Origin of the sequence: Sphingobacterium wenxiniae (assembly GCF_900116225.1) — a bacterium.
GTDB lineage: Bacteria > Bacteroidota > Bacteroidia > Sphingobacteriales > Sphingobacteriaceae > Sphingobacterium > Sphingobacterium wenxiniae.
This window is the reverse complement of the sequence record NZ_FOZZ01000009.1, coordinates 101528-159198: the sequence shown is the minus strand read 5'-3', so window position 1 is coordinate 159198 and position 57671 is coordinate 101528. Positions and strand designations below refer to the sequence as shown.

General features: G+C 42.6%; 55 protein-coding genes (2 of these 55 running past the window's edge). 5 read left to right on the top strand and 50 right to left on the bottom strand.

Translation table 11 applies throughout. The features are described 5' to 3' along the window. Positions 1–188: the 5' end (the start) of a 4'-phosphopantetheinyl transferase family protein gene (locus tag BM375_RS12785; protein ID WP_093366595.1), read on the bottom strand. Its footprint begins 448 nt before the window's first position; 188 of the gene's 636 nt are visible here — the first part of the coding sequence; the start codon lies at positions 186–188; its stop codon lies beyond the left edge, outside the window. Between the two features lie 314 nt (positions 189–502). Here BM375_RS12785 and dcd point away from each other — a divergent pair, with 314 nt between their 5' ends. Continuing rightward, complete coding sequence (gene dcd, locus BM375_RS12780) at positions 503–1039, top strand: dCTP deaminase (protein WP_093366594.1); 537 nt, start codon at positions 503–505, stop codon at positions 1037–1039. Positions 1040–1076: 37 nt separating this feature from the next. Here dcd and prfB read toward each other — a convergent pair. The 6 genes from prfB to BM375_RS12750 form a co-directional block, all read right to left on the bottom strand. Next, positions 1077–2160, bottom strand: a protein-coding gene (prfB, locus tag BM375_RS12775) for a peptide chain release factor 2 (protein WP_139227595.1) whose coding sequence is annotated in 2 segments (ribosomal slippage) — positions 1077–2099 and positions 2101–2160 — 1083 coding nt in all. Because the reading frame shifts where the segments join, the coding sequence is not laid out codon by codon here. Positions 2161–2308: 148 nt separating this feature from the next. After that, the gene (locus BM375_RS12770) at positions 2309–3079 is read right to left on the bottom strand and encodes an exodeoxyribonuclease III (protein ID WP_093366592.1); all 771 of its coding nucleotides are present in this window, start codon (positions 3077–3079) and stop codon (positions 2309–2311) included. Next, the gene (locus BM375_RS12765) at positions 3079–3843 is read right to left on the bottom strand and encodes a peptidylprolyl isomerase (RefSeq protein ID WP_244525899.1); all 765 of its coding nucleotides are present in this window, start codon (positions 3841–3843) and stop codon (positions 3079–3081) included. Before BM375_RS12765 ends, BM375_RS12770 begins: the two co-directional genes overlap by 1 nt. Positions 3844–3900: 57 nt before the next feature. Beyond that, positions 3901–4251, bottom strand: a complete 351-nt coding sequence (locus BM375_RS12760; protein WP_093366590.1) for a hypothetical protein — start codon at positions 4249–4251, stop codon at positions 3901–3903. Between the two features lie 157 nt (positions 4252–4408). Continuing rightward, complete coding sequence (locus BM375_RS12755) at positions 4409–4852, bottom strand: low molecular weight protein-tyrosine-phosphatase (protein WP_093366589.1); 444 nt, start codon at positions 4850–4852, stop codon at positions 4409–4411. Between the two features lie 108 nt (positions 4853–4960). Next, positions 4961–6496, bottom strand: coding sequence for a Do family serine endopeptidase (locus BM375_RS12750; protein WP_093366587.1), 1536 nt, complete (start codon positions 6494–6496; stop codon positions 4961–4963). Positions 6497–6704: 208 nt separating this feature from the next. On the opposite strand from BM375_RS12750, the gene dapF reads away from it, so the two are divergent. After that, the gene (gene dapF, locus BM375_RS12745) at positions 6705–7490 is read left to right on the top strand and encodes a diaminopimelate epimerase (RefSeq protein ID WP_093366586.1); all 786 of its coding nucleotides are present in this window, start codon (positions 6705–6707) and stop codon (positions 7488–7490) included. 121 nt (positions 7491–7611) lie between these two features. Further along, the gene (locus BM375_RS12740) at positions 7612–10488 is read left to right on the top strand and encodes a DEAD/DEAH box helicase (protein ID WP_093366584.1); all 2877 of its coding nucleotides are present in this window, start codon (positions 7612–7614) and stop codon (positions 10486–10488) included. Between the two features lie 15 nt (positions 10489–10503). Here BM375_RS12740 and BM375_RS12735 read toward each other — a convergent pair whose 3' ends face one another. From BM375_RS12735 to BM375_RS12640, 19 genes are all read right to left on the bottom strand, one after another. Continuing rightward, complete coding sequence (locus BM375_RS12735; protein WP_093366583.1) at positions 10504–11799, bottom strand: flexirubin biosynthesis putative acyl-CoA ligase FlxY; 1296 nt, start codon at positions 11797–11799, stop codon at positions 10504–10506. Further along, positions 11784–13448 carry a C45 family autoproteolytic acyltransferase/hydrolase gene (locus tag BM375_RS12730; protein ID WP_093366581.1) on the bottom strand — a complete coding sequence of 555 codons (1665 nt, stop codon included), beginning with the start codon at positions 13446–13448 and terminating at the stop codon, positions 11784–11786. Before BM375_RS12730 ends, BM375_RS12735 begins: the two co-directional genes overlap by 16 nt. After that, positions 13438–14967, bottom strand: coding sequence for a phytoene desaturase family protein (locus BM375_RS12725; RefSeq protein ID WP_093366579.1), 1530 nt, complete (start codon positions 14965–14967; stop codon positions 13438–13440). The genes BM375_RS12730 and BM375_RS12725 overlap by 11 nt, the downstream gene beginning before the upstream one ends. Further along, positions 14964–18659, bottom strand: coding sequence for a 1-acyl-sn-glycerol-3-phosphate acyltransferase (locus tag BM375_RS12720; protein ID WP_093366577.1), 3696 nt, complete (start codon positions 18657–18659; stop codon positions 14964–14966). Before BM375_RS12720 ends, BM375_RS12725 begins: the two co-directional genes overlap by 4 nt. Next, the gene (locus BM375_RS12715) at positions 18617–19801 is read right to left on the bottom strand and encodes a DUF2062 domain-containing protein (RefSeq protein WP_093366576.1); all 1185 of its coding nucleotides are present in this window, start codon (positions 19799–19801) and stop codon (positions 18617–18619) included. Before BM375_RS12715 ends, BM375_RS12720 begins: the two co-directional genes overlap by 43 nt. A 4-nt stretch (positions 19802–19805) precedes the next feature. Next, positions 19806–20294, bottom strand: a complete 489-nt coding sequence (locus BM375_RS12710) for a hypothetical protein (protein ID WP_093366574.1) — start codon at positions 20292–20294, stop codon at positions 19806–19808. Then, positions 20291–20659, bottom strand: a complete 369-nt coding sequence (locus BM375_RS12705; RefSeq protein WP_093366572.1) for an ApeI family dehydratase — start codon at positions 20657–20659, stop codon at positions 20291–20293. The genes BM375_RS12710 and BM375_RS12705 overlap by 4 nt, the downstream gene beginning before the upstream one ends. 151 nt (positions 20660–20810) lie before the next feature. After that, on the bottom strand, positions 20811–21146 hold the full coding sequence (locus BM375_RS12700; protein ID WP_093366571.1) for a GIY-YIG nuclease family protein: 336 nt from the start codon (positions 21144–21146) through the stop codon (positions 20811–20813). Positions 21147–21230: 84 nt separating this feature from the next. After that, positions 21231–21854 carry a flexirubin biosynthesis protein LolB2 gene (locus tag BM375_RS12695; protein WP_093366568.1) on the bottom strand — a complete coding sequence of 208 codons (624 nt, stop codon included), beginning with the start codon at positions 21852–21854 and terminating at the stop codon, positions 21231–21233. Then, positions 21832–22491 carry a flexirubin biosynthesis/transport protein LolA2 gene (locus tag BM375_RS12690; RefSeq protein WP_170852663.1) on the bottom strand — a complete coding sequence of 220 codons (660 nt, stop codon included), beginning with the start codon at positions 22489–22491 and terminating at the stop codon, positions 21832–21834. Before BM375_RS12690 ends, BM375_RS12695 begins: the two co-directional genes overlap by 23 nt. Next, positions 22481–23257, bottom strand: a complete 777-nt coding sequence (locus BM375_RS12685) for a polysaccharide deacetylase family protein (protein ID WP_093366565.1) — start codon at positions 23255–23257, stop codon at positions 22481–22483. The genes BM375_RS12690 and BM375_RS12685 overlap by 11 nt, the downstream gene beginning before the upstream one ends. Further along, positions 23251–24309 (bottom strand): beta-ketoacyl synthase N-terminal-like domain-containing protein, encoded by a 1059-nt coding sequence (locus BM375_RS12680; protein ID WP_093366563.1) that lies wholly within the window; start codon positions 24307–24309, stop codon positions 23251–23253. Before BM375_RS12680 ends, BM375_RS12685 begins: the two co-directional genes overlap by 7 nt. Beyond that, positions 24306–25502 (bottom strand): beta-ketoacyl-[acyl-carrier-protein] synthase family protein, encoded by a 1197-nt coding sequence (locus tag BM375_RS12675; RefSeq protein WP_093366562.1) that lies wholly within the window; start codon positions 25500–25502, stop codon positions 24306–24308. The genes BM375_RS12680 and BM375_RS12675 overlap by 4 nt, the downstream gene beginning before the upstream one ends. A 3-nt stretch (positions 25503–25505) precedes the next feature. Next, complete coding sequence (locus BM375_RS12670) at positions 25506–25763, bottom strand: phosphopantetheine-binding protein (RefSeq protein ID WP_093366560.1); 258 nt, start codon at positions 25761–25763, stop codon at positions 25506–25508. Between the two features lies 1 nt (position 25764). Continuing rightward, complete coding sequence (locus BM375_RS12665) at positions 25765–26370, bottom strand: hypothetical protein (protein ID WP_093366559.1); 606 nt, start codon at positions 26368–26370, stop codon at positions 25765–25767. 104 nt (positions 26371–26474) lie between these two features. Next, positions 26475–27182, bottom strand: coding sequence for a hypothetical protein (locus tag BM375_RS12660; protein WP_139227593.1), 708 nt, complete (start codon positions 27180–27182; stop codon positions 26475–26477). 131 nt (positions 27183–27313) lie between these two features. After that, positions 27314–27928, bottom strand: coding sequence for a fibronectin type III domain-containing protein (locus BM375_RS12655; RefSeq protein WP_093366556.1), 615 nt, complete (start codon positions 27926–27928; stop codon positions 27314–27316). 503 nt (positions 27929–28431) lie between these two features. Then, positions 28432–29406, bottom strand: a complete 975-nt coding sequence (locus BM375_RS12645; RefSeq protein WP_093366553.1) for an AraC family transcriptional regulator — start codon at positions 29404–29406, stop codon at positions 28432–28434. A gap of 74 nt (positions 29407–29480) precedes the next feature. Further along, positions 29481–29915, bottom strand: a complete 435-nt coding sequence (locus BM375_RS12640) for a hypothetical protein (protein ID WP_093366551.1) — start codon at positions 29913–29915, stop codon at positions 29481–29483. Positions 29916–30097: 182 nt separating this feature from the next. On the opposite strand from BM375_RS12640, the gene BM375_RS12635 reads away from it, so the two are divergent. After that, complete coding sequence (locus BM375_RS12635) at positions 30098–31069, top strand: energy transducer TonB (RefSeq protein WP_093366550.1); 972 nt, start codon at positions 30098–30100, stop codon at positions 31067–31069. A gap of 66 nt (positions 31070–31135) precedes the next feature. On the opposite strand, the gene sufD is transcribed toward BM375_RS12635, so the two are convergent. The 6 genes from sufD to BM375_RS12605 all read right to left on the bottom strand — a co-directional run bounded on the left by sufD (position 31136) and on the right by BM375_RS12605 (position 39032). Further along, positions 31136–32440 carry a Fe-S cluster assembly protein SufD gene (gene sufD / locus BM375_RS12630; protein ID WP_244525898.1) on the bottom strand — a complete coding sequence of 435 codons (1305 nt, stop codon included), beginning with the start codon at positions 32438–32440 and terminating at the stop codon, positions 31136–31138. A gap of 48 nt (positions 32441–32488) precedes the next feature. After that, on the bottom strand, positions 32489–33247 hold the full coding sequence (sufC, locus tag BM375_RS12625) for a Fe-S cluster assembly ATPase SufC (RefSeq protein WP_093366547.1): 759 nt from the start codon (positions 33245–33247) through the stop codon (positions 32489–32491). A 78-nt stretch (positions 33248–33325) separates the two neighbouring features. Further along, positions 33326–33676 (bottom strand): four helix bundle protein, encoded by a 351-nt coding sequence (locus tag BM375_RS12620; protein WP_093366545.1) that lies wholly within the window; start codon positions 33674–33676, stop codon positions 33326–33328. A 31-nt stretch (positions 33677–33707) separates the two neighbouring features. Continuing rightward, entirely contained in the window at positions 33708–35159 is a 1452-nt protein-coding gene (gene sufB / locus BM375_RS12615; protein ID WP_093366544.1) for a Fe-S cluster assembly protein SufB, read from the bottom strand. 452 nt (positions 35160–35611) lie between these two features. Next, positions 35612–37732, bottom strand: coding sequence for a carboxy terminal-processing peptidase (locus tag BM375_RS12610; protein WP_093366622.1), 2121 nt, complete (start codon positions 37730–37732; stop codon positions 35612–35614). Between the two features lie 190 nt (positions 37733–37922). After that, positions 37923–39032 carry a tetratricopeptide repeat protein gene (locus BM375_RS12605; RefSeq protein WP_093366543.1) on the bottom strand — a complete coding sequence of 370 codons (1110 nt, stop codon included), beginning with the start codon at positions 39030–39032 and terminating at the stop codon, positions 37923–37925. Between the two features lie 117 nt (positions 39033–39149). On the opposite strand from BM375_RS12605, the gene pgi reads away from it, so the two are divergent. Further along, the gene (gene pgi, locus BM375_RS12600) at positions 39150–40796 is read left to right on the top strand and encodes a glucose-6-phosphate isomerase (RefSeq protein ID WP_093366541.1); all 1647 of its coding nucleotides are present in this window, start codon (positions 39150–39152) and stop codon (positions 40794–40796) included. An 85-nt stretch (positions 40797–40881) separates the two neighbouring features. On the opposite strand, the gene BM375_RS12595 is transcribed toward pgi, so the two are convergent. The 18 genes from BM375_RS12595 to BM375_RS12510 form a co-directional block, all read right to left on the bottom strand. Further along, complete coding sequence (locus BM375_RS12595; protein ID WP_093366540.1) at positions 40882–41361, bottom strand: hypothetical protein; 480 nt, start codon at positions 41359–41361, stop codon at positions 40882–40884. A gap of 207 nt (positions 41362–41568) precedes the next feature. After that, on the bottom strand, positions 41569–42960 hold the full coding sequence (locus tag BM375_RS12590) for an NADH-quinone oxidoreductase subunit N (RefSeq protein ID WP_093366538.1): 1392 nt from the start codon (positions 42958–42960) through the stop codon (positions 41569–41571). Positions 42961–42977: 17 nt separating this feature from the next. Next, positions 42978–44423: a complex I subunit 4 family protein gene (locus BM375_RS12585; protein ID WP_093366537.1), complete on the bottom strand. Its 1446-nt coding sequence runs from the start codon at positions 44421–44423 to the stop codon at positions 42978–42980. 96 nt (positions 44424–44519) lie between these two features. Beyond that, positions 44520–46439, bottom strand: a complete 1920-nt coding sequence (nuoL, locus tag BM375_RS12580; RefSeq protein ID WP_093366535.1) for an NADH-quinone oxidoreductase subunit L — start codon at positions 46437–46439, stop codon at positions 44520–44522. 77 nt (positions 46440–46516) lie between these two features. After that, entirely contained in the window at positions 46517–46846 is a 330-nt protein-coding gene (gene nuoK, locus BM375_RS12575; RefSeq protein WP_093366534.1) for an NADH-quinone oxidoreductase subunit NuoK, read from the bottom strand. Continuing rightward, entirely contained in the window at positions 46846–47343 is a 498-nt protein-coding gene (locus BM375_RS12570; protein WP_093366532.1) for an NADH-quinone oxidoreductase subunit J family protein, read from the bottom strand. Before BM375_RS12570 ends, nuoK begins: the two co-directional genes overlap by 1 nt. Before the next feature lies 1 nt (position 47344). After that, the gene (locus BM375_RS12565; protein ID WP_093366531.1) at positions 47345–47869 is read right to left on the bottom strand and encodes a NuoI/complex I 23 kDa subunit family protein; all 525 of its coding nucleotides are present in this window, start codon (positions 47867–47869) and stop codon (positions 47345–47347) included. Positions 47870–47923: 54 nt separating this feature from the next. Beyond that, on the bottom strand, positions 47924–48961 hold the full coding sequence (gene nuoH, locus BM375_RS12560; protein ID WP_093366529.1) for an NADH-quinone oxidoreductase subunit NuoH: 1038 nt from the start codon (positions 48959–48961) through the stop codon (positions 47924–47926). 13 nt (positions 48962–48974) lie between these two features. Further along, on the bottom strand, positions 48975–49991 hold the full coding sequence (locus BM375_RS12555) for an NADH-quinone oxidoreductase subunit G (RefSeq protein ID WP_093366528.1): 1017 nt from the start codon (positions 49989–49991) through the stop codon (positions 48975–48977). Between the two features lie 68 nt (positions 49992–50059). After that, positions 50060–51409: an NADH-quinone oxidoreductase subunit NuoF gene (gene nuoF, locus BM375_RS12550; protein WP_093366526.1), complete on the bottom strand. Its 1350-nt coding sequence runs from the start codon at positions 51407–51409 to the stop codon at positions 50060–50062. A gap of 2 nt (positions 51410–51411) precedes the next feature. Then, on the bottom strand, positions 51412–51936 hold the full coding sequence (locus BM375_RS12545) for an NADH-quinone oxidoreductase subunit NuoE family protein (RefSeq protein ID WP_093366525.1): 525 nt from the start codon (positions 51934–51936) through the stop codon (positions 51412–51414). Further along, on the bottom strand, positions 51929–53164 hold the full coding sequence (locus BM375_RS12540; protein ID WP_170852662.1) for an NADH-quinone oxidoreductase subunit D: 1236 nt from the start codon (positions 53162–53164) through the stop codon (positions 51929–51931). The genes BM375_RS12545 and BM375_RS12540 overlap by 8 nt, the downstream gene beginning before the upstream one ends. A gap of 20 nt (positions 53165–53184) precedes the next feature. After that, positions 53185–53688, bottom strand: coding sequence for an NADH-quinone oxidoreductase subunit C (locus BM375_RS12535; RefSeq protein ID WP_093366523.1), 504 nt, complete (start codon positions 53686–53688; stop codon positions 53185–53187). After that, positions 53681–54235 (bottom strand): NADH-quinone oxidoreductase subunit B, encoded by a 555-nt coding sequence (locus tag BM375_RS12530; RefSeq protein ID WP_093366522.1) that lies wholly within the window; start codon positions 54233–54235, stop codon positions 53681–53683. Before BM375_RS12530 ends, BM375_RS12535 begins: the two co-directional genes overlap by 8 nt. Positions 54236–54354: 119 nt before the next feature. Continuing rightward, positions 54355–54735 carry an NADH-quinone oxidoreductase subunit A gene (locus BM375_RS12525; RefSeq protein ID WP_093366619.1) on the bottom strand — a complete coding sequence of 127 codons (381 nt, stop codon included), beginning with the start codon at positions 54733–54735 and terminating at the stop codon, positions 54355–54357. Between the two features lie 112 nt (positions 54736–54847). Continuing rightward, the gene (locus BM375_RS12520) at positions 54848–56584 is read right to left on the bottom strand and encodes a tetratricopeptide repeat protein (RefSeq protein WP_093366520.1); all 1737 of its coding nucleotides are present in this window, start codon (positions 56582–56584) and stop codon (positions 54848–54850) included. Positions 56585–56625: 41 nt separating this feature from the next. Then, positions 56626–57579, bottom strand: coding sequence for a PstS family phosphate ABC transporter substrate-binding protein (locus BM375_RS12515; protein ID WP_093366519.1), 954 nt, complete (start codon positions 57577–57579; stop codon positions 56626–56628). Between the two features lie 45 nt (positions 57580–57624). Continuing rightward, positions 57625–57671, bottom strand: partial view of a hypothetical protein gene (locus BM375_RS12510; RefSeq protein WP_093366517.1) — the final stretch only. The gene runs 193 nt beyond the window's last position; 47 of the gene's 240 nt are visible here — the last part of the coding sequence; the start codon falls outside the window, past its right edge; it ends in the stop codon at positions 57625–57627.

The window sequence follows — 57671 nt, the reverse complement described above, 5'->3', positions numbered from 1 at the left end:
AGATAGCGCAGCAACACCCGTGTCGCCAACCAGTGCAACGTACGCTTTCCCTTGCTCAAGCTTTCCAGCTTAGCCCGCTCTCGAGCGTCCAACTGTAGGCGCCCCAATAACTCTTCAGCAGTTTCTTCGATTTTCCAAATCGCAAATTTTGTCTGCTCGTCCAGCTCCCTGAGATATACTAACGCCATATTTCGGATATTTGTTTAACTACATGAGCCGTTACCAAAGCAGAACCATCTCTTGTACGACCTCATATCTATGTTACGCACAATATAAAAACTTTTTTAATATTGAAAGCGTATTTCTGCTGCAAAATTCATCTTGACGACAAAACAAATCTTGCTAAAGACTTCCGAAGTTTAACTTCGTTGAGGGCTTCGCCGTTTGAAAACTTCGGAAGTCTCCTTAGCCTAAAAATAAAAAAGTTGTCCAAGTAGAGGCAATAATGTATTTTTGGAACGCCCTAACAGCCAATGACAAATAGGGCATCGACAGAAGACACATGATACTATCAGATAAAAGAATTTTAGAAGAAATAGAGAAGGGAACAATCGTCATTGAACCCTTTGACAGAAAATGCTTGGGAACAAATTCATACGATGTGCATCTGGGGAAATACCTGGCAACTTATAAAGATGCTGAACTGGATGCAAAAAAACATAACGAAATTGAACATTTTGAAATCCCAGAGGAAGGTTACGTCCTTAGGCCGGGCTTTCTTTATTTAGGTGTCACTTTAGAATATACTGAAACACATGGTCACGTTCCTTTTTTAGAGGGGAAGTCCAGTACTGGCCGCCTAGGTATTGATATACATGCAACAGCAGGTAAAGGGGATGTTGGTTTTTGCAACACATGGACTTTAGAAATTTCCGTTGCACAACCTGTACGTGTATATGCAGGTATGCCCATAGGGCAGCTCATTTATTTTGTTGTAGAAGGGGATATTGAGACGTTCTATAATAGTAAAAGCAACGCAAAATATAACAGCCGCACGATTCGACCAGTAGAAAGTATGATGTGGAAAAATGCCTTTTAAAAAAACGTCCGAAGTTGTTGAAACTTCGGACGTTTTTTTATCCTCCAAACTCCATTAAATAAGCCTTCAGGAATTCATCCAAATCACCGTCCAACACAGCCTGTGTATTAGAAGTTTCGGTGTTGGTTCTCAGATCTTTGATCAATTTGTAGGGATGTAGCACATAGTTTCGGATTTGCGAACCCCATTCTATTTTTTTCTTCGAGCCCTCAATAGCCGCAGTTGCCTCTTGCCGTTTACGCATTTCGATCTCATACAACTGTGATTTTAATAAACGTAAAGCATTTTCCTTATTTTGAAGCTGCGAACGCGACTCTTGATTCTTAATGATAATGCCTGTTGGTTTATGGTGCAAGCGAACCGCTGTTTCCACTTTGTTGACATTCTGCCCTCCAGCACCTCCAGCTCGAAATGTATCCCACTCAATTTCACTGTCTTTTATCTCGATCTCGATATTGTCATCCACCAAAGGATAGACATACACCGACGCAAACGAAGTGTGCCTTTTGGCATTGGAATCGAACGGCGAAATCCGCACCAAGCGATGCACGCCATTTTCACCTTTCAGATAACCATAAGAAAAATTGCCCGAAAACTGCAAAGTTACCGACTTGATCCCAGCCACATCACCCTCCTGATAATCCTGTTCACTGACCTTACATCCGTGTTTTTCTCCCCACATGATGTACATCCGCATTAACATCGAAGCCCAGTCGCAGGACTCTGTACCACCAGCCCCGGCCGTAATCTGCAGGATAGCATCCAGCTGATCTTCCTCTGCACTCAACATGTTCTTGAATTCCAACTCCTCCAACTGGCTTAAAGCACTCTGGTATTGTTCTTCCGCATCCTGCTCAGAGGCGTCGCCCGACTGGAAAAATTCATACATAATCGCCACATCCTCCACTGCATTTGCGACTGCATCAAAATGATCTGTCCACACTTTGAGGTTTTTGATGTTATGCAACACCTTTTCTGCCTCTTTGGGAGCATCCCAGAAATTCGGTTGCAAAGTTATGGTCGTAGCCTCTTCTATCTCGGCTTTCTTAACATCAATGTCAAAGATGCCTCCTCAGGGAAGTTATCCTATCCCTCAAGTCTTGTATTTGTTCTTTTGTCATATCTCTTTTCTAATCCAATTTCTTTTAGCTTTTGACAAAACTAATTTAACAAAAACGCGTCATTGCGAGGAAGAATGACGAAGCAATCTGCGTTTCTAATGTCATCAGATTGCTTCGTTCCTCGCAATGACGATGACATTTTTTTATCCTAAAGTGATTCCAATTCCAGTAAAACAGGGCAATGATCTGAATGCACTGCTTCTGATAAAATCTTCGCCCCCTTAATCCTGCTTTCCAATCCTTTTGACACCATATTGTAGTCAATACGCCATCCTAAATTTCTGGCCCTCGCTCCTGCGCGATAGCTCCACCAACTATAATTATGTGGTTCAGGATGCAGATGGCGGAAAGAATCCACATATCCGGAATTAATAAAATTCTCCATCCATTCTCGCTCAGCAGGTAAAAATCCTGATGTATTGGCGTTCGACTTTGGGTTATGGATATCAATAGCCCGATGGCAAATATTGTAATCACCAGAAACTACCAGATTCGGTTTCTCCAACAGCAGCTTATCGCTATATTGCTGAAAGTCATCCAAGAATCTGTATTTAAAATCCTGCCGAATATCTCCCGTAGTTCCTGAAGGAAAATAAGTGCTGATAACAGAAAGGTTATCAAAATCAGCACGAATGATGCGTCCCTCAAAATCGTAATCTTCATGACCACATCCATATTCCACATGATTGGGTGTGATTCGGGTAAAAATTGCCGTACCGCTATAACCTTTTTTCTGTGCCGGGTACCAATAATGTTCGTACCCCATTTCTTCTAAGAGATAGATTTCCGGTATCTGATCCTTTGTAGCTTTAATCTCCTGTAAACAGACTACATCAGCATCGACCTCCTTCAGCCAGCCCAACCAGTCTTTTTTCAAAGCTGCACGCAGGCCATTCACATTGTAAGTAACAATCTTCATTAATAATCTTTAGAAGAAAACAGGTCAAAAAATCTTGTAAAAAAACCAGTCTTCGGTTTCAACCCTTGTGCTTCACGCTCCAGGTTCAACGCTTCTCTACGCGTCAAGACAGTCATAGACATGCGCACATCCTGTAGAGGTCTGTCCCGCTCGTCTGTTTTCACTTCTGCTATCTTATCAATCGTTTCAATACCATTCAACAATTCCCCAAAGACGGTATAATTACCATCTAAATGAGGCGTTCCTCCCACGGTCTTATAGGCTTCCCGTTGCTCTGGGGAAAATTTCTTGCCCTGCATACGAAATTGTTCCAGTGAATCCAGGGCGGTATCTGTGAATACACGACCTTGCACCAAATAGAATTGGGATGCAGAAGACTGCTTTCCTGGATTATTATCCCGTGCAGCGCCTATTGTTCCCTTTCTATGGAATAAACCGTCCTGGATCTCTGCATTGATTTTATAATCCGGGCCACCATTACCCAATGCCTGCTTTTCCGCAGCATAGCGTGAATCAGGGTCTCCTCCCTGTACCATAAAATTATGGATAACACGGTGAAACAATAAGCTATCGAAATAACCCTCTTTAGTCAATTTGACAAAGTTGTCCCGATGTTTCGGCGTCTCATTGTACAATCGCAACAAGCAGTCACCTTTATCGGTTTTGATTAACACATAATGATAAAGCGGTGTTTCCGCCATTACGCTCCCTGCTAATGCTAAGAACAGCACTAAAGCCAAACATTTCTTAATTAAGTTCTTCACTTTTTTATTTCTATTTTACAATGTTATTTTTTCACACTCCCTGTTCACCTCAGCGGACTAATCCAATACATACGTGTCAGCAAAATAATCCACCATCAATGATTTCATGATAAGTTCCTGTTCCAAAAGCGTATAATTAGGGATAGGTTTCACCAATTCCCAATGTGGCCAACCTTCTTCATCCAAGCCTTTCAGCTCATAAAATCCCATAGCACTGAACAGGCGACAGTTGGCAATATGCATAAGTTCTTCCTTTTCTCTTTTCGAAAAGGTATTTGGTCCCTTACCTAATTCCTGAACGCCAATCAAAAAAAGCATCACCTTAATATCTGGCAGTTCCATATCAAAATCACGCGCTATGTGCCCCTGCAAAACAGCCCATTTCTTATTTATTTCTGAAGCTTTCATATCTATGCCAAAAGTAGTAAAAATTTGCAATACGTTTGTTCCCTTGGATACACAACAGATTTCCTTCAACCGCTTATCGTCATTGCTTTGTCGTTTCTCCTCGCAATGAGGCGTTTTTCTAAAAAGTTTTTTGTTGTGCCCTCTGCTTCCTTAATAGCTATGCCTCACCACGCAGTTCAGCAATCAATTCACGACACCGCTTTTCTACCATCTGGTAAACGGGTTCAAATTGATTGGCATCGTAATACGGATCCGGTACAATCCCTTCCTTTAAAAACATCCGTACTTTTGACCGTTCCTTTTCGTCATTTGTCAAAGACAGCACATTTCTATAGTTGCTCTCATCCATCACAAAGATATGATCGTAGGAAGCAAAGAACGGTGATAAAAACTGCTGGGCTCTTTGCGTAGAAATATCCACACCATATTTTTTCGCGACAGCAATAGAGCGTCTATCCGGGGCCTCACCTACATGCCAATCACCTGTCCCGGCCGAATCAATAGACCAACCTAACCCTTCTTCATCCACCAAATGCTGCATAACACCATGTGCCAGCGGCGAACGGCATATATTTCCCAAGCAAACCATTAAAATTTTCATAGCTCAAAAGTAATATTCTATTTTTTAATTGCCTACGTTTTAAAACACAAGCAAAAAAGGCAGACCCTAAGGTCTACCTTTCCAAAACCAACAATAAAAATGTTTCAATTAATATTCTACAGGGAAATTCAGTTCAACCGAACCTCGTGCAGAAACTCCTTTCACACGAACAATATTCCGTTTTGTCTCGCCAAGGGCAGACTCAACTTCATCAGCATTATTCACCGCCTTATCATTAACATGTGTAATAACCAAGCCTTGCTCTACACCGAAGTAATCAAATATTCCACCACGTCGCACTTGCGTAACCACGACACCTGAATTTACACCTAAATCTTTTTTCTGCTTATCTGTTGCAGGCACAAAGCTTGCACCCAGCTTGTTGTAGATTTCTGTAGCGCTACGTTTTGATTCTTCACTTACTTCATCAGCTTTCTTCGTATCCTGCGCTTTCAACGTCAATGTTACATCTTTTTCCTTACCATCACGTTTATACGTAATCTTTACCTTATCACCCGGACGCAATCGCGCAACGCGCTCCTGAAGATCAGCAGATGAATAAATGGTATTGCCTTCGATCTTGGTAAGTATATCTCCCTTTTTGATACCAGCATTCTCGGCAGCTCCGTCTTTAACAACATCAGCCACATACAAACCATATAAATCATCGACATTCAATCTTTCGCGTGTTGCCTCATTAATAGGCTGGTACTGAATACCCACATATCCACGTTGAACAACTCCAAACTCCTTGAAGTCATCCATAATCTTAGACACCAAACTTACAGGAATGGCATATCCGTAGCCAGCATACGCCCCTGTTGGTGACATAATTGCGGTATTGATACCAACCAACTCTCCACGAGCATTGACTAATGCACCGCCACTGTTACCTCGGTTAATTACAGCATCGGTTTGTATAAACGATTCAATAGCCGTATTCACCATAGGTTCATCTGATGGATATTCATAAGGCGAACGTTGTTGTCTATCACCCAAAAGACCAAGTTCCCGGCCTTTTGCACTGACAATACCTGCTGTTACCGTAGATTGTAACCCCAATGGATAACCTACAGCCAACACCCATTCTCCAATACGCAAGTTATCAGAGTTGCCAAAACGAACGAATGGCAATTTATCAGCATTTACTTTGATTAGAGCTAAGTCAAAATCCGGATCACGACCGATTACTTTTGCTTCTAAGGTTCTACGATCCGTCAGTTCTACCGTAATCTTATCCGCATCAGCCACCACGTGGTTATTCGTTACAATATAACCGTCCGGCGAGATAATCACACCCGAGCCGGAACCTTGCTGTTGTCTCGGTTGCGAACGGCGTTGCTGTGGCATGCCAAAGAACTCCTCAAACATATCGAATGGTGATGAACCTCGCTGCGAGCCTTTGGTTGTTACCGTTACTTTGATATGCACCACACCCGGCATTACTGCCGCGGCCGCTTCTGTAAAATCTGGGTTACCTGTTGAGGATATCATTTCCGAGGCCGGATTATTTGCATAATATACCTTTTGCTTTTCCTCGAAAGTCATACTATCCGATTGCTTTTTCTCAAAGATTTTATACCCTCCAATAGCAACCGAGCCTCCTACCAACGCTGTTAATAAAGTTATTCCTATTTTCTTCATTTTTTACTGCTATATTTAAATTTTATAATAATAAGTCTAATTTTCCTTAATAGGCTTAGTCAAAATTAATACCATCCGCGAGGCACGACAAGTTTTGTCAGTTAAAAAATGTTAACTAAACCCTGTTAAGTCACTGTTTTAACACGATTTAACAAGGACCATCGGTTTTGTAACAAGAATATTAAATTTGTAGCACAAATTCAAGGACATGAAACAAAAAATTAAATTTTCAAAATATCAGGGAGCTGGCAATGATTTTATCCTTATCGACAATAGAAACAACCTTTTTGACATCAACAACGTCGATTTAATCCAAAAAATGTGTGATCGCAGGTTCGGCATCGGAGCTGATGGTCTCATGGCTCTTCAATATACAAAAAATTTTGATTTTGAGATGATTTATTGCAATGCTGACGGTAGAGAAGGAACAATGTGTGGCAATGGAGGGAGATGCATCGTTGCTTTTGCTCGCGATCTTGGCATTATAGACAAAAAAACTGTCTTTTTGGCAGTTGACGGTGAGCATATCGCCCATATTGAGGACAATCAAGTCGAATTGGGCATGATTGAGGTCCACGAGATACAGCATGACGGAGAGGCATACGTACTGAATACGGGTTCACCCCATTATGTTCAGTTAACTGATAACCTTCGCTCATACAATGTTTACCAAGAAGGATACAAAATCCGAAACAACGATACATATAAAGCCGAGGGCATCAATGTCAACTTCGTAGAGAAAGAAGGAGAAGGATACTTCGTACGTACCTTTGAGCGGGGCGTGGAAGATGAAACCTTAGCCTGTGGCACTGGAGCCACTGCTGCAGCTATGGCTTTGGCTATCCACGAAAATAAAACAGGAAACATAGAAATCCCTATTCGCGTATTAGGCGGACAGCTCTCCATTGCTTTTCACCGCGAAGGCAACAACTTTACCGAAGTTCAGCTGAAAGGTCCTGCAGAATTTGTATTTGAGGGGGAATATTTGGGGTAATGGTTAATTGGTTAGATGTTTAATCTTTAAGCCTTTAACCAATTAAACGCTTAAGCTATTTGTATTCCCATTTATTATCTGCATCTTTAGAACCTTTTTTGAAAGCAGAGGACAATCATTGATGCAGAACGTCGATAGTAAATTACCATTTAAATTAGTTTATTCCTTAGGGGAACATCCCTACCTCGGTTATCTTATCGAGCCACATATCGTACAGTTAAACCCTAACGGGAGCTATTCGCTGAGCTACAAACGTATTTTCACGAATACTATCGGGGATTATGCATCGGCATTAGATGACACCGACCGGCGCATCATCAAACTGTTGGACGATATTGAACAAACCAACATCATCAAAAAGTACAACAAAAAGGCTATGCGCCCTCTTGACTTTTTTGGCAAGGTCTTCGACCAGAAAGCCTTCGACTATCTACGTCCACGCATCGAACAAAAAATGTTAGATGTCCTTCAAAAAATCGGGAACAAACCCTTTTTTCTCATGAGTAAAGATGGTTATCCCGCTAACCAACCCTTACAAATTGCCAGCGAACCGACTTCTATTCTTTTTCATTTTCGGCGCAACGAGACAGAGACACGTTATTTCCCTACACTAAAGTACCAAGGTCATCGATTAGACTTTATGTATAAGGGAGCACAGGTTATCCTCAACAAACAAGCTTGGTTACTTCTCGAAAACACTTTATATTACTTTGAGGACGATGTCGATGGGAAGAAACTCAGTCCTTTCCTGAACAAACGTTATATCGCCGTTGCCCGGGCAACAGAAAGAAAGTACTTCGAGACCTTCGTCACGGGCTTGATTGAAAAACACCACGTATATGCCGAAGGCTTCGACATTAAAACCCACAGGGAAAATGCATCCCCTGTACTGAAGCTCTATTATGTAGAAGATGGTGAATCTTTCATCCAACTCTTTTTTGAATACGGGGAGCATGAATTTTCTGCAGGAGCCGAGCACCCTATACGTGTAAGCCTTACTTATGACGAAGAAAAGGATTATTACACTTTCCATCGGATCAAACGTTCTCTTACTTGGGAACAGCATAAAACGGAAGCCTTGGAAAAGGCTGGATTATACAAAAAGGATGCTTTATTTGGCTCCTATCTCCCCAGCGATAAAAATATCAGTATCATAGATTGGTTAGGGATTCATCAAGAAGAATTAAAGCAACAGGGGTTCCAAATCCGTCAAGAGAAAAGCGATAAGCACATCTTTATCGGAAAAACGCTTCTTGAAATGGCTATTGAGGAAGGCAATGATTGGTTTGATGTAAAGGCCACAGCTCATTTTGGCCCTTATGAAATTCCCTTCATCGAATTACGGGAGCATATCCTCAACAAAATCAAGGAATTCACCTTACCGAATGGAGAAATTGCCCTTATTCCAGAAGAATGGTTCGCGCAATACGAACACCTTTTCCAGTTCAGCACAAAGAAGGACGGGCTCAAGCTCAGCAAGAGCCATATCGGACTTCTCTATGAAATCTCGGAACATACTGAGGTATCTTTTCACCGCAAATTAGAAAAGCTCCTGGATTTCGAAAGCATCGAAGACATACCGATGCCTGTACATTTTAATGGCATACTCCGTCCTTACCAAAAAGCAGGCTACAATTGGTTTCATTTCCTCCAACGTTTCAAATTTGGTGGCTGTCTTGCCGACGATATGGGCTTAGGAAAAACCGTCCAGACATTGGCTCTGCTACAGAAACAGAAGGAGGATCTAAAAGGTTCTGAACACCCGAAAACATCGTTATTGATTCTACCTACCTCCCTTTTATACAATTGGCAGAAGGAAGCCGAAAAGTTTGCGCCGCAACTTCGTATTCACATCCATACAGGAAGCAATCGACTTCGGGACAATTTTGGCTTTTCGCACTTCGATTTGATTCTTACTACGTATGGCATCGTACGCAGTGACGAGACTATGCTCGGTAAGTTCTTTTTCAATTATATCATCCTGGATGAGAGTCAGCATATCAAAAACCCTACATCAAAGGCATTCAAAGTTATAAAAACCTTAAAAAGTCGGCATAAGCTGGCATTAAGCGGTACACCAATCGAGAATTCCGTATCCGATATCTGGTCACAGATGCATTTTGCCAATGCTGGGCTATTAGGCTCATACAGCTATTTCCAGAAGGAGTTCGTGCTTCCTATAGAAAAGAAAAAAGAAGAAGAAAAAGCTTTGCGTTTGCAGGCCATTATCAAGCCTTTCATCTTGCGCCGCACGAAGGACCAAGTCGCCAAAGAACTACCTCCGAAGACGGAGCAGACCATTTTCTGTCAGATGACCGAGGAACAAGCAGAACAATATGAAGCTATCAAGTCCGAGTACCGTAATGCCCTATTGGACAACAGCCTACAACAGAATGGCAAAGGCAATCAGATTGTGCTCCTGCAAGGCTTGACCAAATTACGTCAATTAGCAAATCACCCAAGGATGCTGGAGGAAGAAACCGAAATGCCCTCAGGAAAATTTGAGGCGGTTGTCGAAATGTTGGATGCTATCACTGCTGAAGGACACAAAGTTTTGATATTTTCTCAGTTTGTGAAACATCTCCAACTCTTTCGTGAACATTTTGACAAACAGAAAGTTACTTATGCCTATTTAGACGGCAACACACGTGACCGAGCTGAAGCCGTATCCTCTTTCAAAGATAACGAACAGACGCGTGTTTTCCTCATCTCCATCAAGGCAGGTGGTGTGGGCTTAAACCTCACCGAGGCCGACTATGTCTTTATTTTGGATCCATGGTGGAACCCTGCTGTGGAACAGCAAGCCATCGACCGTTCACACCGTATCGGGCAGACCAAGAATGTGTTTATCTATAAGTTTATTAGCAAGGATACTGTAGAAGAGAAGATACTCGCCCTACAGAAACGGAAAAAGGCACTTTCATCGGCGCTTATCACGACCGAGGAAAGCTTTATCAAATCCTTAACAACGGAGGATATACAGGAGTTACTGAAGTAAGGAAGAGAAATATTTCTACCCCCTCTTATCCACAAAAGTAATCGGTTTCCGACTAAGTGGATTAAAGATAACCTTTTGCAATTCTTCCACCTCTCGCCATTCCACACGTGGGGTAACACGGAGTTTTGCCCGAAAGTAATCCTTGATTTCGCTCAACAACGTCTCCGAAGCTTCTTTAGAAGCTAAGTAGATGACAATTTCATCTGTCCCGATTTCATTATGGGATATCTCAATAACATGATGTTCAATCTGTGCAAAACCTGCCAACAAATCATGCATTGCGGGCGGGTATAACGTAGTTCCTTTATACTTGACCATTTGTTGCTTCCGTCCTTCTACCGGTCCAATGCGGTATGTATTTCGACCACAAGCACAAGGTTCTATAAAACGACGTACAATATCACCCGTCTTGAAACGCAATAGTGGAACACCCTCTATCCCCAAGGTCGTAACCACCAACTCTCCACTTTCACCCTCATCCACGGGCTGTTCGTTTTCATCCAGAACCTCCGTAATCACCAAATCCTCGTGAACATGCCCTCCTTTGAACATACCACACTCTGTGAACGCCGAGCCCATCTCTGTAGAGGCATAAGTGGAGTAGAGTTTTAACGGCCATTTAGAGAGGATACGTTGCGTTAACAGACTATCCTGGAAGTATTGGTCACGCAGGGACTCGCCGATACATAATACAGCCTCCACACTACAATGCCGATAATCAATCCCATGCAACTCTGCATACTCAATCATTTTGAGAAGAAATGAAGGTACCGCTATCAGAAACTTCGGTTTATGTAGCAGTATAGCGTCCCACTGCATCTGTGGCACTCCTGAACCAACTCGCAACACTCCTGCTCCAAGCTTGCGCAATCCTAAGAAATAGGCTAAGCCTGCCATAAACCGACGGTCCATTGTGGTCATTAACTGTACCAAATCACCTTTTTGCACACCAATGGTCTGAAAAGAGCGCATCTCGTTATATGCCAGTCGCTCCAAGTCGTTTTCGGTTAGCCCAAAAGTTACAGGTGTGCCTAAAGTTCCCGAAGTGGCGCAGTAGTCAACAATATGTTCTTTATCCACACAGAAAAAGTCAGCATTATACTGCTGTATGTCGTTTTTGCTCGTTGTGGGAAGCCGTAGCAAATCTTCCAGCGTCTTAATAGACGCTACATCAATTTGATGGGAAGCAAAAAGTCTTTGATAATAGGGCGAGTGTTGCTGCAAATACCGCAACTGCTCCTGCAAAAGCTGTTCTTGATAAGCTTTAATTTCTGCTGCCGTCCTTCGCTCCATAGCTACCGCTTTTTCCATTTCTTTTCTGCTCTATTCCTATATTTTTCAATATCCAACTTCATATCCGCTGTAGGGATAACCTTCGACAAGGCTCTTTCAAAGCTACGTAAAGCTTCTCCATAATCCTGTTGAAGATAAAAAAATCTTCCCGCAATATAATACCCCAGCCAGAGGTCCGGATTTAATTCCACATAATGCTGTAATTCTTCCTTAGTTACATGCTGTTCTCCCTCTTGCAACTGCTCCCATAGAATTTCCGTGCGTTGCTTAAACGCTTGGAAGTTCGCATACTGCTCCGTTTGCAAAAAGCTATCCGCTGGAATAGCCAACGAATCAATGCCAAAGGAACGATGTTCACGCCAATCACCACCAAACACCTCGTCCAAATCGTATGCTGTAAAACTTCCCATCTGGCCAGCACCGCTTGAAACATACACCCGTTTATCTACTGGCTGAAAAACTATACTATGATGTGCCAATAGGTGATTCAGACTCTTATCATTGCCCATCCCCAATGTGCTGTCACCATGCCCATGCCTATTCCGTAAGATATTTACCGCATCGGTCACAGATACATGTTCGTTTTGAGATAATAACTCATTCAAACGTTCATATCTATATAACGAATGGCTTTCAGCAATATGTTTCTGATTACGCTTGTCATCAACATACGACACGCTTTGAAAATGGTTGGTACAGACCAAGGCATTATTGTCTACCTCATAAAAATCGATTTTCTTTGGTGACAATTCTATCAGCATAGCCTTGTTATCCTTTGCACTTCCGACCATAAGTGATTCGGAAACAAAGACAGGCATACGTTTAGCAATAGCTATGGCTTCATCAAGATTGGATGCATATTGTAGCATCTCCCGAGCGACAATGGAAATCGGTGTTTTAGCCGATAGTGGAATAGATGATTTCCCTGCGTTCATAGTTACCGTTAAGCCTTCTTGATTCATTCCAGAAAGCACACCAACCATACCTGCCCACGAAACCGACATAAATGGGATACCGCTTTCTGGTCGTACAAAATACACCATCTTATTCTCTGCAAAGGCATCGTTGAAGTAAAAATCAAGATTACGGGCAATTAACAATTTCCCATCGGCAGACTTATCACCCCAAACCGCAAAAGAAGAGCAACCTACAATAGCCAAATCCTGCAAAACATGGCCCAAGTCATGTGCGCCGTGCATCCAAAGTGTGCGCTGATAACCATTCACTCCCAAGCCATCCGAGACGTCTCTCAGAGATGTCGATAAGGCATAAATTTCAGTCAGATATTCTTCGGGTATATAATCTTCCAAATGGCGATTATACCAGCGCATAAACCGCATAATCCAGCGTCGTTTGGATACAGAAGGCACATCTTCCAAGAGTTTGTTAACGAAAACATCATGCTGATAGGTGAACAAGTCACCAGACAACAACCCTTTCTTTAGCCCTATTGACCAAGGTTCTCCAGAAACATATAGCTCCCAGTTTCCTGCGGTATTCCTGACCAGATAATCTTCTCCTACAGTCCTTAACGTATCAGCATCCACATGGCAGGACAAGGAATCTGTAGACAAATCACGCAGATGCGGATACTTTTTCAGCAACTTAGGTCCCGAACAGGCACCGAAGAAAAATAGAACGACGACCGACAGTAAACTATAACGCATTAAGTTCCCGCTTTATACTGTTCAATAACTGTTCTTTCCCCAATATTTCACCGCAGGTCGCCACAGCACCGATGGTCACCCCGAGAATACCATGCATATTGACATGCTGTCCAGTCAAGTAGAGATTCTCAATCTTGGTTTTTGGTGAAATAAAGCTCCCCATAGCATCTTGAACATCCTTGACAGGCCCATATAAACTCCCTTCTGCCGAGCCGATATAATCGCGAAAAGACAAAGGTGTAGAAGTGTAACTATAAGCTACAGCCTCCCGTAATCCTGAGACATAGTCTTCTGCACTTTCCACCAACACCTGCATGCGATGCTCCTTAAAACGGATATATTCCTGACCTCGTCCAGAAGGATGCACGACCGTATTGAAAGTCGTATCCCATATTCTCACTTCTTCAAAATCCATATAACTGAGGATCGTTACGGTATCGGCAAAGCCCTCATGGTTTGCATCTTCAGTCATGGAGAGCATAAACATATTTGGCCAGTCTGTTTTCTTATAAGCAGGTCCGTCCCATACAGATGCCTCATCGCTATGGTAAAAGATGTTCTCGCCAGCATAGGGAACTCTCTTTTCTTTCAGCACCAAGTGTACACTAAACGATGAGGTCGTCACAGACATTCGCTGTATGCGTTCATAGTAGACCTTTCTAAAATGTTCCCTACCAACAGTATCCAAGAAACATTTGGGGTCTACATTACTGATAAACAAGTCTGCTTCCACCTTTTTCCCAATATCCGTTTCCACCGCCTTTATTTTCCCATCGGCTATTTCACAACCCGACACACGATGCCGCGTGTAGGCTTCTCCTCCCAATTGACGTAGTTGGCGCACCAACAACTTACTAATCTGGCTTCCGCCTTGTACACACCGATAGGCACTCTGTATATACGAATTGACCGTCAAGGCATGTACATAAAAGGGCGTGCTTTCAGCCTTTCCTGCGTAAAGGAAGTTATTTCCCAAAAGAACCGTTCGTAGTCTTCTATTCGAGGTTAACCTTTCCAGGTAGTCTTTTACGGAGTAGTCAACGCCCTGCTTTTCCAGCTGATCCATCGCTGTTAGATGGTAAAGTGGATAAGAAGCACAGACGCGTTGCAAATCTTCCACATAACGTTCCAGCGCTTGCCTCTCCGTAGGGAAATATTTCACCAGATTCTCGACAAAAGCATCATAACCTTGGGACAAAGGGTAGCCTATCGCTTCCTTGCCGATGTACACGCGGTCATAAACCTCTTCCATACGTTCTAACCGCAGGTCTGACATAATGCCCAGATAAGTAAAATATTGATGGAGATTCTGTCCTTCGTCCAGTCCACCAAGATAATGTACCCCAGTGTCAAATATTTTTTTATTCCGAGAAAAGGTCTGTAAATTTCCCCCAAACTGGTTGTTCTTTTCCAGCACACAGACTTTTCGACCTGCCTTGGCCATGATGACTGCCGAGACTAAGCCCCCTAAGCCACTCCCAATGACCCCAACATCGTATTTATCTATTTGCTTGCTCATTTGCTATACCACCAGATATGTTCTGCCAACATTTCTTCCTTCCAGCCCTGTTGTACTAAAATAGGTTCCTTCTTAAATGTAAATATTTCTTGAAAAGATTGCAACGCTATGGGCGAAATATCCTTTGCATCCATCATAAAGGATAGTACTAAGGTAGCTGATACGGCTTCTTCCAACTTATCCACAAAAACCACAGCACGAAGCTTCTGCCAGTAAATGCTTTCTGCCAGCTGCCTTTTCTCCATATCGGTTATGACCCCTGTTATTTTCCGCGTTCCATCCTGTAAGGAAAGTAGGTAATCAAATTCTCCAAAGCTATCCGACAGGTGAACCAAGTCCCTCCGTCCGTTCAAGAAAGGACGGAGCCTGTGGTAATACGGCAACCCGACCTTTAGACTCTTTTTCAATACCTGTACGATGCTTTCATCTTTATAGAGATAAGCAAGCTCAAGTTTATGCTTGAAATAGTCCGCTTGTTCCTCACGCATGCGCCATGCATAATGATCCTGTTTGAACCTTCGGGCCATAGCTTTAGCACGCTCTTTATATCCTGTTCCGAATGAGGTGTCCGAATGTTTTATGCGCTTATCAATAATCGCTGTAAGCTTGCCCTTAAAGATTAAGATATCCCCTTTCGGTAATACATCCCCATTTCCTAACAGGTGCACAGGCACAATATCCAATTTTAGCTGTTCTGCCAGATAAAAAGCCCCTTTATGGAATCGTTTCAACACATTGTCATACGAACGGGTACCCTCGGGGAAAACAATTAAGGAGTAGCCCTGCGCAACTTTTTCCCGCAACTCCGTCAAACCATTTTCCAAGCCCTGACTGACAGGATAAAATCCGAGCGCACGGACAGCACGACCGAATATCGGAGATTTCCATACCCAATCATTCACCAAGAAAATTCCTTTGGGAGCCAACATGCCCATGGAAAGTGTATCCAGGAAAGAGCTATGGTTGGCAATAATAACAGCAGGTTGTTGAAAGGTCTCGTTCTCCACATTGATGGTTTTATTCTTGGTCAAAGGGTGGAAATACAGAACCGATTTCATAAATACCGACATGCTCTTGCGGAAGAACCAATCTCTCCGCTTTTCCCCTATCGGCACCAATCGCAACAGCACCCGTCCTATAAAGGAAATGACAAGACACCCTAATCCATAATACGTGAAAAGCAAAAGAGAAAACAATAATACGGGGATGGTAAAAGGAGATTTTCCGCGGACAGCCCTATTGCTGATAAAAAAACGAAATAAGATAGGGTAAAATACAAATGTTATCAAGATTGCCGAAAACACACCAATCAAGGATACCGAAGATATGGATATCAGTGCAGGATGTTTGGCGAATATCAGTGCGCCAATGGCCAGTACAGTAGTGAGCACTGCCAGAAGGATAGAAGTGCGGTAGGTCTGCAATTCTTCCTTACCTGTTGTATATTGGCGTTGCAGGGCCGCGGTCATAAAGATACTGAAATCTACTCCATGCCCAAAGACCAAGGTACATACAATGGCCGAAAAAATATTAAATTCCAATCCAAAAAGCCCCATTAGTCCAGCAGTTACCAACCCTGTCAAACCGATTGGAATAGCGCTCAACAACACCAGTTCTATCCGCCTGAAAAACACCCAGAGAATAAACAATACCGCAAAAAAAGAATAGCCCACCAATCTATTAAAATCGTCACGCAATTGCCCCAAGAACGTTTCATTGAGATTCTGCCGGTCAATCACCACTACGGAAGGATTTGTTTCCATCTGCTTTAGAAAGGGCGTCCTTTGCTCATCATCCACCTTGACCAATGTAGATAGGGTATAAAAACCATCACGTTCGGCGATAAAATCAGACATACCGATGGACTGCAATGATTCAAAATCCGCAAGGGATATCGGAGTTTGCTTTTGTGTCAATAGCGTATAAAACGCTTGATGGGTTTCCGCAACAAAGCCATATTTGTCACCTTCCTGTATCAGCGTATTTTTCACTTGTTGCTGTTTATCAGGCGACCAGAATCTGTCCCATGAGGCTATTTTTTCTGCCTGTCTTTGGTGCGACAAAGGAATATAATGCAATCCGCTATAATCAAGAATCCTATCTGACCTTTCGGCTATTGCCAATTTATCGGCAAGCGAATCCGCCTGTTGCGCCACCTCCTCAAAAGAGTGCCCAGTGGCAACCACATAGAGCGATTTTGAAGAAGTATTCATCAACGTATCCAGCTGTTTCTCTACTTTTTTAATATCGCTTGGCACAAAGTTCAAATCCGCAATATTGTTATTGTAGCCAACTTTGCCGCTGCTAAAACAGCTTAACACTATCAGCACCACGCAAACTGCTATTAGCACCTTACTTCGTTCGAAAGGAAAGCCTGCTATTCGGTCAATAATGGAACTATGGGCAAGAACCTTCTTTGGACGATAGAGTTGCGGAATGATAATCAAGGTGAATACAGCCGAGGAAAATATACAGATAGAAGCAAAGACGCCCAAATCTACCAACGCTTTAGAGTGCACAAACAACAAGCACAGGAAAGCTACAGCATTTGTCGCTCCACTCATCAGAATAGGTTTAGTCAGTTCTTCGAACACGCCTTTTATGTCGTTGGACTTCTTAAAGTGGGTAAGCACATGCAGTGCATAATCAATCGTAATCCCCACCAGTACCGCTGCAATACTCAGCGAAATAGCCGACACAACAGGTTTATATAGATATAGACAAGCTACCGCAAACAATGCGGCAAACACCGTAGGTATAAAGACCAAAAGCGGAATGTAAATCCTCTTGTAGAACAGGATAAGCAGAAGCATAAGGACAGCCATAGAAATGAGCACGGTAGCCATAATATCCGCTTTAATCTGCTTGGCATTGGCGACAGCAATGAATGCTGCTCCATAGTAGGAAAGCGTTACCTCCTCTTGGAATTGTGCCTGCAAGGAATCCCGAACAGCATAGAGATGTTCGACCAAGGCCGTGTTGTGTTCCGTGTCAGCTCCCGCGAAAGCGGGGTCAAGGAACAGCAAAAGTTGGGTCGTGTCCTTCGTCGCTATAAAACCATCATATAGCACGAAGTTATCACCGACACTACCTGCTTGTAAACTACGCAGGCCGAACAAAGCCAAGCCCAAAGGGTCCTTTTGAATGAACTGCCCCATGACAAATCCCGTGGGCGACATCAAGGTTCGATAATTTTCCCCGACCTTTTCCCGAAGCACACTGTCCTGCGTCTGTTGCGCTATCTGTACATAGGCTATGCTGTCCAAGAAAAGCGGCAAATGCTGATAGACGAAATCATAGGTGGAGGCCATCTCCTCTTGCCCAATCTGTCCAGAAACCCGACGTATATACGTACTATCCTTCGCTATCTTTTCCAGAAAAGTCTGTGCTGCTTCAGCCATTCTTTCCTTATTCACCGTATCCTCTTTGGAGATAAGTACCGTCAATTTATCCGCAAAATTAATCTGTTGCAGGACTTTCGCTGTTTTATCTCCACGTTCATTCTGCGGGATAATCTGTGTGATATCCTCCTCAAATCGTAGTTTGGACGCAATAAAACCACAGCCGAACAAAAACAGTAACGCCAATAAGCAGGCAGGGATTCTATGCCTTTGAATGGCAACATAGATATGGTAGAAAAGCTCTCCCATTATTCCGCAGAAATTGTTTTTTGCTCCTGACCTCTCATCCATAGATAGCTACCAAAACCTATCAACAAGGATAGAAAACTTGCCAAAAGCACACTGCCAACGATATATTGCACAGCATGGGACTTAATCATCTCCAAAGAGATGCCTTCCAAAGCAAAAGTATGGGAAGAAGGATACACCCAACTACCAACCACCAATGAGGCATAGATGACCACTGGAATGAAAGGTGCAAAACTGATATTGGAGAAGGCAAATGCCAAAACCTTATTAAGCCTTAGGAAAACAGCAAGACTGATAGTAAGAGCAGTTTGGAATCCCCACACCGGAGCTATACCCATAAAAACACCCAAACCAATGGACAGCGCTTTTTTCTTTGGCGAATCGGTACTGCCCAGAATATTTTCTTTAAGAAAGTCCGTTAGACTTTTTTTTTTGAACGAACGGAAGAAATTCCGTGGAATGATGTAGAAAAAGGTCAAGAAAACTAAAACCGTATTCAATATGCTGATACGGGTAAAATCTTTAAACGGCCGAAAATGAGAAACACGCTCAGCAGGGTCATACAAAACCTTAACAGGAACGTTTTTCACGGCAATGCCGTTCCATGCGGAACGCACAATAATCTCTATTTCGAATTCGAACTTTTTGGTATAGAATTTCTTTGGAATGGCTTGCAAAGGGTATGCTCTATACCCGGACTGTGTGTCGGTTAGTTTTATCCCTGTTTCAAACCAAAACCAGAAATTGGAAAACTTGTTACCGAAAGAAGATTTCTTCGGCACCGAATCCTGCATCATATTTCGGCTACCGATAAGTAAGATTGGTTTTTGACTTTGTGCTATCTCCTGTACAAAAACAGGTAGGTCATCGGGGTAATGCTGTCCATCAGAATCGATACTGATGGCATAATCAAAGCCTTGCTTACGGGCCTCGGCGATACCTGCGCGCAATGCCATTCCCTTTCCTTGGTTCTTATCGAAGTGGAGAATATGGATTTGCGGATAAGCAGAAAGAATAGATGCGGTACCATCTGTAGAACCATCGTTGACAACGATAATATCCGCTGTGTAGGATAGCACACCATCCAGTACCCGTTTCAAGGTTTTCTCGTTATTATAGGTCGGTATAACAACGACAATCCCCAAACGGCGTATCTCTTCGGTTATCGATGTCGGTACAAGCATATTTCTATCCCCCTAATTGCTTACGTTCAGCATCCGTAAAAACAGCAGACTGCTGCGCATAGCGCTTAATCAAGGACTGCACGGCCTTCGGCTGTCCTGCAAAATTAGTCAAAATCATCTGCTTGTCCTCCGCCATGTTCATTTTATATTTTAGGATTTTAGGCGAATTCTCCTGCACCGCAAGGCGTACCAATCGGATTTCCACCTGCTTGGGAGATGCAACCACAGCAGCCTCAATAGTCTTGATTCCTTCGGCGACCATTTTCTTTTTATCTCCTCTATCCGCTAAAAAGCGTGCCTTCAAAGTCAAAGAAGCCCCTTTGTATGCCAATAGCAAGGGGTCGTCTTTTGTATAGGTAGATAAGCTTTTGTACAAGGATTCCGTTGCCTCCTTGGACGATTTTGCTTGTTCAAATTGTTGGCGTACAGTGTCGATATCGATTGCCCATCCCACAAAGACACCTACCCATAATAAAAGTAAAGCTTTCATCATTTCCGTCTATATACATTGGTAAGCTTCAAAGCTACCGTATCCCCAAAAGTCGTTACATTTTTCACTTTATATTGACCGTCATCCTGCACAATATCCAGTTCTAAGCGCAAATCTGGATTTTCTTCGGGATTGATAAGGGCCATGAATTTCACGTTAGAAGATTTGCTGAGAAAAAGTTGTTGCTCCACAACCTGCTCAGTCAGGTTTTTGATGATTTGCATCATGCACACCCCTGGCGTAACGGGATTCCCTGGAAAATGCCCTTGGAAAATGGCATGCTGTTTATTCAACAAAATATGAGCGACATATTTCGTTTCGGAAGCTTTTTCAAAATCCTTTAGCGTGTAAAAATCTTTCAATAACATACGGTTTAAAGTTAAAAAACTTTTTTATACTTCTCTAATGTTATACGTCGACAGGCTCAGTAAGGCATTAGAAAACAAGGCTGTCACACTGAGCGTGGCAAGGCATAAAAATCCTACCGAGGAACCAATCTCACCTCCGCAAAAAAGGCTGTCACTCTGAGCTTGTCGAAGAGTCAGCCGAACGACCTTTATTATTGGAATGGCAACGGTTCTGTGATAATTCGGGCAACTTCTCCCATTCATCATTAATTATTGCCTCTTTCTTTTTTCTACTCCATCCTTTGACCTGTTTCTCAAAAGCAATAGCCTGATTAACATCATGAAACTCTGTACTAAAGACCAATTTTACAGGTATTCTTTTATAAGTGTACGATTTGACGTCTATCCCATTATTGTGCTCATCCAATCTTCTGTCCAAATCATTGGTAATTCCCGTGTAATAAGAACTGTCAGCACATTCTACAATATAAACATGATAGGTCTTCATAAAACATCTGTTTTCTTTGCTAATGCTATACTTCGACAAGCTCAGTATGACATTAGCAAAGGCTGAGCTTGTCGAAGACCAACATTACAACTCCGACTGCGCGCTATCCAATTGTAGGGAGAGGCTTAAGGGGTAACGTTTATGCTTAATATCAATCTGCTGTGGCAATGCATCCTGCACATCGGAAAAACGAACAGAAAAACGCTCTTTACTCCCTTTCACATGCTTAATCTCTACAAGATTACGCTCCTCATAGGTATAATAATCGCCATTGGCCACATACACAGGAAAGTATTGCTGCGTAGGAAAAATCAAGGCTTCGGTAGCAAAACGACGAGACGTTAGCAAACGGAAAAGAGAGGCCACTTCCTTCACTACTTTCTTTTTGTTCAAATCCGCCATGGCATAATGCACAACATAGGTATCCGAAAACACTGAAATATCGAAAAGCGTCTGACCGAAGTCGCTCAACAAGGCCAAACGATGTGTCTCGGGACTAATGGATTTAACGACCAGATTACCGTTGATTTCCTTCTGAAAAGCTGTTAAGCGCGTCCGGTATACATAGGCCTGAGCAGTATCTGCATAATAGGTATTCACCTCTTTCGGGGCAATGCTACGGATGCCTGAAGATGTGGGGTATTTGTACGTTCCACAGGAGGTTAATAAAAGTGTTAGAAGTAGACTAATAGTCAAAAACCGAATCATGAATCTGCTTGTTTATTTGCGTATTCTTTAAAACAAAACGTGTATAATCTTTGGAAGGTTCCACCAATTTCACTTCCTGCACCTGACGGTTGGTTGATGAAAACCGGAGTACTATTTCCTGAATGTATTTTTTAGCTTCCGATAGCTTTGGCGTTAGACGGACAACATCATTTCCCCCATCCTTAAAATAGGCTACGGCAAACTCCTTCTCATCGTATCGCCCACCTTGCATACTGTTGGTCACCAACTTACTTATCTTTTCAAATTGCTTGCTATTTCCCAAATCCATACTGCGTTTCTTCCCCTCATCATTGATGAAGATCTTGTTATCTTTGAACACCATCTTATAGTTGAACGGCGCCGTATAAGACCAACTTAGGCGGTCAGGCTGTACAATGAAGAGCTTGCCCGATGACTCCACAGGCTTTTTCATAAAGCTTAGGTGCTTATACTGTACAAAATCTGCAGAAAGCGTCTTTACCGTAGCCAGCTGTTTCAATGCCTGCTGAAAAGCTTGTACTTCCTGTGCCGACATGGCCTTCATCTGTGCCCATCCCGCCAACGGCAACAAGCAAACAGCCAACAACATAAGCTTTACCCAATTCTTCACTATCCTATATCCCAAATTAGCTTTCATATGCATGCAAAGTTAATAAATCATCCACAGTTACCAAGCCGTAACCCTCCTCTTGAAGATAGGGCAACAGTCTTTCCAACACCTTGACCGTACGTTGCGAAGTGTCGTGGAACAGCACAATATCCCCAGATCTCAACTTACGGACCACACGGTTATAAAGTTTGTCTTCATCCATGATAATCGTATCCAAAGACCTGTTGCTCCATCCGATAACCTGATGTCTCGTTAGTTTGACTGCCTTTGCTATGGAAGGATTAGTGACACCATAGGGCGGGCGGAAAAATTTTACCCGCTTGCCCGTTACTGCTTCAATCACGCTATCCGCCTCCTGCAGTTCCACCAACACTTTATCTGCCTTATAGAAGCCCATCCAAGGGCTGTGTGAAAAGGTATGGTTGCCGATGGTGTGTCCCTCATGGACCAATCGCTTGGCCAGCTCTGGAAACTTCTCCACCTGCTTCCCGATACAAAAGAAGGTAGCAGATGCCTGATAGCGTTGCAATAAATCGAGAATCTGTTCCGTATAATGTGTGGGTCCGTCGTCAAAGGTTAATGCAATGACCTTGCCCCGACTGTGCTTTCTCCGGTAGAAGGTGTCTGTAAAGTAGCCCAAACGGATATCAAAGGCTCCCCAAGCGGTTATCCCGAGACCTAGTCCTACCGTCAGTACAAACCACCAAATGGAATAATGAAAAAAAAGGAAAAGCAATAAAGCAATAAAGTTTATTGCGATAAAGAAATAGCTTATCCATCTATGCCTCAACATGCCCGCAGAAGAACAAGAGAATGGTCCTTACCTTTAAATTGGTTATAGAGCAACACATAACGGAAATTTTTCCTTTCCTGCTCTTGCCAAAACAGTTGCTTTGGCAGTTCCTGATGTTTGAGGAGTTGCGAAGCCACCGCCAAACCAAAGGCCGAACTACTATCGAACTGCCCTATCAGGTGTTTGTAATATACCGTAGGAACCGCATCAAAATCAGCTAAGAGATGCGTATAATATTGGTCTGATTCTATATCGCCATTAATTCCCAGAATCAAAGCATCCACTTCCTCAATAGCGACATTATTTTCCTGCAGAAAAAGAGCCACAAAGTCCTTCAATTGCACTTGGTTCACGTCATTCTGTATACGGACATCTACAATTTCGGCATAGGTATGCGCCATTTTATTCGTACTCAATCCGAAGAAAACGGCCCCTTCACTATAATTTACCCCTACGGATGTGCTATTCTTTACACTTTCTTGTATACCGTCTTGTTTAATGTAGCCTATTTGTTGCAGTAAACTATATGTGTGGTCCGAAATTTCATCACTTGCCCCTGCCAGAATATGCGTAGCCTTGCCCGATTGCAGCTGTAACAAAGCGTCCAGCAAAGCAGATTCAAACGAGACCGAACGATGCACATAAGTAAAATTATAGGCTTTACATTGTAGTCGTAGGGCTATCTGCGATGCAACGGTATTGTGGGTAGACTGAATAAATGCCGTTGGCGTCAAAAATTGTTCATCGTTATCGAGAACATTGCGCAAGAATTTTTCTGAATCCTCCAAACAGCCCAATCCTGTTCCGGCAACAATCGCATCGGGCATGGCTATCTCTGCCTCATCCAATGCCTGTTGCGAAGCGTATATCCCCATCTTGATACCGTTCGACATCCGACGCACCATAGCAGGTGAAATCATCTCCTTGTACGAAGGGTGCTGTACAGGCGCTATCGACTGTTGAAGTTCCGTAGCGTCTGCCAATAAACGCTCGCTCCATACACCTTGGGCTGTAACGGCCCCGATACCATTTATATATGCTGTCTTCTTCACGATTCAGAGAAAATCAAAGTTGAACAATTGCCACCAAACCCAAAGGAATTGGACAGCACCTTACGGATAGGTGTTAGCTTGGTTTCTGTTTCTGGAATCAGCACAAACTCCTCCATCGGTGTTTCAAAATTGAGGTTCGCAAACGCCGTTTCACGTTGCAAAGCCAGAATGCTATACACTGCTTCGATAGCCGCTGCGGCTGCCAAGGTATGCCCTGTAAAGGCCTTAGTGGAACTGAAAGGTGGCATCTGATTTCCAAAGATACGGATCAGGGCACGCCCCTCTGACAAATCGTTATTGGGTGTAGCTGTACCATGGACATTGACATAATCAATATCAGTGGCCTGCAGCCCTGCGACCTTTAGCGCTTTTTGCATGGCCAAGAATGCTCCCTCTCCGTCTTCCGAAGAGGCTGTTTGATGAAACGCATCATTCGCATTCCCATAGCCAGCGAGATAAGCCAACACCTTTTTATTCTCTTTTTGGACAACCTCTGCTGATTCCAATACCAGATAAGCAGCGGCTTCACCTAAGTTCAATCCCTTGCGGTGTTGGTCAAAAGGTTGACACAGTCCGTCAGAAAGAATCATCAAGGTCTTGAAACCATTGATAGTAAATTTGCTTAAAGCATCCGCTCCACCAACGATAACCCTATCCAACCTACCTGATTGGATTAAGCGTGCTCCCATCATGATGGCATTAGCGGCCGATGAGCAAGCCGTGCTAATGGTCGTCACAAAGCCCTGTAAGCCCAAATAGTCTGCAATCTTGTGGGTGGAATCTCCAGCATCGTGGGAGGTAATGTAGCGCTGTAGAGCAGGCTCGGTAAGGTAGTCGTAAAAATAACGTTCCGTGAAATCCATTCCTCCTACACTGGTGGAGGAAATCAATCCTGTGCGATATGTCTGCATATCCAAGATACCTGCCTGATCCACCGCTTCTTTAGCCGCACATAGTCCCAAAAGTGCAGTACGGGTAAAAGTATTGGTCTCAGGCAAACCCAACCTATAGATAAGCTCCTCGTTGGTTAGCTTAATCTCCCCGACCATAATGTCATCCACATGGGTTGTTGTGAAGTTTTCCACACGGGAAATTCCATGCTTCTCCCTGACCAGAGAGTGCCAGTTCTCCTCTACGGACTGTCCTATAGAAGAGATAATACCCATTCCCGTTATGGCGACCCCAGACGGCATGATTTATTTTGTACGGTTAGCGGCTATATAATCGGCCATGGTTTGTACAGACTGAAAAATAGATTTTCCTTGTTTGGGATCTGATAGCTTAATGCCATACTCTTTATCCATCAACACGATAAGCTCCAAAGCATCGATAGAGTCTAATCCTAAGCCATCGCCAAATAAAGCATCATCGTCTTGGATATCTTCGACAGCTACATCCTCCAAGTTAAGGACTTCAATAATCTTACCCTTCAGTTCTTCTTTTAACTCTGCCATTTTATGATTCAAATAATTCGTTTATATTTTCTGTTGTATGCGGCTTTTGCCCATTTTGGTCAACAAGATACAAAACCGCACGGTATTTTTCTTGAAAATATTCTACCCAGCCACACAGCACACGTTTCGCCTTGGCCGAAACCAAAAGATAGTCCGCATATTTCTGCATAAAATCGGCAGGATATTCTTCAAAAACGAAGAAAGCATTTTCAGTCTGCAATTGATGCCGTATGCTAATCTCGCCTAAACAGATATTGGACAGCGTGTACACGAAAGTAGCGGGACTGGGAAAAATATTAGCTGTATCCTGTATGCTTTGTTGATGTCTTACATCCGTATCCAGACTGCCAGAGCGATTAGCCAGCACCAAAGCCAGGCCTTCTTTTTCTTCGCTCTGCAAGATATACTCCGCGCCGAGAAACGCCATCTTGCTCAATGCATCCATCTTATAAAATTTCGGATAATCCACTTCCAGATATTTGAAAGCTTGCTTGGCAAAAATAGCGAATGGCTCATCCTTCTCCCCTTCGTACACGACTTGGCCACCCACCTTGATCGATGCGTCATGGAGGTGAACTATTTTGGTTATGAAGGAAGTGGTGTGCATAGCGTTGTTGTTTACAAAAATACAGAATACTATTAAAATTGGTGTTTTTATTATGAATTGGCTATAAGCTATAAGCAGTAGGCTTTATGCTTACCGCCTACTGCTTATAGCCCTTTGCCTTTTAGAAACTGGTTAAGGGCAACACTGGCTCGTTCCGTTCGTTGGTATAAATCTTTTGTAAATTCATAGAGCTGATTGTACCGTTCGAAGAGCGCTGTCCCTATATCAAAATTGTCCTGAAACACATCGTCTACCTTGCCATATATTTGTTTGAAGTAATCTTCATCTTCATCCAAGGTGACAATATTGACCGAGACTTCCTCATACCGAGGGTAGACTTCGTCAAATAATGAAAAATATTTCTCATGGACCGGGTGATAATCATCGTGTCCCTCCTGAAAAACGATATCCAAGCTTTCATTATGTCTGTTACTCAGATCGTCTATAAGCCCGTGTATATCCTGCATCTTCTTATTATGTTTTTCGACTGAGAAAAAGAATTCCGTAACCTCGATGGTCAACTCACCGTCGATTTCTACTTCGGGACCTGTAGATATATTCAGCGATTCCTCGATGATCTCCAATTCCTGCAACAAGAGGAGCGCTTCCATATACAGTTCTTCGACTTCCGTTTGTCCACGCAATAGATCAAGACGCATTTGGTCTGCACGCTGTTTGATGGCATATACAACATCGTGCGCCTCATAATACAACTCCAATGCAGCCGTCTCAATCGCTAATGGCTTTTTACTTTCATCAAATTCAAGGATAATATCCTTTAAGGGGTGGTTTTTAACAACTGTTTTCATCATCAGTTTTTTTATAAATTCGCCACAGTGATTACATGTTCTCCATAGCGAATAATGCATGGCTATCCTCGTTTTTAACAGGCAATTAGTCCTATTTATACAAGGATAGCCATTTTAATTACTAAACTCAAATTTTAGAACACCGGTGCTGTCAGCACATCGCTGTAAGTCACCATAGGATCACGCCCCAGATAGGCGACACGGAATTCATATTCCTGCATCGATTCCAAACCCGTCAGTAACACTTTGGACTTAGCGCTCAGCACATGTACCCAATCATCCGTACTACTCTTTTTGCGGTATTCAAATCGGTACATCAGCGCCCCTTTCCAAGTGTTGACCTGCAGTTGCATCATCCCTCTGTGACCGGTCTTTAAATTGGCGCGCAGCGTTAATGGCTTCGGAGCAGGGCCTATAGGCATCCCTAACTTCGACGGCATAAAACCGGCAGCAAGAATAAGGGTAGGATCACCTTTAGCAACTTTTTCTACATACAGCGATAGCTCATAAACCATTTGTTTCAACTGGGCAAACTGTTGGTTTTTAATCTTCACCAGACGCATGTCCCGATAAGTAGCATCTGCCTGTGCTCGCTTGAACCCATCAAAAGCAATTTGTAAATCCGCAATGCTGGGATCCGGTTCTGGAAATATAGCCACGTTCTCTGTAAGCTTTACCAGAATGTTTTCAACGAATTTAACGTACCCGTCTTCGTTTTTGTTTTTTGTTTGTAATGTGGTCTTTGCCATAACAAATAAAATTTAAAGTGTTTATAATTAATAATATTTACTATGACAAATATAGAATGGGCTATAGGCTGAAAACGAAAAAAAGCGTGCCACTTTTGTGACCTTTCCCCGAAAATTCTGGCACGATTTTACCACATTTTTTTTGCTCTCCTCTCCCCAGCCCTTACCTACAAAGGCTTCAAGGCTATTTCTTATTTTTCATGAAAAATGAGTCATTTCCCTTGGGTTTTATGAAATTCCCCTTGGTATTTGGCAATTTTCCCTCGGGATTCATCTCAAAATCCTTGGGATTCACAAAAAACAAGCAGGAGAAAAACACAAGTCCCTTGGGAAACAACAGACTTCCCAACAGCTTTATCTTCTTTTCCATAGGCAATGCTTCATTTCCCCTATAGAAAAGGATAAAACCCGAAGGTAACAGCTCTATTCCCCAGGGATTAGACACAAAGGCCATGGGGAAATCGACATTCCCATAAGGTTTCCTAATATTTACCTATAGACTTCTACGATTTCTTTTGCGATTTCTCGTAAGATACTCTAAGAGTCTTAACCTGTTGGGGCGTGTGAACAAGATGTTTCTTAAACACTTTGCTAAAGTGGTATCTATCTGTGTAATGAAGCTGCCCTGCCACAGTATCGACACTTTTTGTTTCCGTAAACAATATTTCTCGGGCTTTATTCAGTTTAACCTGTTGTATATACTCGGCTATCTTAAAAGGTCTGCCTTCAAATGCACGATTTAATGTACGTGTACTTATACAAAGAGCATCTGCAATCTGCTGTCTAGTGATTTTCTCTTCTGCATGTTCGCGAATATACTCCAATGCCCTATGGTAAATACTCAGGTAGGACTGACTATGGGGTTGAAACTGCTGGCAATACAGGGACAATAGCTTCGACAGGATAATCCCCAGTTCTGCCCTTCCACTGAACGGTTTATACTCTATCTTCTGTAACTGTTCAAAAACCTCCCTAAAGCGATGCCCTATAGCAAAATCTACATCCCGATAGTGAAACGAGTTCTCATCTGCTATGTGTAGATGAAGGTCTTGCAAGCTGTTACCATACTCCTCCATCAGCAGGGGCATGATCTCCTGCTTATAACCTATGCACAGCACCCACTGTTTACCTGCTTGCATCCGCAAGGGTACTTTTGTGGCTCTGGAAGCTAAGGTCATTCCCCGGTTGTCTGTCAGCAACATGCTATGGGGCAGAAAGATTTCGGTGTGATTCAGAAATTGATACAATTGCCACATACCAATATGCGCATTAAGCAAGTTGAGCCGTATGCCCAGATCTGGAGCTGTGCCTCTAATCTCTAAAAGTACGACATGCTCTAATTCAAAATAGCTGTACTGTAGGTTATCTGCACACTTGTAATGGTTAGATGGTGGCAAAAAGGACAGGTAGCCTCCCTGCACGACGGCAGATGAAGCTAGATCACTTGTTCCAAAGTCAAAATACAGGGTTTTATCCATAGGTCTTTAGCGTTGGCAAGTCTTATAAAGATAGGTATTTAAGAAAAATGGGGCAAGTATAGGTATGCTTTAGTTTACAAATAGATGGTGAAATTATGTGTTGTATCAAAGGCCATCAACCAAGTGATCTTTTGCGCCTTCACAGTCAATGTCCACCTCAAGTGGGGATACATATTTACTTCATACATAGTACCCCTTTCCTCTTTTTCTATAATTTCAGGAGCTATTTCTAACTGCGTGAGTCGTTTCTCATCAAGCTTTTCTATACTTATAGCACCAGAATCCCAATGTGGCTTGTGTTTTTTGTGCAGGACATTCAAACTTTCTTCCAACTTCTCCACATTTTCAAAAAGCTCAGAGCACACTAAGGCTGAACATGCCCGTACATCCAAGGTGTCTTGAGCAAGACAATTTAGAAATTGCTGAATCAATTCTTTATCATTGCTTTGAGCTTTTCCAGATAGTGTAAACAAGGAAAACATAGATATAATAAGTAGTTCCTTAGCCATATGTAGTATTTTGTTTATAATTAACAGATATAAATATACTCAAATTTTAAATTCCCATAACTGGAAAATATTATCCCAAAGCAGCATATTTTTTTTAGATAATTAATTGGCATTACCATTATTCATCTTTGCGAGAGAACAGAACAATCCGTATTTTAGGGCAGATATAACATTGTACTTAAATGATGAAAAACCTATTTATTTCGTTTGCACTGTTGCTACTTTCTCAACATGCTTTTTCGCAAATTCAATTCACGACATTCTACACAAAGGACGGCAAACAGACACAGAAGCAAGAAGAGGCACACTACTATCGAATATTTCTCTATCCTGTAGAAGAAGGACAGAAGCCTGTTGTCGAAGAATACTATATATCCACTAACGAGCTAAAACTCAAAGGAACATATAAGGACACTGATGCCCGTCAATTCGTGGGGGAGAAATACGAAATGTACGAAAACGGAAATGTCCTATCCCGAGAAAAATATTCTGATGATGGGCTATTGATCGATACCGCTTATCAGTTCTATGAGAGTGGGATCTTGCATACGGCCTTTTATTATCCTTCTTCATTAGATACGGAAGGAAAACTAAAGATAGATTCCCCCTTATTTCTTGTACATTGCGACTCTACGGGGGCTATCACGCTCAAAAATGGCAATGGTTATGCGGAATTGAGCAACACACACGCCCGCGAATACGGAAACTATGTAAACCATAAGCGTGAAGGAGAATGGGGTGGTTGGTTCTTAGATGACAAATATACATTCACCGAAAACTATCAGGACGGAAAGCTTATTTCCGGAATTTCTACCGATGAAGACGGAATCAAGACTCCTTACGACTCCACCACTTTTGAAGTTTCCCCAGAATATCCCAAAGGAATCAACACTTTCCGTAGAACAGTACTCAATAACTATAAGTATCCTAAAGAAGCAATAGCCGCAAATGTATCAGGCAAGGTTATCCTTACCTTTGTAATAGACAAAGATGGAAAGATGCGAGATATCGTTATCCAGAAAGACCTCGGACATGGGACTGGCAGGGCTGCCATCGATGCGTTGAGAGGCTCGGGAAAATGGTCACCGGGCATTATCCGCGGAGTTCCTGTCCGTGTCAGCTATACCCTTCCTATCTCGTTAAGCATACATTAGTCATAAAAAAAAGCGCCTGACATAATACCAGGCGCTTCTTACTATATAAAATGGAAAACTAATTCGCTATTTTTCTAAACCTTCTGCAATTAATCCTTCCACATACGCACGAACAGCTTCATTGGAGAAGCGGGTGGTCACATCGAAAGCAAAGGCATGTACCAATAGTACTCTTGCTGATTCTTCGCCGATACCACGTGAACGCAGGTAGAACAGCGCTTCGTCGTCAAACTGACCCATGGTACATCCATGCGAACATTTCACGTCGTCAGCGAAGATTTCCAACTGTGGCTTCGTATAGACGGAGGCCTTGTCGCCAATCAACATGTTGTTGTTCTGCTGGAAAGCATTTGTTTTCTGTGCATCTTCGCGAACAAAGATTTTACCGTTGAACACTGCTGTAGATTCATCCTGTGGAATGTTTTTGTACCACTCATAGGATTCACAGTGGGGTTTCAAATGGTCAACAATCGTATGGTTATCCACGAATTGCTTATCGGATGTTAGATTGATACCATACAGGTGCGACTCCACATTTTCGGCATCTAAACGCACATTGATGTTGTTGCGCACAAAAGATGCCCCTGGTAAGTTGCAGTTATAGTTGTTATACAAGCTATATTGCTCCTGGTACACTTCAGTATGTTGCAAATAGTTACTTGCTGCATCCGCTACTTGGATATAATAATGCTGTACTTTTGCACCTTCTGCCAAAACAATCTCTGAAACCTTATTGTTCAGGTTTTTTGCAGCAGCATCCAATGTGATGAAAGACTCTACAATCTCTACCTCAGCATGGTGTTCCGCTACGATAAGATTACGCGTCTGTGCAAAGAAAGGTTGGTCACCCGTTGCCACATGGATAATATGCAGAGGTTTTGAAACAGCTTTATTTGGTGCTACATGGATATAAAGTCCCGATGTCTGCAGCGCGGTATTAAGTTGCACAAGGATATTGTCCGACTTATCGGCATACGCTGCATAATGCTTTTGAAAACCTTCCTCAGCATGAGCTTCTTCAATCGGTTTTACCGTCAGGCCGATTTCATCTTCCAACGAAGAGAAAGCCAATACATACTGTCCGTTCACCAACACAATGCGATGCGCGTCAAGACCTGGGATGTCAGCTTTGCTCACATCAATATCGTCCACGTTCACATCGGCATTAAGGACATACGGGGTATTGGTAAGAGGGTGCAAATTGGTATATTTCCACTCTTCATGCTTAACCGTTGGAAAGCCTTCTTGTTGAAACCGTTCAAAAGCCTGACGACGACGCTCGGTCAAGTCTGCTGGTTCCTGAACAGTCTCTAACTCCTGGAAGGTAGAAACCAACTGTTGATATAAGGTATCTTCTACTATTGTACTCATGTTATTTTTTGTCAATCTGCTAATCAATTCTTCCATGTTGAAATGGAATTAAGCAGTTTGCGTGTCGTATTCTTTTAACCAATCGTAACCTTTTTCCTCCAATTCCAATGCTAATTCTTTTGGACCAGTCTTAACGATACGTCCATTGTAAAGAACATGCACAAAATCAGGCACGATATAATCCAACAAACGTTGGTAGTGGGTGATAACCACAAAGGCATTGTCCTTAGAACGTAGTTGGTTTACGCCATTAGCAACAATACGTAAAGCGTCGATATCCAAACCTGAGTCTGTCTCATCCAAGATTGCCAATTTTGGGTTCAACATCGCCAATTGGAAAATCTCGTTACGCTTCTTTTCACCTCCGGAGAATCCTTCATTCAAAGAACGGTTTGCTAAATTAGCTGAGAACTCAACCAATTTCTGTTTTTCCTTAACCATCTGTAAGAATTCTTTCGCTTCCATTGGCGGCAACCCTTTATACTCACGGATATCGTTTACCGCAGTTTTCAAGAAGTTGATGTTGGATACGCCCGGAATCTCCACAGGATATTGGAAAGCAAGGAACAGGCCTTCACGAGCTCTATCTTCTGGAGAAAGATCCAATAAGTCAACACCGTCCAACAAAGCTTCGCCACCAGTTACCTCATAAGAGTCACGTCCAGCCAATACATTGCCCAATGTACTTTTTCCAGCTCCGTTAGGCCCCATGATAGCATGCACTTCACCAGCCTTAACCTCTAGGTTTAATCCTTTTAATATCTCTTTATCCTCTACCGAGGCTTGTAAATTTTTAATGTTTAGCATTTTCTTTAATTTGAGAATTAGACAATTTCGAAATTTGAAAATAACCTTTCCAAATCTTCAAATCAACATATCTTCCAATTATCTATTCGTTTTCGATGAAATAATAATTTTATTTACAATATTTGTTATACTCTTTATTTTTTCGACCAATCCAATAGGATCAGGGTAAGATTCTGCATATAAGCACAAATCCAACCAATATTGTGTCTCTTCAATTTCCTTCGCCGCTATCTTGAACTTATGAATGAAATCCGCCTTACTTTCTGCATTCTGAGCTTCTCGGATATTTGCTCCAATCGAAGTCCCCGATTTTAACAGTTGCTTTGCAAGCACATATTTGCGCGATAATTCTAATTCTTCACAGTATTTGATAATATCCAGCGCAAACTCAAAAGAGAGGCGAACAATCAAGTTATCAGCGTCTTTCATTTCCAAATTTCCAAATCAACTCATTTCCAAATTATCCTACAGATCCCTCTAACGAAATCGCCAACAATTTTTGTGCTTCTACGGCAAATTCCATCGGCAGTTGGTTTAACACTTCTTTTGCATAGCCATTCACGATGAGACCTACTGCCTTTTCAGAGTCAATTCCACGTTGGTTCAAATAGAACACTTGGTCTTCTCCGATTTTAGAAGTAGTCGCTTCATGCTCCAGCATCGCTGTTTTGTTTTTGCTCTCAATGTAGGGGAACGTGTGCGCACCGCAACGGTCACCAATCAACAAAGAGTCACACTGCGTAAAGTTACGTGCTTTATCTGCATTCGGTCCGATTTTGACCAAACCACGGTAACTGTTATGGCTCAAACCTGCTGAGATACCTTTGGAAACGATTTTGGAACGGGTGTTTTTACCCAAATGTATCATCTTCGTTCCTGTATCCGCAACTTGACGGTTACGCGTCATTGCTACAGAATAAAACTCGCCTACAGAGTTATCCCCTTTCAAGATAACACCAGGATATTTCCAGGTGATAGCTGAACCGGTCTCTACCTGTGTCCATGAGATTTTAGAGTTGTCACCCCTACAAATCCCACGTTTGGTCACAAAGTTATATATACCGCCTTTACCGTCCTTGTCGCCAGGGTACCAGTTTTGTACGGTAGAATATTTGATTTCGGCATCTCTTTCCGCGATTAGCTCCACAACAGCCGCATGCAATTGATTCTCATCCCGCATCGGTGCCGTACAGCCCTCCAAGTAAGATACATAAGCACCTTCATCGGCGACAATCAATGTACGCTCGAACTGTCCTGTATTCTGTGCGTTAATACGGAAGTAAGTAGATAGCTCCATCGGGCATCTCACCCCCTTCGGAACGTACACAAACGAACCATCAGAAAAAACTGCGGAGTTTAATGCTGCATAGATATTGTCTGTCTGCGGAACTACCGTTCCTAAATATTTCCTTATTAAATCAGGATATTCCTGTACCGCTTCCCCGAAAGAACAGAAGATAACACCTTGCTCTTTCAATTTCTCCCGGAATGTAGTCTTTACGGATACGGAGTCAAAAACAGCATCCACCGCTACCACTCCTGCCAACACTTTCTGTTCATCTAATGGAATGCCCAGTTTTTCAAAAGTTGCCAATAATTCCGGATCCACTTCATCCATGCTCTCCAACTGCTTCTTAGCCTTCGGCGCAGCGTAGTATGAGATATCCTGAAAATCAACCTCTGGATTTTCAAAGTTCTGCCAGGTCGGCATCTTCAATGTCAAGAAGTGACGGAAAGCTTTCAATCGCCATTCCAACAACCATTCCGGTTCATTTTTCTTGGCGGATATAAAGCGAACAGTATCTTCAGAAAGCCCTTTTGCGGCAATCTCCATTTCGATATCGGTCGTAAAACCGTACTTATATTCTTCGAGCTCAAGCTCTTTCAGTAATTCGTCGTCTTTGGTACTCATTTCTCTTCCCCTATTATTTACTCGGCGATTCCTACCTCTTTTTCGGACTACAAAGATACAACTTAATCCCTAAATAAACGTCAAAACCTCATGGTTTTACCCTTACTTTCACCAAAAAAAGTGACCATGGTCATTGCGAAACAGAAAAGGATGCTGCGCCTCCCTGCCGTACTTTAAGAGATAGAATCTATTCAAATACCACGCTGAGCCTGTCGAAACGCTACATGTCTATCCGCTCAACAATGTCAGGCAGAGTCTGTCGACGCCCCTAAACAACAAGGAAACTTGATAATGCAATACGTTCATTTTTTACATTAACATGATTGCCTACCATCTTCCGCGTAATGTAGATTTACACATTACACCAGAAGAAATACCATTATAATAAAAAGCAGCCCTCAGAAATCTGAGAGCTGCTAAATAAAGATAAACTTAAGAAACAATTTCTAAAATTAAGGCTTGGCTACTGCAATGTAGTCTGCCATTACATTCAGCGTTTCATCCAAAATAAAATCGAACTCGGTCTTTGGTTGAGGTTCCCCCTCTTTCCAAAGCGGCAAGCCACGCAACTCTAAGGCCTTATTGACACGGGCGCGGTTTTTCATTTTATTTTTCTCACGCTCTTTTTGCAGTTCTTCCTGTTTCAAGCTGATTTCCTGTATAGTGTCCGCTTTTCCGAACTCTTCGATATCCTCCAATAAGAACTGATATTCAGGGGATTTCTTCATCCGGCTTTCATGCTTAGTCGTTAAGGCCTTTATCGTTTCACCCAAATCAGTCACTTTCGCGAAATTACTTGGTTTAATCTGATCCCAAGGCAAAGCAGAAGGTTCGGAACTCTCACCAAACTTCTCAGCAGAATATTGCGAAGGGAAAATGATATCTGGCATTACCCCTTTATGCTGCGTACTGCTACCGTTAACACGGTAGAACTTACCCATGGTAATATTAATTTGCCCAAACTCTGGCGCTCCGTTTGGCGTATCCGGGTCTTTATCTTCTCCCTTAGCTTTCAACAACAATTTATTCGTCGCGCTGATAAAGCGGGACATATCGATAGCCGATTGCACTGTACCTTTTCCATACGATTGGGAACCAAAAACAACACCACGACCATAATCTTGAATTGCTCCTGCAAAAATCTCCGATGCAGAGGCTGAAAAACGGTTAATCATCACCCCAAAAGGCCCATCCCAAGCCACGCCTGGCTCTTCATCATTATCCACCTGCACACGGTTACGTACATCGCGAACTTGCACCACTGGGCCTTTATCAATAAACAAGCCGGTCAATTCAATAGCTTCTTGCAACGAACCACCTCCATTGCTACGTAAATCCAAGACAACAGCATCTACTTTTTCTTGTCTCAGGGTATCCAAGATCAGCCGCACATCTCTCGTTGTACTTTTATAATCCGGGTCACGGCGACGATAAGCATCAAAATCGATATAGAATTTCGGAAGCTTAATCAGCCCTATTTTATAGGTTTTGCCATCCTCTCCTTTCACCTGTTTGATTTCTTTCTGTGCAGATTCTTCTTCAATAACTATTTTTTCACGTTTTAACGCTACAATCTTGGGCTGTGCAGTAAGTTCCTGCCCTGCAGGGATAATTTTTAGTCGAACAACCGTATTCTTCGGCCCTTTGATTTTAGCTACTGCAGCATCCAATCGCCAACCAATAATATCCTCAAACTCACCCTCTCCTTGAGCCACGCCCACAATTCTATCATCTACCTGCAAACTCTTATCCTTAAACGCCGGTCCGCCAGCAATAATTTCCTTGATCGTCACCATTTCATTTTCCATCATTAAACGAGCGCCTATCCCCTCAAAAGTGTTGGACATGTTTTCGTTAAATGCTTGTGCAAACGAAGGGTTATAATACGTCGTATGTGGATCGACAGCGTCTGTCAATGCGGTCATAATCAATTGAAACGCATCATTGGAATTCGTTTGTTTTGCTTGGCTGATAAGATTCTTGTAACGTTTACGTAAAGTTTCCTTATGCTTTTCGACATCTACAGAATCCTTATCTGTTGAGGTCAAACGTAAGTTCAACAAGTCATATTTCACACGCTTGCGCCATTGCTCGTTGAGCTCCTGCTCCGATGTCAGATAAGGTAATTTCTCACGGTAAGCGACATATTTCTCGTCTATACTGAAATCGTGTTCAGCATCTACTTGGGATAACGCATATTCCATGCACTGCATATAGCGTTTTGAATACACATTAAACATGTGGAAAGGTGCTGTTAGGTCTCCCTTTCTGAAATCCTGACTAATATGATTGCGGAACTCTTGAAATTCATCGACATCTGACTGCAACAAATAGTTGCGACCGGCATCCATCGATTTCAATAGGTTATCAAATACGATATTAGACAAGGAGTCCGTCATCGGCACTTTCTTATAACTGTAATTCTCCAACAAGTTGGCAACCTCAGAAGCGATTACCTCATGCTGTGCAGAGGGTCTTAACTCCAACTCTCCCTCCCCTATACTCACTCTTGGTTTTGACCCACATGCGATAACCAATACCAACGCGAGGCCAAATACAATATTCTTAAACATAAAGACCAATTTATTTAAATGCATTTATATATTCCTTTCAGTATTCAAATTTTACACACGAAAAGTTTGAACGCGCTAAAAATACTGAAAAATGAACCATGTTACGCTATTCCAGCTAAAATATTAACGTAATTTATAGGTTTTACCCAAAAACTATGCGCAAATGTATTTTTCTGTTGTAAAAATTCTATTACTCATGTTTACTGAACAGCACACTGCGCAAATCGTGGTAGCTATTTAAGGCATCTTCCGCTTTGTTCAGATCCTTTTCATCCATATAAATCTGTCCCAGCTTATCGACAATCGCCAATTGTAGTAGTTTATTGTCTTCTTCTTCGGCTAATTTTTCGGCCTGTTGAAATTCCTTACTCGCTATACGGTAGTTTTTCTGTGCAAATTTCGAGAAAGCGAGCATATATTCGATTTCAGCAAGTTCGCTATGGAAGTTTTTGCTGTTTGCTAAGTCTCGGGCCTGAATAAGAAACCACTGTGCCTCTGTATGTTTGTTCTGCAGCTGATATATTCGGGCAAGGGTTTGCCAGGCAATGACTTTACGGTCATAGGCTTTGGCTTTGTTCAGCAACGGAATCGCTTTACGGATAATATTGTTTTCTGCAGAGCGATAATCTTTATCATAAGCTTGTATCAGCGCAATCTTTGTCAATGAATTGGCTTGCTCCACAATACTCTTCTGGGTCAATGCAGACTGGTAAAAAGCTTCTTGGAAGAAACCCGCCTGTTGAATATTGCGTTCAAAGAGAAACAAATTCGCCAGATTGTATTGGATAGTAGCTACATCCATGCTGTTCGGTGTTTTCTGTGCATGCTGTAAGGCGCGCTGCAATAAGGTCAAAGCATTGGAGATATCTCCTGCCTTCAGCATCATATCGGCATACACATGCAATAAGCCATAACCGCCAACATAATTTTCGCGCTTAAGTTCATCTGCAATCAGCTTTTCCCACTGTGAACCGTCTTTCGGTAATGGGGAAATTAAATACTGGATATTGGACACATTGCTCGTAGGCTTAAACTCTTCCACCACACGTTGCAAATCCAAAGCCCTTTCAATACTGTCCTCAAACCGTATCTTTTCCTTATAGGAATCCGTCAATAGCTCTTCTCTAGTACGTGGAGCCGGCAACACATAAACCTGCGGACCAATCCCGTTAAAGTTTACATCATATTTATTTACATATCCCGAAGGATCCAACATTTTTCCTTTATCCTGCGCTTTGCCCAAAAGGGTGAAAACTATCCCTACCCCAAGCAGCATAAAGCGCTTTGCTATGATTTCCATACAAAATCTATTTTACTCGTTACCCAAACATACGTAAATTCACTTTCACATGCAACAGCAATAATATTGCACATCCCCATAAAATTATTTAAGTTTGATTGATAAAAACACAATATTATGTTACCAAAAATTGATTTTACAACAACCCAAGCTTATAAATACCTCGCAGATTATTATATCAAAATCAACGAGAAATCTTTAAAGGATCTATTTACCGAGGATTCGGGACGCTTTGAGAAGTTTTCCGTTACTTTTAACGATATTCTGTTAGATTATTCCAAAAACAGAATAGATGACCAAAGCATAGCGCTCTTGATCCAATTGGCCAAAGAATGTCAGGTAGACAAAGCTATCGAAGCCATGTTCCAAGGTGAAAAAATCAACGAAACAGAAGGCAGACAGGTATTGCACACAGCATTGCGCAACTTCTCTGGTGAGCCTGTCATCGTGGATGGGGAGGATGTGATGCCAAATGTGAAAGCCGTGTTGGCGCACATGAAAGATTTTACGAACCGTATCTTATCTGGTGAATGGAAGGGTTATACTGGAAAAGAAATCACCGATGTTGTTAATATCGGTATTGGTGGTTCTGATCTGGGACCAGTAATGGTTACGGAAGCATTAAAAGCCTACAAAACCCGGTTGAACCTACACTTTGTATCCAATGTAGATGGCACACATATTGCCGAAACCTTGAAAAAGGTAGACCCTGAGACTACCCTCTTCTTGATAGCTTCCAAAACCTTTACAACACAGGAAACCATGGCTAATGCCACTTCGGCAAAAGACTGGTTTTTGGAATCCGGTGCTGCACAGGCAGATGTCGCTAAGCATTTCGCTGCTTTAAGTACGAATGAAAAAGGTGTAGCTGCTTTTGGTATCGACACACAGAATATGTTTGAATTCTGGGATTGGGTCGGGGGTCGTTATTCCCTTTGGTCCGCGATAGGCTTATCCATCGCATTAGGCATAGGTTATGACAACTTCGAAGCTTTGTTGAAAGGAGCGCATCAGGCAGACGTACACTTCCGCACGGCAGCGTTTGAGGAGAATATCCCGGTAATCTTGGCTTTGCTCGGCGTATGGTACAACAACTTCTTTGAAGCCGAGAGCCATGCCATTCTCCCTTACGATCAGTACCTCCACCGCTTTGCAGCCTATTTCCAGCAGGGTGATATGGAAAGTAACGGTAAATATGTAGACCGCAGCGGACAGCGTGTAGATTACCAAACGGGACCTATCATCTGGGGTGAGCCGGGAACAAACGGACAGCATGCTTTCTATCAGCTGATCCACCAAGGCACAAAGTTGATTCCATGCGATTTCATAGCTCCTGCCATCTCACACAACCCTATTGGCCGCCATCATGCGATGTTGCTATCTAACTTCTTCGCGCAAACTGAAGCGCTAATGAACGGAAAAACAGAAGAAGAAGTCGTTGCGGAATTTCAACAGGCTGGCAAATCTGCAGAAGAAATAGAAAAGCTGAAAGCTTTCAAAGTCTTTGAAGGCAATAGACCAACCAACTCTATTTTGTTCAAAAAGATTACACCTGAAAGCCTAGGTGCACTAATCGCTTTCTACGAACACAAAATATTCGTTCAGGGGATTATATGGAACATCTTTAGCTTCGACCAATGGGGAGTGGAATTAGGCAAGCAATTAGCCAACAAGATTCTACCGGAACTGGAAAACGAGGAGTCCATCACAAGCCATGACGCATCAACCAACGGATTGATTAATCAATACAAGGCTTGGAGATAGTTTAAAAGGAAAAGGCGAAGTTTTATAAAACTTCGCCTTTTCCTTTTAAACTCGTACTCGTTTGCAATGAGGACGAGACAAATTCCTACATCACTTTAAAATGCCTGAACAGCAGAAAGCCTCCTAAACCAACAGAAACGAACGGATAACCTTTATTGAGCGGCATCGTATAGTCGTAGCCTACTTTAACCATACAAAACGGTATTTCAAAGTATACATGTGGAGAAACCCGAAATTGATTAGCAAATTGCTTGTTGAAATCGAACAGATACCCAGCAGTGACATTGGCGGATACCAAAAAGTCCTTATAATCATTATCCACTATAAAATACATGCCTGTTACCTGCGGTTGTAAGCCCGAAGGGGCTTCCTTATTCCGCGTGGTATAATCCAACCCAAAGGCAATATCATACGGAAGGTATTTATTGAAGAACACCGGTGCATTCAATGATGCCTGAAACATTGGTTTTTTATCGAATTTACCGCCCACACTGACAACCTGAGCATGCAGGGATTGCATACCCAGAAACCATAAAAATGTCAAATAAAATACCGTTACTTTCATTTTCCTATTTGACCTGTATTCAAAATATTTCTACCTATTTTATGTGTGGCTTTCGGGCAACAGTATTCTACAACCGAGCTGTATAACTCAGCCGTAAAGTAATGAACTCCTAAAGGATAACGCCTAAGAACAGCATAATATTTTGATAACTAAAAAAACACCCTCAAGATTGAAAATCTTGAGGGTGTTTTTTTAGTCACTCCACTATTACAACAATATCCCTATCAAACAATCTGGATATACGCCGATTGCTAAGGTCAGCAAAGCTGCAATTCCCAAGACCACAATATAGTTTACCGAGATAGGCAAAGCTGTTTGTTCTGCGTCCGCTGTGCTTTCTCTAAAGTACATATTCACCACAACATGTAAGTAATAATAGATACCAATTGCTGCATTCACCGCCGCCAATACCAGCAACATGACATTATAAGTACCCATAACATTGCTAAACATCATAAACTTACCGACAAAACCTGCTGTCAATGGGATCCCTGCTAAGGAAAGCATAGCTACCGTCAATGCTGCTGCTAATAAAGGTTTGCGTTTTCCTAACCCATTAAACGCTTCAAACTGCTCGGAACCTGTTTCACGTTTCACCAAGATCAAAGCACCAAAAGCAATCACAGAGGCCAACGAATATGCTGTAGCATACACCAATATGCTGGATGCAGACTCTATCCCTAAGGCAACAATTGCAAAGAGCATATACCCTGCATGTGAGATACTGGAATAAGCCATCATGCGCTTAAAGCTGCTCTGCATCAATGCACTGATATTCCCCACAAAAAGGGTGATGATGATAATCGTTAACAATACCGGTGTCCAGAAATCACTCAGTGGGACCATCACCGTACCGAATAGGCGCAAGAAGCCTACAAACGAAGCAACTTTCACAACTGTACTCATAAAGCTGGTAATCAAGATTGGCGCTCCATCATACACATCCGGTGTCCAGAAGTGGAAAGGCGCAACACCTACCTTGAAGCAAAGACCACAAAGCAACAGCAATATCCCGCCATAAAATAATGGTGATATCTCAGTTGCCGTCATCACATACGCACGAAGTCCTTCCAGATCGAAAGTACCCGTAGCGCCATACAATAAGGTTATTCCAAATAACAAAAACCCAGTAGAAAATGCTCCCATCAGGAAATATTTCAATGCAGCCTCATTGGAAGCAAAATCTGTCCTGCGGATACCCACCAAGATATATAAAGCAACGGACATAATCTCAATCCCTACAAAAAGCATCACAAAATTATGATAGGAATTGACAAGAACGGCTCCTGTCAGGGAAAACAGGATAAGGCAGTAATATTCTGCCACATTCTTACTGATACTGGTGAAGTATTCTTTGGAAAGCAACAAGATCAATCCGGTCACCACAATACTTAAAACCGTAAAGGACAGCGCCAGGTGGTCGAAAATCACCATACCGCTGAATTGCGGTTCTGCTTCTTTATTCCAATCAGCCAACGTAAAGCCTAACGCTACAGCCAATCCCAAAAGCGTAACAGGAAGCAAGGCGTTCTTGGCCTTGAAAAGCCCAAGATACAAAACCAAAATTCCCAAAACACTTAACGTAATAATCGCTCCCATGATATGATTCTCGCTACTTAAAATTTAATTTGATTCAATAAGTTCACTACTGACGCTTCCGACAGTTTCAAAATACTGTTTGGCAATATGCCCAAGAATAAGGTGAAAAAGACAATGACCACCAACACCAAAACCTCTGCTCCGCGAATATCACCTCCCAAAATCGGGCGCAAAGTCAGTGTCCCAAGCATGGATTTCTGATAAAAACGCAGCATATAAACAGCCCCTAAGATTAAGGTCAACCCACCAAATACCGCAAACCACACGCCATAATCGTACACGCCTTTCAGCAAGAGGAATTCACCAATGAAGCCGTTGGTCAAAGGCAATCCGACCGCTCCCATCAGGATAATCAAGAACACAGTGGCCAATTTCGGAAAAGGAGCTGCCAACCCACCTTGTTCACCCAGCAGTCTTGTACCGGTTCTGTCCTCCAAAATATCGATAATAAAGAACAAGCCAACAACACTGATACCGTGGTTCACCATCTGAATAATGGCTCCTTGTACACCTTCTTCATGCCAAGACACAACACCGGCACTAATAAGCCCAACGTGGGCAATGGATGAATAAGCAATCAGACGCTTCGCATCCTGCTGTTTGAAGGCAATAATCGATGCATACACAATACCAATAACACATAACACCATCACCACTTGGCTATAGGCGACCACACCAAAAGGTGCAATCGGCAACAGCCAACGGATTAATCCATATACGCCCATTTTAAGCATAATACCAGCCAAAAGCATAGTACCTGCTGCCGGAGCATTGGTATAAGTATCAGGTTGCCAGGTATGGAAAGGGAAAATCGGAATCTTAATAGCAAAAGCGATAAAGAAAGCCCAAAATATCCAGCGTTGTGTTGTCTCTGACAGATCCAACGCCACAAATGATGTCCATTCAAAATTGTTTGAAGGAACCTGCTTATAGAGGTAGATAATCCCAATCAGCATCAATAGACTTCCGAAGAAGGTATAGATAAAAAATTTCAGATTAACCTTTATCCGGTCCCCACTGCCCCACAATGCACAGATGAAGTAAATTGGTATCAAAGCAATTTCCCAACCCACATAGAACGAGAATGCATCTAAAGCCAAGAATACCAACAGTAAACCTGCCTGCATGAACGACACCAATCCGTAAAAGTTTCCTTTATATGCCTTCGAGAAAGTGGTCAGCACAATAAGTGGAATAAGGCCATTTGTCAGTAACACCATTGGCAGGCTGATGCCGTCCAGACCGATATGGAAGTGCACGCCCAAAGAGGCTATCCAAACCCAGTTTTGCTCAAATTGAATAGCAGCATTCGGCTCAAACCCGCAGAGGAATGGAAGCGTTAGCCCTGCTTGAAGGAGAGCGAAAACCAAGGCAGTCCACTTTGCCGTAGACGATTGCTTAATGAAAAACAAGACAATCGCCGCTATAATTGGTACTAACAGTAATATAAATAAGTTACTCATTGAAAAGTAAAAATTAAAAAGTCAAAACCAGACGTAATGAGTCTATCGGAAATAATAAATACTAATATCTCAATACGCAATACTCACTACACAATACTAATAAAAGAATCCATATATCAATATAGCAACAACCCCTATAACCATCATAAAGATATAGAAGCCCACATGTCCGCTCTGCAATAAACGTATTCCTTTACCCGAACCAACAAAAAATTCACCAAGGCCATTGACAAATCCATCTATTCCCAAGCGGTCAACGTATTTATATAAGACAGTGGATAATTTTTTCAGTGGGTTTACAATCACCGCATCATAAAGCTCGTCAATGTATAGCTTATTGTAAGACAAGGCATGCAAACCACCTTCCGCCTTATCGTCAGCCACCGGAATATTTTTCTTACTCACATAGGTATTATACGCTACAATCGCCATGACAATAGCCCCCAATACCGATGCTCCCATAAGGATATATTCCGTAGAATGGCTCAAGGTCAACGTGGTTGAACCGATAGCATTGCTCCCTTCAAAAATCGGAGCTAAGAAATGTGCAAGATTATGGTGTCCACCCAAGGCTTCCGGCACATTCATGAATCCACCGATAGCTGAAAGAATAGCCAGTACAATCAATGGTAATGTCATCTGCCAAGGCGATTCATGTAAATGGCTTTTTTGCTCTGCCGTGCCGCGGAACTCACCGAAGAAAGTCAGATACAATAAACGGAACATATAGAATGCTGTAAATAATGCAGTCAAGAAACCTACCGCCCAATACAGGATATTATGCTGAAAAGCGTAAGCCAAAATCTCATCCTTTGAGAAGAAACCGGCCAAAGGCGGAATACCACTGATAGCAATCGTACCGATCAGCATTGTCACAAAGGTTACAGGTAGTGACTTGCGTAGTCCACCCATCGACCGCATATCCTGCTCATTGCTCATAGCATGGATAACAGAACCTGCCCCAAGGAATAACAAGGCTTTAAAGAAAGCATGTGTCAACACATGGAAGAAAGCACCGGTAAATGCACCCACGCCTAAAGCTAGGAACATATAGCCCAACTGGGATACGGTCGAGTAAGCCAATACTTTTTTAATGTCGTTTTGGGTTAATGCGATAAAGGCAGCTATCAATGCCGTTGCCAGTCCAACGATAGCCATGATTTCCATGGTCACTGGGGATAGGGTAAACAAAATATTGGAACGAACGACCATATAGATACCTGCGGTAACCATGGTTGCTGCGTGGATAAGTGCAGAAACCGGAGTTGGACCAGCCATCGCATCCGGCAACCATGTAAACAAAGGTATTTGTGCAGACTTACCGGTTGCTGCGACAAAGAGTAACAGGGTAATGATAAGAACTGTTGAATCACCTACAGATAATGTCGCCGCTTGTCCAAACACTTCTTTGTATTCTAAGCTTCCGAACGTAGACAAAATAAAGAACATCGCAATCAGGAAACCTAAGTCCCCGATACGGTTCATAACGAAAGCTTTCTTTGCGGCAGAAGCGTAGGATGAGTTTTTGAACCAAAAGCCGATAAGCAGGTAAGAACATAGACCAACACCTTCCCAACCGATGAACATCACCAAATAATTGGAACCCATCACCAATATCGTCATGAAAAAGATAAACAGGTTCAAGTAGGCAAAGAATTTCCCAAATCCATTATCGCCTGACATATAGCTGTAAGAATACAAGTGTATCAATAAGCCAACGCCTGTAATAATCAACAACATTAAACTGCTCAGCGGATCAATAAGAAACGATAAACTCACCTTCAGGTTGCCGACAGCAAACCAATCAAATAGGTGTCTACTAATTTCCGCCACCTCACCAGCATCACGCGCCGCTTTGATATCAAGATATAGTGATACACTCAATAAAAAGGACAGTAATACGGTTCCGCATCCTATTATTCCCACTAATGCCTTCGGCAGGACATTTCGGCCCAGACCGTTTATCACAAACCCCACAAATGGAATCAGGGGAATAAGCCAAATTAGTTCTTTCATGTATTCTTGTTAAAAATATTTTTAGTTGTTAGTAATTATCTCCTTTCAATTATTCCCCCTTTGGGGGTTAGGGGGATTTACCAACGTAATTTACTTAACGACTCTATATCCAGCGACTTCGTGTTGCGATATACCATAATGATAATCGCCAGACCGACGGCCACTTCTGCTGCTGCCAAAGCCATAACGAAGAAGACGAAAACCTGCCCACTGGGATCTCCTCTGTAAGCGGAAAAAGCCGCCAACAAAAGATTTACCGAGTTAAGCATCAATTCAATGGACATCATAATGATAATCACATTACGACGAATAAGGACTCCGGTTACACCAATAGCGAAAATAATACTACAAAAAATGATGTAGTGGTTCAATGGAACGCCTTGGATTTGTTCTACAATATTTCCCATTATGCTTTCTTAACGTCTTTCTTTGCCAACAAAACTGCCCCTATCATCGCTGCTAACAACAGGATCGATGAAATCTCGAAGGGCAATAAAAACTCATTAAACAATACCTTGCCTAAATTCTCAACCAATCCGATATCTGCATGTGCGGCCACCATCTCATTACTTGGTTCGATAACACGAAAAGCTCCCAAAAGCGTAGCCAATAAACACATACCGGCTATTGCCCCCATAATCTTCACCAAATTGGATTTGACGGGTTCAGCTTCCTCGTTCAGGTTTAGCAACATCATGACAAACAGGAAAAGCACAATAATGGCTCCCATGTAAACAATAAAGTTCACAACAGCCAAAAACTGTGCATTCAGCAGGATGTAATGTACGGTCAAAGTGAAAAAGGTAATGACCAAATAGAGCACACTATGCACAGGGTTCTTTGTGAAGATGGTCATCAGCGCAAAGAAAATAGCTAAAAATGCGACTAAATAAAATACTGACATTTTAGTTGGTGTTTTCTTGGTTTAATTTTTTAATATCAAAAACGGGTTCTACAAGCTTGTCTTTACCATATATGAAATCCTTTCGCAAGTAGTCCGCCGTCACATGCGGGCCATCTAAATAAATCGCCTCCTTAGGACAAGCTTCCTCACATAGACCACAGAAGATGCAACGCAACATATTGATTTCATAAACGGCAGCATACTTCTCTTCACGATATAAGTGCTCTTCACCTTTCGTACGTTCCGCTGCAGTCATCGTAATCGCTTCGGCAGGACAAGATAAGGCACACAGACCACAGGCCGTACAACGCTCACGCCCCTGCTCATCACGCTTCAACGAGTGTTGGCCACGAAAATTCTTAGAATATGGTCGCTGTTCTTCCGGATACTTGATAGTCGGTATCTTCTTGAAGAAATGTCGGATAGTAATCCCAAGCCCCTTAACAATAGACGGCAGGTATATCCGCTCCCAAAAATTCATGGGTTTCTGCTCAATGACTTTCTTTCTATTAGATAATGATTGCATATCTGTTTTATTTATGAATACAAGGTCTCAAATCTCAATACGCTGTACTCAATACTAAAAATACATATCTTTTATAATCGTAACTACCGCTGTCAACACAATATTGGCAATTGCCAAAGGAATCAGCATCTTCCACCCCAGATTCATCAACTGGTCATAACGGAAGCGCGGTAATGTCCAACGAATCCACATGAAAAAGAAGATAAATCCAAAAATTTTGAAGAAGAACACTAGTACACCGATAATCGTAATCCAGTTTTGCGATAACCCCAAATCATACATGAACGGGAAGTTATATCCCCCAAAGTATAGCGCTGCCATCAACGCTGAAGACACAAACATGTTAATATATTCGGAGAACATGTAAAGCCCCAACTTCATTGAAGAGTATTCGGTATGGTAACCCCCGACCAATTCTGTCTCACATTCCGGTAAATCGAAAGGAACGCGGTTACACTCGGCAAAAGCACAGGTAATGAACACTAGGAATCCGATAGGCTGCACCCAGATATTCCAGTTCACAAAGCCCGATTGCTGTGCCACGATTTCACCCATCGAAAGTGTTCCGGTCACCATCAGCAAAGCAATGATGGAAAGACCCATCGCAATTTCATAACTGATACTTTGCGAGGCAGCACGTATAGCGCCCATCAACGAAAACTTGTTGTTCGAAGCCCATCCTCCCAACATAATACCATATACACCCAAGGCTACAACGCCAAAAATATACAAAATACCTACGTTGATGTCTGCTACCTGCAATGATACCTCACGACCAGCAATTTCTAAGGTTTGCCCCCAAGGAATGACCGCCGAACTGATACAGGCAGTAATAATAGCCAGTGTCGGCCCTAATATAAATAGTCCCTTATGTGCCCCTGCAGGTATGATTTCCTCTTTGAAAAAGAATTTTCCACCATCGCACAAAGGTTGCAATAAACCAAACGGTCCTGCGCGATGCGGTCCGTGACGGTCCTGCATAAAGCCTGCAATCTTGCGTTCTGCAAGAGTAGAATACATCGCTATCACCAATGAAACGGTAAAAACGATGACCACCAATATTAATTTTTCTAAAATAAAAGCTCCTTCCATGTGCTGACTGTGCTTATTTTAATTTTTCTGTTCGTGCCAATTGTTCTGCATTTGCAACCTGCAATGCCGGATTTTCCTTAATCACCGGTGGCGGGTTAAACTCCGCATAATGGTTTGCCGTAATAACGGACTCTTTCTCAACAGGTGTTGGTTCTTCCAATACCCAGTCTGAAGTCTGCTTTGTATCAAAACGACAGGTATTACAGATGAAGTCTTCCACCTCATTATATTCATCTTTCCGTCCTGTCACACGCAAAACCTCTTCCCCTTTGTACCACAGCGTCACCTTACCTGAACAGGTCGGGCAATCACGATGTGCATCTACTGGTTTTGTAAACCATACCCGGTTCTTAAAGCGGAAAGTCTTATCGGTAAGCGCTCCAACCGGACAAACATCGATAACATTACCGATGAAATCACTATCCAATGCATTCTCAATGAATGTTGATATTTCTGAATGGTCTCCACGATGGATAACACCATGCTCACGACCTTCGGTCAATTGATTCGCAACATACACACAACGGTAGCAAAGAATACAGCGGTTCATGTGTAACTGTATCTTATCGCCAATATCTATACGTTCAAATGTACGACGCTCAAATTCATACCTCGTATCGGCAACACCATGCTCATAGCTCAGGTCTTGTAGCTTACATTCACCGGCTTGGTCACAGATTGGGCAATCCAACGGGTGGTTAATCAACAGCATCTCTACCACCCCCTTACGTGCTTCCAACACATCCGGCGAAGTGATGTTCTGCACTTCCATACCATCCATGACCGTCGTACGGCAAGAAGCCACCAGTTTTGGCATGGGTCTCGGATCTTTTTCAGAACCTTTTGACACTTTCACCAAGCAGGTACGACATTTCCCTCCGCTGCCTTCCAGTTTGGAATAGTAGCACATAGCGGGAGGGACAATATCCCCGCCTATCTGCCGGGCAGCATTCAATATCGTCGTTCCGGGAGCTACATCTACCGGAATGCCATCTATCGTTACCTTAAATTTTACTTCTTCTTCAGCCATCGTCCCGAAATTAAAAAGTCAAAAATTATATCTTCAAGAGCCCATTCAAAGCTCGATTAAATCTTATTTTATGTTGTCACCAAAGGGTCAGCATAATGCGCTAAACCAAAGTTGCGCGTTTGCGCTTCTTCCGGATGAAGGATATGCCATTCAAATTCATCCCTAAAGTGACGGATCGCACTCGCTACCGGCCAAGCCGAAGCATCTCCAAGCGGGCATATCGTATGACCATCGATCTTTTGCTGAATATCCCACAGCAAATCTACATCGCTCAACGAAGCCTGACCATATTCAATCTTATGCAATACTTTCTCCATCCAGCCTGTTCCCTCTCGACAAGGCGAACACTGTCCACAGCTTTCGTGATGGTAGAACCGTGTGAAGTTCAACGTATTGCGCACGATACACTGGTCTTCATCAAATGCAACGAACCCACCGGATCCCATAGCCGTACCGGTCACAAAACCACCATCAGCCAAGGATTCATAAGTCATCAATCGGCTCTCGCCTTTTGCTGTCTTCAAAGCCAAATTTGTCGGAAGAATCGGCACAGATGAACCTCCCGCGACAACTGCTTTCAAGCGCTTGCCATTCGCAATTCCTCCGCAGTACTCATCCGAATAGATAAATTCTTCCATCGGTAAGCCCATCTCGATCTCATATACTCCCGGACGAACCAGATTTCCTGATGCAGAGATCAACTTTGTTCCAGTACTACGTTCTATACCGATTTTGGCGTATTCCTCACCGCCGTCATTTACAATAGGCACAGTAGCCGCAATAGATTCTACGTTGTTGACCACTGTCGGGCATCCGTAAAGGCCAGACACCGCGGGAAACGGAGGCTTGATACGCGGGTTTCCACGTTTACCTTCCAAGGATTCAAGCAAAGCAGTTTCTTCACCACAGATATAAGCTCCCCCGCCCGGCTGTACGTGGATTTCCAAGTCGTAACCGCTACCCAATATATTTTTTCCTAAAAACCCAGCAGCTTTAGCCTCGGCAATCGCTTTCTCCACAATACGGATTTGGGGCATCATTTCCCCACGGATATAGATGTAAGAAGTGTTTGCACCCAACGCATAGCTGGACACGATCATCCCTTCTACCAAAGCATGCGGGATATGCGTCATCAAGAAACGGTCTTTGAAAGTCCCCGGTTCCGATTCATCACCGTTACAAACCAAGTAACGCGGCACACCTTCCGGTTTTGCTAAGAAACTCCATTTCATCCCGGTTGGGAAACCAGCGCCTCCACGGCCACGTAATCCCGACTTTTTCACCTCTTCCACAACATCATCCGGCGACATCGTCTTCAAGGCTTTCTCCACAGCACGGTAGCCCCCTTTCTGACGGTATACCTCAAAACTCTGAATGCCGGGAACATCGATATGTGTCAACAATAACTTACGTGCCATAACTATCCTTGCTGAGATTTTTGTTTCAATTCATTAATTAAGTTGTCCACGCTTTCCTCCGTTAGGTTTTCGTAGAACGTATATTCGGGACCGATCTGTAATACCGGTCCAAAGCCACAGGCTGCCACGCATTCTACACCTCGCCACGAAAACAGACCGTCTGCCGTCACTTCGCCTTCTTTCACACCCAACCTTTGCTCAATATGCTTCATGATGCGCTCAGCACCAACCAGACAGCAAGGTCCTGTACGACAAACTTCCAACATGTATTTCCCTTGCGGCTGCAAAAAGAACATGGTATAGAAAGTAGCCACTTCATATACCTCTATAGGTCGAATATCAAGATAGGCAGCAACCTTATCCATCGCGTCAACGCTTAACCAGCCGTATTCTGCCTGCACCAAATGCAATACCGGCAATAGTGCTGATTTCTGACGCCCTTGTGGGTATCGCGCAACGACCTCGGCAAACTTGGCTAAGAGTTCATCCGAGAATTCGACAATCATATTTTCTTTAACACTAAGCATCTAATTCTCCTGCAATAACATTTAAACTACTCATATTGATAATGGCATCCGAAATCAACATCCCGCTGCTCATCGGTGCAAACATCTGATAGTTGACAAAAGAAGGCCGTCTGAAATGCAAACGATATGGCGAACGACCGCCATCGTGTATCAGGTAAAAACCTAATTCACCGTTGGCGCCTTCCACTGCGTGGTACACCTCGGATTGTGGCGTTTCCCACTCGCCCATGACAATCTTAAAGTGGTAGATAAGTGCTTCCATGTTGGTGTAAACTTGCTCTTTCGGAGGCAAATAGAATTCCGGCACATCCGCATGGAAAACACCAGCCGGCTCTTTCTTAATTTTTTCTAAAGCTTGCTCAATAATGCGCAAGGACTGCCACATCTCCTCGTTTCGCACCAAGAACCGGTCATAGACATCACCATTCGTGCCCACAGGGACTTCAAAATCAAATTCTTCATACGAACAATAAGGCGCAACGGCACGCACATCATAATCTACACCTGTAGCCCGTAGAATAGGACCAGACCAACTATAGCTCAAAGCCTCTTCTGGCGTTACGGCTGCAACACCGGATGTACGCTCAATGAAAATCCGATTACGTACGAAAAGCTCTTCAAATTCTTTCAATACAGGGGGGAAACGCTTCGTAAACTCTTCGATCTTACGGAAAGCAACTTCATTGAAATCGCGCTCAAATCCACCAATACGACCGATATTTGTCGTCAAACGTGCTCCACAAATCTCTTCGAAGATTTCATAAATAAATTCGCGTTCCTGCATAACATAGAGGAAGCCAGAAAAAGCCCCCGTATCCACACCCAAGATACCGTTACAGATAATATGATCCGCAATACGCGCCAATTCCATCACGATAACGCGCATATATTGCACACGCTTCGGTATCTCGATGTTCAACAGCTTTTCCACCGTCATGTGCCAGCCCATGTTATTGATCGGCGACGAACAGTAGTTCAAGCGGTCGGTCAAGGGTGTAATCTGGTAAAAAGGACGGTGTTCTGCAATTTTCTCAAAAGCACGGTGTATATAGCCAATGGTGGAGACACCACTAACAATCCGTTCACCATCAATCTGGACGACATTCTGGAATACACCATGTGTAGCAGGGTGCGTCGGGCCTATATTTAAGGTAATCAGCTCTTCTTGAGGGTCATTATCAAAAAATACCGGTTTATTGCTCGTTATCTTGGTTATGGGCTTGCTCATCTTCTCTATCCACTTAGGTGTTAACGTCCAAAGTAAAAATCTTTTTTATCTACGCGGTTAGGATCTTCCAAAGGATATTCCTTCCGCATCGGAAACACTTCCAATTCATCCATGTTCAGTATACGTCTCAAATCCGGATGTCCTTCGAACACAACGCCAAAGAAATCGTAGGTTTCCCGCTCCATCCAGTTCGCACCGTTCCATACGCTGGTAGCAGAAGCCACGCTCGGCTCTGGACCTTGAAGGAAAACCTTTAGCCGCAACCGAACATTCTGCAACATGTTGTGCACATGGTAAACTACGCAGAACTCGCGTTCTTGTTTCGGATAGTGAACAGCAGTAATGTCCGTCAGAAAATTGAAGCGAAGCGTTTCATCATCTTTCACAAAGCTGAGCACCTCAATAATGGCCTCTTTGTCCACCTCTACAGTCAACAGACCATGTGGTTCGCCCAATGGCTTCACACTCTGCCCGAATTTTTCTTGCAGAGAACTCAATATCAGTTGATTATCTAACTTATCCATTCTCTGTTACTATTCCGTATTTTTCTAATAAAGCCTTGTATTCCGGCGTGTTACGACGGTTCAAGGATTCATTTTTCACAATCTCCTGCAATCTCAACACACCATCCAGAATTGCCTCTGGTCTTGGCGGACAACCTGGCACATAGACATCTACAGGGATAATTTCATCGATTCCCTGCAAAACAGAATATGTGTCGAAAATACCACCACTGGATGCACAAGCACCAACAGCAATTACCCAACGAGGCTCTGCCATTTGTACATATACTTGCTTAAGTACGGGAGCCATCTTTTTAGCAATAGTTCCCATCACCAACAGCATATCTGCCTGGCGAGGTGAAAAACTTGGACGCTCGGCTCCAAATCGTGCCAAATCATAGGTAGAGCCCATGGTCGCCATAAATTCGATACCACAGCATGAAGTAGCAAAAGGCAATGGCCACAACGAATTGGCTCGGGCCAATCCAATAGCTTTATCCAAAGATGTAGCAAAAAATCCTGCACCTTCTACCCCAGGAGGCGCTTCTGCTAATGTCACTTTACTCATATCTTTTTATTTATATGCTGAATCGACGAACTGCCGAAGCGTTGAACTGACTGTATATTGTTAGACTAATGTTTATTTAAGCCCTCGATTCTACGATTTCACAATTCTACGCTTAAACGCTAATCCCAATCTAATGCTCCGCGCTTCATCTCGTAGACTAGTCCTAAGACTACTACACCTAAGAAAATCCCCATTTTCCACAAGCCATCCAAGCCCATTTCACGGAAATTGACAGCCCAAGGATACATAAATATTACTTCCACATCAAACAGGACAAACAAGATTGCCGCCATAAAATATTTCACGGAAAAGGGCTGACGCGCATTACCAATCACCTCCACACCGGATTCGAAAGCACTCAACTTGTTCTCTGTACGGACTTTAGGCCCGAGCAAGTGGGTGCCGATAATTGTCAAAACGCCAAATCCTACCGCAACCCCTAATTGTATGAGGATAGGAACATAGTCAACTGGTGTACTGCTTAGGTCTACAGCTTCCATAATCATTTCGTTTATTTATCTTTTCTCAAGTAACAAATATATAATTTTTTTGCAATAAAAAAAGGGACTGATATCAGTCCCTTTCGTTTTTTTATATGCTAAAACCTTATTCTTATAATTGTTCTGCAAACTGACCTGCAAATTCATCTTCTGGACTAACCTTTAAAGTCTCCAAGAAATGTGCTTTTGCTTTTGCTGTATCACCTTTTAAGTAAAGATAATAACCGATATAGTTATTTGCATCAACGATGTAAGAAGTCAAATCCTGATCACCTTCTGCTGTTTTAACAGCTTGCAACAATTTAGTGAAAGAGTCTACGAATAAACCTTGTGCACTTTCAGGATCATACATTACGTTATCCAAAGCTAACTCTGAAAGACCTTTATAATACAAGGCTGTGATAAGGTATTTCTTAACTACATCTTCTTTTGTTGCTGCGGTAACAATTCCGAAAGCTTTTACTGCTTCATCCAGAATAGGTTTAGCAGCCGTTAATTTTTGCTTGCCTAATTCAGCATTGATTTCCTCACCTTCAGCAGGAGAGACCATACGCGAACCTTTACTGTATTGACCAAGACCTAAGTAATAGTTTGCATCATAGTAATAATCCGATTCTGGCATAGACGCTGGTAAACGGAAGATTTTGATTGCTTCGTCAACTTCGCCATCTTGATATTTAGCAAAAGCAGTCTCTGCAATTTCCGTTTCCAAGTTATCATCCTCTTGCTGCTTAGCAATAGCTTCTTTCAACAAACCGAAACCTTTTACGTCATCACCTGCGCTTACATTTGCTAAACCAGCGTACAAGTAGTCACGAGGAATCAAACGCTCAGGCTGCACTTTGCTGAATAATGTGTTCAAGTGCTCTACAGCTTTCGCATAATCTTTATCCTGCAAATAAGCGGTATAACCTAAATAACGGAATACTTTCGCATCAGCTCCCGGAGCATTGGCCAATTCTTGGGCAACAACTTTCAACTCATCATAGTTTCCAGAGTATACCAAGAAGTCAGCATAACGTGTTTTTGCCTCTACAGAAGCATCTCCAGTCAGACTTAAGTATTTTTTATAGCTTTCAACAGCTTTTGTATTGATTTCGCGATATTGCTCTTCCGGAGCTTTCAATGAAGAAAGGTAATATGTTTCCGCAAGCTCACGGTAAAGTGGCGCATAGTTCGGGTTCTCTTGGATCAATTTATTCAAATCTTCAAGCACTACATCATACGCATGCGCTCTACGGGAAATCAAAATCTGACCGATTTTCGGTGATAACAAAGAAGGATCCATGTATTCCGCATCACGATAGTTCACGTATGCTTGGCTATTCTCGCCCATGCCAGCATAAGCAGCCCCCAATGCCACAAAAATAGTTGCATCTTTAGCATTTTTTGTTTTAGCTTGGGTAAGGTAATCAACTGCTTTTGTATAATCAGGCTTTGGTGCATTGGTATATGCTTCACCAATATACAACAAAGGCAAGTAATCTTTTTTGCCTAAACTGGAAACCGAAGTAGCAAACTTAGATTCTGCTGCACCTGCATTTCCTTTCAATAAGTCTACAATACCCAAACCAACATTGTTCAATTGCTCTTTTGGAGCATTGGTAAGACCTTGATTGAACACATACTCTGCAGAGTCAATCTTGTCGTTAACCAAGTGCACCTGACCTAAGTAAAAATAGTTTTCCCCATCTTTCGCTTTCTTCTCAACCAAATTTTGAAGAATAGACTTAGCCTTATCATACTCCTCGGCAGCTAATGCTGCTTTTGCATCCTTTAAGCTCTGTGCACTTACAGAACCTACTGTACCGGCTAATAATAGACTTAAAAATAATTTGCTGTTTGTCATAATTTATTATGTGTTCTATTTTTATACTTACTTTAAATTCTCTAAATATTATCTCTAATTATAATCTCTCTTCCTGGCATAGTAACGGGCACCATTCCCGATTTTAGCACAATTCGCTGTCCTCTATCACCTGTCAGAAAAGCCGAAAAGCCAATACCTAACCCCATATTGGGCTGATAGTTCAATACATAGACTGTTCTACGCAAAGGATACTGTTCTGCGGCAATGGTGGATTGATTTGGCTTGTAATATTTGTTATCTGCCCCCTCTCCCACTGAATTTTGCACGCTTAAGATACGAATATTATTTAAATCTGAAAATTTCTGCTTCAAATTTAAATAATCACTGTAACTCAAAACACCTATTTTCGCTTCATCGCGTACAACTTCTTCCAACACTTCTTTGGCCGACTCTTTTGCTTCAACATTCGTTCCCGAAACCTTCTCCAAGTTCGCCAAGGTCTTTAACTGACGAAAAGAACTGGAATTGAGATTATCAAATACCAACTTTTTAGATTGTTTCGCCCCTCCGCTCATCAGTTCGGAAACGTACGATATAGTAACGCTGGTATCTGCAGATTTCGTATGTCCAACCAAAACAATCGCATCAATAGCAATCGGAAAAATACGCGGATTGATCGATCGTTGCTTAAAATAAGCGTCTTCATCTTCATGCAATGTACGGGTTAGGATAGCCACCGTAGCTTCATCTGCCAGCAAATCCTTCACTGCCAAAATCTCTGGCTTCGCGGTAATGCTTAGACGAGCGTTAGGATATGCAGAAAGAAAGACTTCTTCCTGCTCTTTGATAAGCGACAGGATTGATTGATCTACTACCACATTGAGATTACCTACCAGAATATCTTCCTTAGCTGCGGATGAAACCACTTCTGTACTGTCCGAAACACTTCCCCCACCTTTGTTCGAGCGCGAACAGGAAGCGACAAAAAGAGCCAGTAAGAAAAATATACTTGATATATATCCTAATTTTTTCATTATACTATTTTGAATCCTATTTTTTCAAAAAGTTTAATCTCTCCCTTATTGCGTAAAGTTATTCTGCCACAAACGGGCAAAACGCATAAACG

Excerpts from the sequence above, each read along its gene's own strand:
- nuoF (WP_093366526.1), bottom strand. The coding sequence starts at position 51,409 with ATGGCACGTAAGTTATTGTTGACACATATCGATGTTCCCGGCATTCAG.
- BM375_RS12695 (WP_093366568.1), bottom strand. The coding sequence starts at position 21,854 with ATGATTCGGTTTTTGACTATTAGTCTACTTCTAACACTTTTATTAACC.
- BM375_RS12740 (WP_093366584.1), top strand. The coding sequence starts at position 7,612 with ATGCAGAACGTCGATAGTAAATTACCATTTAAATTAGTTTATTCCTTA.
- BM375_RS12660 (WP_139227593.1), bottom strand. The coding sequence starts at position 27,182 with ATGATGAAAACAGTTGTTAAAAACCACCCCTTAAAGGATATTATCCTT.
- BM375_RS12670 (WP_093366560.1), bottom strand. The coding sequence starts at position 25,763 with ATGGCAGAGTTAAAAGAAGAACTGAAGGGTAAGATTATTGAAGTCCTT.
- BM375_RS12645 (WP_093366553.1), bottom strand. The coding sequence starts at position 29,406 with ATGGATAAAACCCTGTATTTTGACTTTGGAACAAGTGATCTAGCTTCA.
- sufB (WP_093366544.1), bottom strand. The coding sequence starts at position 35,159 with ATGAGTACCAAAGACGACGAATTACTGAAAGAGCTTGAGCTCGAAGAA.
- BM375_RS12565 (WP_093366531.1), bottom strand. The coding sequence starts at position 47,869 with ATGCAATCATTATCTAATAGAAAGAAAGTCATTGAGCAGAAACCCATG.
- BM375_RS12530 (WP_093366522.1), bottom strand. The coding sequence starts at position 54,235 with ATGAGTAAAGTGACATTAGCAGAAGCGCCTCCTGGGGTAGAAGGTGCA.
- BM375_RS12620 (WP_093366545.1), bottom strand. The coding sequence starts at position 33,676 with ATGAAAGACGCTGATAACTTGATTGTTCGCCTCTCTTTTGAGTTTGCG.
- BM375_RS12640 (WP_093366551.1), bottom strand. The coding sequence starts at position 29,915 with ATGGCTAAGGAACTACTTATTATATCTATGTTTTCCTTGTTTACACTA.
- BM375_RS12705 (WP_093366572.1), bottom strand. The coding sequence starts at position 20,659 with ATGTTATTGAAAGATTTTTACACGCTAAAGGATTTTGAAAAAGCTTCC.
- BM375_RS12545 (WP_093366525.1), bottom strand. The coding sequence starts at position 51,936 with ATGCTTAGTGTTAAAGAAAATATGATTGTCGAATTCTCGGATGAACTC.
- BM375_RS12570 (WP_093366532.1), bottom strand. The coding sequence starts at position 47,343 with ATGTCAGTATTTTATTTAGTCGCATTTTTAGCTATTTTCTTTGCGCTG.
- BM375_RS12635 (WP_093366550.1), top strand. The coding sequence starts at position 30,098 with ATGATGAAAAACCTATTTATTTCGTTTGCACTGTTGCTACTTTCTCAA.
- BM375_RS12685 (WP_093366565.1), bottom strand. The coding sequence starts at position 23,257 with ATGTTGAGGCATAGATGGATAAGCTATTTCTTTATCGCAATAAACTTT.
- pgi (WP_093366541.1), top strand. The coding sequence starts at position 39,150 with ATGTTACCAAAAATTGATTTTACAACAACCCAAGCTTATAAATACCTC.
- BM375_RS12655 (WP_093366556.1), bottom strand. The coding sequence starts at position 27,928 with ATGGCAAAGACCACATTACAAACAAAAAACAAAAACGAAGACGGGTAC.
- sufC (WP_093366547.1), bottom strand. The coding sequence starts at position 33,247 with ATGCTAAACATTAAAAATTTACAAGCCTCGGTAGAGGATAAAGAGATA.
- BM375_RS12700 (WP_093366571.1), bottom strand. The coding sequence starts at position 21,146 with ATGAAGACCTATCATGTTTATATTGTAGAATGTGCTGACAGTTCTTAT.
- BM375_RS12665 (WP_093366559.1), bottom strand. The coding sequence starts at position 26,370 with ATGCACACCACTTCCTTCATAACCAAAATAGTTCACCTCCATGACGCA.
- BM375_RS12750 (WP_093366587.1), bottom strand. The coding sequence starts at position 6,496 with ATGAAGAAAATAGGAATAACTTTATTAACAGCGTTGGTAGGAGGCTCG.
- BM375_RS12515 (WP_093366519.1), bottom strand. The coding sequence starts at position 57,579 with ATGAAAAAATTAGGATATATATCAAGTATATTTTTCTTACTGGCTCTT.
- BM375_RS12585 (WP_093366537.1), bottom strand. The coding sequence starts at position 44,423 with ATGAGTAACTTATTTATATTACTGTTAGTACCAATTATAGCGGCGATT.
- BM375_RS12755 (WP_093366589.1), bottom strand. The coding sequence starts at position 4,852 with ATGAAAATTTTAATGGTTTGCTTGGGAAATATATGCCGTTCGCCGCTG.
- nuoL (WP_093366535.1), bottom strand. The coding sequence starts at position 46,439 with ATGAAAGAACTAATTTGGCTTATTCCCCTGATTCCATTTGTGGGGTTT.
- BM375_RS12725 (WP_093366579.1), bottom strand. The coding sequence starts at position 14,967 with ATGAGCAAGCAAATAGATAAATACGATGTTGGGGTCATTGGGAGTGGC.
- BM375_RS12710 (WP_093366574.1), bottom strand. The coding sequence starts at position 20,294 with ATGATGAAAGCTTTACTTTTATTATGGGTAGGTGTCTTTGTGGGATGG.
- sufD (WP_244525898.1), bottom strand. The coding sequence starts at position 32,440 with ATGAGTACAATAGTAGAAGATACCTTATATCAACAGTTGGTTTCTACC.
- BM375_RS12720 (WP_093366577.1), bottom strand. The coding sequence starts at position 18,659 with ATGGATGAGAGGTCAGGAGCAAAAAACAATTTCTGCGGAATAATGGGA.
- nuoH (WP_093366529.1), bottom strand. The coding sequence starts at position 48,961 with ATGGAAGGAGCTTTTATTTTAGAAAAATTAATATTGGTGGTCATCGTT.
- dcd (WP_093366594.1), top strand. The coding sequence starts at position 503 with ATGATACTATCAGATAAAAGAATTTTAGAAGAAATAGAGAAGGGAACA.
- BM375_RS12520 (WP_093366520.1), bottom strand. The coding sequence starts at position 56,584 with ATGACAAACAGCAAATTATTTTTAAGTCTATTATTAGCCGGTACAGTA.
- BM375_RS12555 (WP_093366528.1), bottom strand. The coding sequence starts at position 49,991 with ATGGCTGAAGAAGAAGTAAAATTTAAGGTAACGATAGATGGCATTCCG.
- BM375_RS12760 (WP_093366590.1), bottom strand. The coding sequence starts at position 4,251 with ATGAAAGCTTCAGAAATAAATAAGAAATGGGCTGTTTTGCAGGGGCAC.
- BM375_RS12535 (WP_093366523.1), bottom strand. The coding sequence starts at position 53,688 with ATGGATAAGTTAGATAATCAACTGATATTGAGTTCTCTGCAAGAAAAA.
- BM375_RS12590 (WP_093366538.1), bottom strand. The coding sequence starts at position 42,960 with ATGGGAGCGATTATTACGTTAAGTGTTTTGGGAATTTTGGTTTTGTAT.
- BM375_RS12525 (WP_093366619.1), bottom strand. The coding sequence starts at position 54,735 with ATGGAAGCTGTAGACCTAAGCAGTACACCAGTTGACTATGTTCCTATC.
- BM375_RS12735 (WP_093366583.1), bottom strand. The coding sequence starts at position 11,799 with ATGGAAAAAGCGGTAGCTATGGAGCGAAGGACGGCAGCAGAAATTAAA.
- BM375_RS12675 (WP_093366562.1), bottom strand. The coding sequence starts at position 25,502 with ATGCCGTCTGGGGTCGCCATAACGGGAATGGGTATTATCTCTTCTATA.
- BM375_RS12595 (WP_093366540.1), bottom strand. The coding sequence starts at position 41,361 with ATGAAAGTAACGGTATTTTATTTGACATTTTTATGGTTTCTGGGTATG.
- BM375_RS12610 (WP_093366622.1), bottom strand. The coding sequence starts at position 37,732 with ATGTTTAAGAATATTGTATTTGGCCTCGCGTTGGTATTGGTTATCGCA.
- nuoK (WP_093366534.1), bottom strand. The coding sequence starts at position 46,846 with ATGGGAAATATTGTAGAACAAATCCAAGGCGTTCCATTGAACCACTAC.
- BM375_RS12770 (WP_093366592.1), bottom strand. The coding sequence starts at position 3,079 with ATGAAGATTGTTACTTACAATGTGAATGGCCTGCGTGCAGCTTTGAAA.
- dapF (WP_093366586.1), top strand. The coding sequence starts at position 6,705 with ATGAAACAAAAAATTAAATTTTCAAAATATCAGGGAGCTGGCAATGAT.
- BM375_RS12540 (WP_170852662.1), bottom strand. The coding sequence starts at position 53,164 with ATGAGCAAGCCCATAACCAAGATAACGAGCAATAAACCGGTATTTTTT.
- BM375_RS12730 (WP_093366581.1), bottom strand. The coding sequence starts at position 13,448 with ATGCGTTATAGTTTACTGTCGGTCGTCGTTCTATTTTTCTTCGGTGCC.
- BM375_RS12690 (WP_170852663.1), bottom strand. The coding sequence starts at position 22,491 with ATGAAAGCTAATTTGGGATATAGGATAGTGAAGAATTGGGTAAAGCTT.
- BM375_RS12715 (WP_093366576.1), bottom strand. The coding sequence starts at position 19,801 with ATGCTTGTACCGACATCGATAACCGAAGAGATACGCCGTTTGGGGATT.
- BM375_RS12605 (WP_093366543.1), bottom strand. The coding sequence starts at position 39,032 with ATGGAAATCATAGCAAAGCGCTTTATGCTGCTTGGGGTAGGGATAGTT.